47 protein-coding genes and 1 tRNA gene (2 of these 48 only partly in view) are annotated in these 57,671 nt (G+C 61.3%); 41 read left to right on the forward strand and 7 right to left on the reverse strand.

What is annotated here, in order from left to right; translation table 11 throughout:
* Positions 1-1,647: the 3' portion of an FtsX-like permease family protein gene (locus tag ACX9NZ_RS00760; RefSeq protein ID WP_407496112.1), read on the forward strand. 540 nt of this gene lie to the left of the window's left edge; 1,647 of the gene's 2,187 nt are visible here — the last part of the coding sequence; its start codon lies beyond the left edge, outside the window; its stop codon occupies positions 1,645-1,647.
* A gap of 294 nt (positions 1,648-1,941) precedes the next feature.
* Here the strand turns inward: ACX9NZ_RS00760 and ACX9NZ_RS00765 are convergent, their stop codons facing one another.
* Complete coding sequence (locus ACX9NZ_RS00765) at positions 1,942-2,718, reverse strand: 5-formyltetrahydrofolate cyclo-ligase (protein WP_407496114.1); 777 nt, start codon at positions 2,716-2,718, stop codon at positions 1,942-1,944.
* A 73-nt stretch (positions 2,719-2,791) separates the two neighbouring features.
* Positions 2,792-5,947, reverse strand: coding sequence for an insulinase family protein (locus ACX9NZ_RS00770; protein ID WP_407496116.1), 3,156 nt, complete (start codon positions 5,945-5,947; stop codon positions 2,792-2,794).
* A 379-nt stretch (positions 5,948-6,326) separates the two neighbouring features.
* Here ACX9NZ_RS00770 and ACX9NZ_RS00775 point away from each other — a divergent pair, with 379 nt between their 5' ends.
* A complete protein-coding gene (locus ACX9NZ_RS00775; RefSeq protein ID WP_233546056.1) occupies positions 6,327-7,394 on the forward strand; it encodes a DMT family transporter in 1,068 nt (355 codons plus the stop codon).
* 391 nt (positions 7,395-7,785) lie between these two features.
* Here ACX9NZ_RS00775 and ACX9NZ_RS00780 read toward each other — a convergent pair whose 3' ends face one another.
* A complete protein-coding gene (locus ACX9NZ_RS00780; protein ID WP_407496918.1) occupies positions 7,786-9,303 on the reverse strand; it encodes a carboxypeptidase M32 in 1,518 nt (505 codons plus the stop codon).
* A gap of 343 nt (positions 9,304-9,646) precedes the next feature.
* On the opposite strand from ACX9NZ_RS00780, the gene ACX9NZ_RS00785 reads away from it, so the two are divergent.
* From ACX9NZ_RS00785 to ACX9NZ_RS00805, 5 genes are all read left to right on the forward strand, one after another.
* Positions 9,647-10,744, forward strand: a complete 1,098-nt coding sequence (locus ACX9NZ_RS00785; RefSeq protein ID WP_407496916.1) for an amidase domain-containing protein — start codon at positions 9,647-9,649, stop codon at positions 10,742-10,744.
* Positions 10,707-11,216 (forward strand): hypothetical protein, encoded by a 510-nt coding sequence (locus ACX9NZ_RS00790; RefSeq protein WP_304291215.1) that lies wholly within the window; start codon positions 10,707-10,709, stop codon positions 11,214-11,216. The genes ACX9NZ_RS00785 and ACX9NZ_RS00790 overlap by 38 nt, the downstream gene beginning before the upstream one ends.
* Positions 11,217-11,682: 466 nt before the next feature.
* Positions 11,683-12,759 carry a phenylalanine--tRNA ligase subunit alpha gene (gene pheS / locus ACX9NZ_RS00795; RefSeq protein ID WP_294123018.1) on the forward strand — a complete coding sequence of 359 codons (1,077 nt, stop codon included), beginning with the start codon at positions 11,683-11,685 and terminating at the stop codon, positions 12,757-12,759.
* A gap of 173 nt (positions 12,760-12,932) precedes the next feature.
* Positions 12,933-15,407 carry a phenylalanine--tRNA ligase subunit beta gene (gene pheT / locus ACX9NZ_RS00800; RefSeq protein WP_407496913.1) on the forward strand — a complete coding sequence of 825 codons (2,475 nt, stop codon included), beginning with the start codon at positions 12,933-12,935 and terminating at the stop codon, positions 15,405-15,407.
* A gap of 146 nt (positions 15,408-15,553) precedes the next feature.
* Positions 15,554-16,519: a hypothetical protein gene (locus ACX9NZ_RS00805; RefSeq protein WP_302742462.1), complete on the forward strand. Its 966-nt coding sequence runs from the start codon at positions 15,554-15,556 to the stop codon at positions 16,517-16,519.
* A 172-nt stretch (positions 16,520-16,691) separates the two neighbouring features.
* Here ACX9NZ_RS00805 and pyk read toward each other — a convergent pair whose 3' ends face one another.
* The gene (gene pyk, locus ACX9NZ_RS00810) at positions 16,692-18,161 is read right to left on the reverse strand and encodes a pyruvate kinase (RefSeq protein ID WP_118652962.1); all 1,470 of its coding nucleotides are present in this window, start codon (positions 18,159-18,161) and stop codon (positions 16,692-16,694) included.
* 330 nt (positions 18,162-18,491) lie between these two features.
* Between pyk and ACX9NZ_RS00815 the strand changes: the two genes are divergently transcribed.
* The 20 genes from ACX9NZ_RS00815 to ACX9NZ_RS00910 all read left to right on the forward strand — a co-directional run bounded on the left by ACX9NZ_RS00815 (position 18,492) and on the right by ACX9NZ_RS00910 (position 38,327).
* On the forward strand, positions 18,492-21,176 hold the full coding sequence (locus ACX9NZ_RS00815; RefSeq protein WP_302742460.1) for a cation-translocating P-type ATPase: 2,685 nt from the start codon (positions 18,492-18,494) through the stop codon (positions 21,174-21,176).
* A gap of 22 nt (positions 21,177-21,198) precedes the next feature.
* Positions 21,199-22,344, forward strand: coding sequence for a ribosome small subunit-dependent GTPase A (gene rsgA / locus ACX9NZ_RS00820; protein ID WP_407496910.1), 1,146 nt, complete (start codon positions 21,199-21,201; stop codon positions 22,342-22,344).
* 278 nt (positions 22,345-22,622) lie between these two features.
* Entirely contained in the window at positions 22,623-23,342 is a 720-nt protein-coding gene (cpaB, locus tag ACX9NZ_RS00825) for a Flp pilus assembly protein CpaB (RefSeq protein WP_118652968.1), read from the forward strand.
* A gap of 3 nt (positions 23,343-23,345) precedes the next feature.
* On the forward strand, positions 23,346-24,824 hold the full coding sequence (locus ACX9NZ_RS00830) for an AAA family ATPase (RefSeq protein ID WP_304291207.1): 1,479 nt from the start codon (positions 23,346-23,348) through the stop codon (positions 24,822-24,824).
* Between the two features lie 131 nt (positions 24,825-24,955).
* The gene (locus ACX9NZ_RS00835) at positions 24,956-26,215 is read left to right on the forward strand and encodes a CpaF family protein (RefSeq protein WP_442876936.1); all 1,260 of its coding nucleotides are present in this window, start codon (positions 24,956-24,958) and stop codon (positions 26,213-26,215) included.
* Positions 26,164-26,913 (forward strand): type II secretion system F family protein, encoded by a 750-nt coding sequence (locus ACX9NZ_RS00840; protein WP_302742451.1) that lies wholly within the window; start codon positions 26,164-26,166, stop codon positions 26,911-26,913. The genes ACX9NZ_RS00835 and ACX9NZ_RS00840 overlap by 52 nt, the downstream gene beginning before the upstream one ends.
* A gap of 236 nt (positions 26,914-27,149) precedes the next feature.
* On the forward strand, positions 27,150-27,566 hold the full coding sequence (locus ACX9NZ_RS00845) for a type II secretion system F family protein (RefSeq protein WP_294158277.1): 417 nt from the start codon (positions 27,150-27,152) through the stop codon (positions 27,564-27,566).
* 10 nt (positions 27,567-27,576) lie between these two features.
* Complete coding sequence (locus tag ACX9NZ_RS00850) at positions 27,577-27,822, forward strand: hypothetical protein (protein ID WP_294158275.1); 246 nt, start codon at positions 27,577-27,579, stop codon at positions 27,820-27,822.
* A 573-nt stretch (positions 27,823-28,395) separates the two neighbouring features.
* A complete protein-coding gene (locus tag ACX9NZ_RS00855; RefSeq protein ID WP_407496907.1) occupies positions 28,396-28,623 on the forward strand; it encodes a hypothetical protein in 228 nt (75 codons plus the stop codon).
* A 1-nt stretch (position 28,624) separates the two neighbouring features.
* Positions 28,625-29,104: a TadE/TadG family type IV pilus assembly protein gene (locus ACX9NZ_RS00860; RefSeq protein WP_118652983.1), complete on the forward strand. Its 480-nt coding sequence runs from the start codon at positions 28,625-28,627 to the stop codon at positions 29,102-29,104.
* Positions 29,105-29,180: 76 nt separating this feature from the next.
* Entirely contained in the window at positions 29,181-31,196 is a 2,016-nt protein-coding gene (locus ACX9NZ_RS00865) for a hypothetical protein (RefSeq protein WP_302742443.1), read from the forward strand.
* Entirely contained in the window at positions 31,196-31,684 is a 489-nt protein-coding gene (locus ACX9NZ_RS00870) for a hypothetical protein (RefSeq protein WP_294123050.1), read from the forward strand. Before ACX9NZ_RS00865 ends, ACX9NZ_RS00870 begins: the two co-directional genes overlap by 1 nt.
* On the forward strand, positions 31,681-32,073 hold the full coding sequence (locus tag ACX9NZ_RS00875; protein ID WP_294123052.1) for a DUF192 domain-containing protein: 393 nt from the start codon (positions 31,681-31,683) through the stop codon (positions 32,071-32,073). The genes ACX9NZ_RS00870 and ACX9NZ_RS00875 overlap by 4 nt, the downstream gene beginning before the upstream one ends.
* Positions 32,074-32,129: 56 nt before the next feature.
* Positions 32,130-32,202: transfer RNA gene (locus ACX9NZ_RS00880), tRNA-Phe, on the forward strand.
* A 125-nt stretch (positions 32,203-32,327) separates the two neighbouring features.
* Positions 32,328-33,392, forward strand: coding sequence for a glycoside hydrolase family 5 protein (locus ACX9NZ_RS00885; protein WP_294123054.1), 1,065 nt, complete (start codon positions 32,328-32,330; stop codon positions 33,390-33,392).
* Between the two features lie 3 nt (positions 33,393-33,395).
* Positions 33,396-34,325, forward strand: coding sequence for a 16S rRNA (cytidine(1402)-2'-O)-methyltransferase (gene rsmI / locus ACX9NZ_RS00890; RefSeq protein ID WP_407496903.1), 930 nt, complete (start codon positions 33,396-33,398; stop codon positions 34,323-34,325).
* Between the two features lie 139 nt (positions 34,326-34,464).
* Positions 34,465-36,066, forward strand: coding sequence for a methionine--tRNA ligase (metG, locus tag ACX9NZ_RS00895; RefSeq protein WP_407496901.1), 1,602 nt, complete (start codon positions 34,465-34,467; stop codon positions 36,064-36,066).
* 2 nt (positions 36,067-36,068) lie between these two features.
* The gene (rsmA, locus tag ACX9NZ_RS00900) at positions 36,069-36,962 is read left to right on the forward strand and encodes a 16S rRNA (adenine(1518)-N(6)/adenine(1519)-N(6))-dimethyltransferase RsmA (RefSeq protein WP_407496899.1); all 894 of its coding nucleotides are present in this window, start codon (positions 36,069-36,071) and stop codon (positions 36,960-36,962) included.
* Positions 36,963-36,974: 12 nt separating this feature from the next.
* Entirely contained in the window at positions 36,975-37,901 is a 927-nt protein-coding gene (locus tag ACX9NZ_RS00905; RefSeq protein WP_407496897.1) for a TatD family hydrolase, read from the forward strand.
* Positions 37,902-37,961: 60 nt separating this feature from the next.
* Complete coding sequence (locus ACX9NZ_RS00910) at positions 37,962-38,327, forward strand: hypothetical protein (protein WP_407496895.1); 366 nt, start codon at positions 37,962-37,964, stop codon at positions 38,325-38,327.
* 56 nt (positions 38,328-38,383) lie between these two features.
* Here the strand turns inward: ACX9NZ_RS00910 and ACX9NZ_RS00915 are convergent, their stop codons facing one another.
* Positions 38,384-39,736, reverse strand: coding sequence for a D-alanyl-D-alanine carboxypeptidase family protein (locus ACX9NZ_RS00915; RefSeq protein ID WP_407496893.1), 1,353 nt, complete (start codon positions 39,734-39,736; stop codon positions 38,384-38,386).
* A gap of 189 nt (positions 39,737-39,925) precedes the next feature.
* Between ACX9NZ_RS00915 and ACX9NZ_RS00920 the strand changes: the two genes are divergently transcribed.
* Entirely contained in the window at positions 39,926-40,639 is a 714-nt protein-coding gene (locus tag ACX9NZ_RS00920) for a response regulator transcription factor (RefSeq protein ID WP_407496891.1), read from the forward strand.
* Positions 40,640-40,719: 80 nt separating this feature from the next.
* Complete coding sequence (locus ACX9NZ_RS00925) at positions 40,720-41,481, forward strand: DUF4143 domain-containing protein (protein ID WP_407496889.1); 762 nt, start codon at positions 40,720-40,722, stop codon at positions 41,479-41,481.
* A 171-nt stretch (positions 41,482-41,652) separates the two neighbouring features.
* On the opposite strand, the gene ACX9NZ_RS00930 is transcribed toward ACX9NZ_RS00925, so the two are convergent.
* Positions 41,653-42,021 (reverse strand): helix-turn-helix domain-containing protein, encoded by a 369-nt coding sequence (locus ACX9NZ_RS00930; RefSeq protein WP_118653007.1) that lies wholly within the window; start codon positions 42,019-42,021, stop codon positions 41,653-41,655.
* 366 nt (positions 42,022-42,387) lie between these two features.
* On the opposite strand from ACX9NZ_RS00930, the gene ACX9NZ_RS00935 reads away from it, so the two are divergent.
* The 12 genes from ACX9NZ_RS00935 (at position 42,388) to ACX9NZ_RS00990 (ending at position 55,944) form a co-directional block, all read left to right on the forward strand.
* The gene (locus ACX9NZ_RS00935; RefSeq protein WP_407496920.1) at positions 42,388-42,966 is read left to right on the forward strand and encodes a transcription termination/antitermination NusG family protein; all 579 of its coding nucleotides are present in this window, start codon (positions 42,388-42,390) and stop codon (positions 42,964-42,966) included.
* An 84-nt stretch (positions 42,967-43,050) separates the two neighbouring features.
* Entirely contained in the window at positions 43,051-43,884 is an 834-nt protein-coding gene (locus tag ACX9NZ_RS00940; protein WP_459389418.1) for a sugar transferase, read from the forward strand.
* The gene (locus tag ACX9NZ_RS00945) at positions 43,885-45,105 is read left to right on the forward strand and encodes a glycosyltransferase family 4 protein (RefSeq protein ID WP_459389419.1); all 1,221 of its coding nucleotides are present in this window, start codon (positions 43,885-43,887) and stop codon (positions 45,103-45,105) included.
* Between the two features lie 3 nt (positions 45,106-45,108).
* A complete protein-coding gene (locus tag ACX9NZ_RS00950) occupies positions 45,109-46,158 on the forward strand; it encodes a polysaccharide biosynthesis protein (protein ID WP_459389420.1) in 1,050 nt (349 codons plus the stop codon).
* Position 46,159: 1 nt separating this feature from the next.
* Positions 46,160-47,017 carry an SDR family oxidoreductase gene (locus tag ACX9NZ_RS00955; RefSeq protein ID WP_407496640.1) on the forward strand — a complete coding sequence of 286 codons (858 nt, stop codon included), beginning with the start codon at positions 46,160-46,162 and terminating at the stop codon, positions 47,015-47,017.
* Positions 47,018-48,145 (forward strand): UDP-N-acetyl glucosamine 2-epimerase, encoded by a 1,128-nt coding sequence (locus ACX9NZ_RS00960; protein WP_407496638.1) that lies wholly within the window; start codon positions 47,018-47,020, stop codon positions 48,143-48,145.
* A gap of 10 nt (positions 48,146-48,155) precedes the next feature.
* Entirely contained in the window at positions 48,156-49,283 is a 1,128-nt protein-coding gene (locus ACX9NZ_RS00965; RefSeq protein WP_407496646.1) for a glycosyltransferase, read from the forward strand.
* 15 nt (positions 49,284-49,298) lie between these two features.
* Positions 49,299-50,834 (forward strand): O-antigen polymerase, encoded by a 1,536-nt coding sequence (locus tag ACX9NZ_RS00970; RefSeq protein ID WP_407496636.1) that lies wholly within the window; start codon positions 49,299-49,301, stop codon positions 50,832-50,834.
* 32 nt (positions 50,835-50,866) lie between these two features.
* Positions 50,867-52,318: a lipopolysaccharide biosynthesis protein gene (locus ACX9NZ_RS00975; protein ID WP_407496634.1), complete on the forward strand. Its 1,452-nt coding sequence runs from the start codon at positions 50,867-50,869 to the stop codon at positions 52,316-52,318.
* A 10-nt stretch (positions 52,319-52,328) separates the two neighbouring features.
* The gene (locus ACX9NZ_RS00980; protein ID WP_407496632.1) at positions 52,329-53,591 is read left to right on the forward strand and encodes a glycosyltransferase family 4 protein; all 1,263 of its coding nucleotides are present in this window, start codon (positions 52,329-52,331) and stop codon (positions 53,589-53,591) included.
* A complete protein-coding gene (locus ACX9NZ_RS00985; protein WP_407496630.1) occupies positions 53,584-54,345 on the forward strand; it encodes an SGNH/GDSL hydrolase family protein in 762 nt (253 codons plus the stop codon). Before ACX9NZ_RS00980 ends, ACX9NZ_RS00985 begins: the two co-directional genes overlap by 8 nt.
* Before the next feature lie 348 nt (positions 54,346-54,693).
* Complete coding sequence (locus ACX9NZ_RS00990; RefSeq protein WP_407496628.1) at positions 54,694-55,944, forward strand: IS256 family transposase; 1,251 nt, start codon at positions 54,694-54,696, stop codon at positions 55,942-55,944.
* A 1,203-nt stretch (positions 55,945-57,147) separates the two neighbouring features.
* Here the strand turns inward: ACX9NZ_RS00990 and ACX9NZ_RS00995 are convergent.
* Positions 57,148-57,671, reverse strand: partial view of a hypothetical protein gene (locus ACX9NZ_RS00995; protein WP_118653383.1) — the 3' portion only. 16 nt of this gene lie beyond the right edge of the window; 524 of the gene's 540 nt are visible here — the last part of the coding sequence; its start codon lies beyond the right edge, outside the window; its stop codon occupies positions 57,148-57,150.

Consider the following 57,671-nt stretch of genomic DNA (forward strand, 5'->3'; position numbering starts at 1 on the left):
AAGGTGATCGACCTCATGAGCGCCGGTCGCAAGAATGAGGCCATCAAGACGCGCAACCCGATCGTGTCCGCGGCGATATTCATCCTGGGCGCCGCGCTCATCGGCATTGCGTACTTCCGGCTGCTGCGTGACGGCCTGCCCATTGATTGCGCGCCAAGCGAGGTCGAAGCCGCCATGAATCAGTTCATGCTCACCACGGGCATTGTGGTTGTGGGCACGATTCTGTTCTTCTTTGGTCTGTCCGGGTTCTTGCTCAAGGTGCTCCAGGCCGCGCGCGGTCTGTATTGGAGGGGCCTTAACATGTTCACCGTGCGCCAGCTGTCCGCAAAGGTGAACACGGTGAGATTTTCCATGGCCATCATCTCGATGATTTTGTTCCTAGCCATCACGAGCGTGACGGGCGGCATGTCCATTGCCAGCGTGATGAACACGAGCGTGGAGCGCAGCACGATCGCCGATTATTCGCGCGTGGTTATGTACCTTGGCGAGAACGTGGTGAACGACCCGACATATACGGGCGACATACCCATGAAGCTTGCGACCGAGCCCGTGGACATCCTGGAGCTGAGCCGGAGCAACGTCATCGATAAGGGCACATCCGAGGAGCGCCCCTTCGACCTTGCGGGCATCTTGGGTAGCCACGTCCAGGTGGAAATCTACGACTCGCGACCGATAGGCACCAAGTTACCGTTGGTGAGCCTGAATGATCTTGCCGCTGCGGTGGACATGCCCATGCCCAAGGGCACGAACTCGAGTAACGCGAGCATGATGGGCCTGACGGTCATGAAGGAGAGCGACTACAATCGCTATCTCGACTTCCGTGGTAAGGAGCACGTCGACCTGGGTGATGATGGCTACCTCATCACGAGCGACATGGGCGAGTCGGTGAACAAGATCTACAACGCCGACATGCGCGAGGGCGTGGAGATCGAGCTTGGCGGACGCGTGCTTCGTCCCGTCGCCGCGAGTGTGGACGAGGCCGCGAGCTCCTTCTTCAACTCCTCGATGGGCAGCAATTCGGGCACAATCGTCGTGCCGGACGAGCTGGTGGATGCAAGTGGCCTGACGCTGTACGCGAGCTACTTCTTGGGCGACTACCGCGAGGGCCTCACGTACGACGAGACGGAGGGCTACGTACGTCAGGACCGCTCGTGGGATCAGATCCTGAACGCAGACGGGTCCGAAAGCGCGATTTGGGGCATGGAGGCCACGCGTGCCCAGAGCTACGAGTCCACGAACTCCATGAACGGTCTCATCAGCTACCTGGCCATCTATATCGGCTTCGTGCTTGTGGTGGCATGCGCGGCGATTCTCACGATCCAGCAGCTCTCGGGCGTGGCAGACTCCGGCAAGAACTGCCGCATCCTATCCGAGCTGGGCACGTCCAACCGCGAGATCATGCGCTCCGTTTTGGTGCAGCAGGCGATCTTCTTTGTGTTCCCGCTGCTGATGGGTGTTGCGCACTCCTTCGTGGCGCTGCAGGTGGTCATCGAGATCGTGGCGCTGTTCGGCGGCATGTCGATTGGCGGGACCGTGGGTGTGACGTGCGGCATCTTCCTGCTGTGCTACGGCGGCTACTTTGTGGTCACGTATTTCATGAGCAAGGGCATTGTCCAAGATTCGATTCGCCTACGCCATGCGCAATAGGCACTCGGGCGGCGCCTGCGAGGGGTTCCCGTGCGCAGGCGCAACGTCCTGTTCGCTCTGGAGGCGTTAACGCTTCACGGAGAGGTTGTATTTGTACCGATGTGGGAGGTGCTTGCAGGTGTTCGAGGCGATTGCCGTTTTGGTAGACACAGCTATGTTGGTCGTAGGCGTGGCGGCAGTTATCAGCTCGCGCACGTCGGAACCTTCGGCGTGTGAGCGGCGGCAGGGCGGCATTGGTGCCAGCGGCATGAAATAGAAAAGTGGGTCTGGCGCAATAGGATGCCGGACCCATTTTTATGCCGTAATGAACTGCGGGACCTTGCGGTCGTGTTCATCACAGGGAACCCGATCGACCTCCTGCTCGACGAACGCGACGCCCAAAAGCTGACAATCCTCGCGCAGTTGCGGCAGGTAGCGGTCGTAGGTGCCCCGTCCGTAGCCCAAGCGGTTGCCTTGAGCGTCAAATGCGACGGCGGGCACAATGACCAAATCGATTTCCGATGGGGGTACAACCGGGAAGCGCGTGTCGTCCTTGGGGGGAACGCTGCCCTTGATGCGCGAGGGGATGAAGCGGCGCGTCGCGCCCGCACGCGTGCTGGTGTACGTCTGGTGCTCTTCGGTCACAGCGGGTCCCCAGGGCTTGCGCGGGTCAACGATGAACGGCACGTTTCCGCCCAAGTAGTTGTTGCACGAGACGGAGCGCATGCACATGGCTCCCTGTGCGGCGTTGGGGATCATGCACGGGAACACAATGCGGTACCCGTATGCGTATGCCCCGCGAATGAAGCGATCGAGATCGACTTCATAGCGCAGTGCCGCGTACACTGCGAGCGTTGGGGGCTGTCCGTTTTTGCCCTTAATACCGCTGGCGCGTAACTGGTCGAGCAGCTTGTTGCATATCTCGCGTGATTTCGTCGAGCGGGCGCTCGGGCGCAGCTCCTGGCGGCACTCGATGATTGTGCGGCGCACGTCGCTCTTTTGTTCGAGAATCTCCTGTTCAGCAGCACTGGGCTTTTCGCGGGGAGCGCTTTCCGTTGTGGCCGGCGTCTTCGTATGTTTTGCAGTTGCCATTGCACGGTCCTCTCGTCTTCGTCTGTCCATTCTACCGCTTGCCACGTGCGGCCGCGCGGGAGAGGGGGCTGCTTTACGCCTCCTCCCCGCATGTGTCGCTCAGCAGATCAACGACGTTCCAGTTCGCATTGCTCGCCTCGATCACGTCGCGCCCGGCAAATACGCAGGCGGGGGCATCGTTCGCGATGCGCTTGACGTCGTCGCTCAACGCCCGAAGCGCCTCGGGGGTCGCCTCGAGCATCTGGCGCCGACGCTCGCCGCGCTGCTCGGGCGGCGTCTTGCAGAAGTGCTCGGCGTTGCGACGCTTGGTAAGTGCGTAGGGCTTGAGCGGCGCGTCCACGCCCGAGACACAGCTCACGATGAAGCCCTCGAAGGTCTGAGTGTCGGGCGTAAACGACGCGAGCCAGTCGCCGGAGGCCGCGATGCGCGCGAGCGACGGGTCGATGGCGGGGTCGCGGTACGTGTAGAAACTCGCGTGGCGCGGGCTCGGCGAGCGGAAACCGCAGCCGTAGGCACCGCCCTTCACGCGGATCTCGTTCCATAGGTAATCGTAGGATAGGGCGTTGGAGACGACGCTCCATACGCCGTCGGTCTCGATGTCCAGCGCGCGTGGGTCGCAGGCGCGCGCGAGGTAGCTCACATCGCTGGGGATGACGAAGGCCTCATGCTTGTCCTCAGGCCATGGCACGTAGAGTTCCTTGGTGGGCGCGGTGCGGGGAGCGAGGCCCAGGTCTCCCGCGGCCGCCCAGTAGCGCTGGAAGTCCTCGTTGGAACCGGTGAAGCTCGCGATGGCGCCGGTCGACGTGAAGATGCGCTCGCGCAGGTCGCGTAGGGTGTCGCACAGCTCCCCCTTGCGCTCGTCGAAATGTTCGAGCAGGTCGCGTAGGAAGCGGTAGAAGTCGATGCCGGAAAGCTGCTGCGTGAGCACGGCCGCCGGCGAGACGTAGGACATGGCGCGCGCGAGCGCGGCGCTGTGCCCGTTCATGAGGAAGCCCTGCTCCATGCCGATGCGCATCTGCGTGAGCACGTCGCGCATGCGGTCGGTGTCCTCGAAGATCGTGGTCGCCCAGACTTCGCGCGGTATGCTCGCGAGGGCGTCCATCTTCTCGGACAGGGCTCCCGCGGAGACCAGCAGGCGCGGGCGTGCGAGCTTCCAGTTGGGCTGCGTGGCGACCTCGGTGGTGAAGGAGAGGAAGCCGAGGTTCGCGCCGATGTAACTGTCAAGCTCGCCTGCGCTCATGCGCTCGGTCGCGAGCTGCTGCATGAGACGGGCGAGGACCGTGACGTAGGGGAGTTCGGAGAATGCGAGGTGCGACAGGTCGAAGTAGGTGAGGGCGTACGCGAGCTGATGCGTGGGCAGGTCGTGGCGCAGGCAGGGGATGGGGGTCTGCTTGTTCAGGACGAGCTGGGGCTCGGGGCGCGCGGGCCCGATGTCGCTCACGCGCAGGCGCGGCAGCGTCGCCTTGGCCTCGGGCGCGTCCTCGGCCTCCTGGCGCTCGCGCAGCTCGGCAACGTCCTCCACGATGCGCTGGAGCCCCGCCTCGTCGAGGGCTGCCTTTGCCGCGGCGAGTTCGTCTGCCTCCTCGCGCGCGGCGCGCGCGTCATCGGCGACGGGGACGAGCTCCACCAGCGCATGGTGGCCGCTTTCGAGCACGATCTCGCGCAGCAGGTCCTCGAAGTACGTGGTGCTCAGTGCCTGCTTGAGCTCGGCGTAGACCTTGCCGTACTCGAGCGCCCGTGTGGCTGCGGCGTCGGTGTCTTCATAGAGCCACGTGCCGAGCGCGTCGCACGCGATGGCGACGCCGTCAGCGATGCCAAAGTCGCGCTGGCGCAGGTCGAATTCCTCACTGGCGAGGACGGCGGCGAGGCGATCGCGCGGGATGCCGTTTTCCACCAGGTCGCGGCAGGCGTCCTCGATCACGCGGCGGAACTCGCGCGCGACACCCGGCTTGGCGTTCTGCAGGATGATGAGTGTGTGGGGCTGCAGCTGGTCGCCCGAGGTGTAGCTCACCACGTTGCCGCCCAAGCCCGCAGCGAGGATCGCCTTCTTGACGGGGGCTTCGTTGGTTCCGAGCAGGGCGTCGAACATGATGTCCGCGGCTATGAGGCGCTTGCGGTCGGCGACGTCGCCGAGCACGTACGCCATACCCACCAGTGCGTTCTCGGGAGTGGTGGGCATGTCGACGCGCTCGTAATCGCAGGTGACGGGCTCTTGCCGCGTGAGGGGGTTGGGCTCCCCGATGGTGACGGGTGCGCACGCGGCGGTTGCGGTCCCGTCGGCCCCAACGACCCCGGTGGGCTCAGCTGCGTCAGACGCCTTGCGCGCTTCTGCCAGCGCCCGGGCGCGGGCGCGCTCATCGCGGATGCGCGGCTCGTCGCCCAGGTAGCGCTCGTCCAAAAACGCGAGCTCGCGTTCGACCGCCATGTCGCCGTACAGCACGATGTAGCTGTTCGCCAGGTTGTAATGGCGCGCATGCGTGTCGAGGAAGTGCTCGTAGGTGAGCTGCGGGATGGCGCGCGGGTCGCCGCCCGACTCGCAGGCATACGCCGTGGTGGGGAACAGCGCCCGGTTGACGGCGTCGTCGAGGACGCTCATCGGGTCGGACAGTGCGCCTTTCATCTCGTTGAACACCACGCCGTTGTAGCGCAGGGTGCCTTGCTCGAGCGGAGCGCCTTCGGGGACGTCGAGCTCGTAGTGCCAACCCTCCTGCTCGAAGATGGCGCGTTTAGTGTAGATCGCGGGGTTGAGCACGGCGTCCATGTAGACGTCCATGAGGTTCAGCAGATCCTGCTCATTGGTCGTTGCCACGGGGTAGACCGTCTTGTCCGGGTACGTCATGGCGTTGAGGAACGTCTGCATGGAGCTCTTGATGAGGTCCACGAAGGGCTCCTTGACGGGGAATTTGGCCGACCCGCACAGGACCGAGTGCTCGAGAATGTGGAACACGCCGGTGTCGTCGGTGGGCGGGGTCTTGAAGCCGATGGCGAACGCCTTGTTCTCGTCTTCGCAGGCGAGGTAGAGCAGACGGGCGCCGGATGCCTCGTGGTGCAGCACGTAGGCGTCGGCGTCGAATTCGGCGAGGGGTTTGGCCGTGGTGACGGTGAAGCCGGACACGGTTACGCCGGGTGTGAGCAGCTGGGAGGCGCGGTCGCGGACAGAGGCATGCGGGCGCGTGGGGGCTTCATCGCAGGGGGAGGTTTGTTTGCAGGTGGAGACCGGCTGGTTCATGCGAAGCTCCTTTATGGAGAGTGTTTGCTACGTTGGTCGCTTCGCCCAGTATACCCGCTCGGCGGTCTGGCACTCCGCGCTTGCGATCCGTCCCTGCCGCGGAACATGCTCACCTCGCGCCCACACCGACTCTTTCAAATGCTGCTAGACATACAGAACACGCCTCCGATACAGCACACGCCTCCGCTGCGGCACGCGTCTCCTGTGCAGCATGCGCTTCCGGCGGGCGTTGCCCCCTAGAAATGGGCGTCTCCGAGCAATTCGGCTCTCGTTATCTCAGGCAAAGGGTCCATATCTTTCGCTAGAGGCGATGGTTTGCTCAATGGGCGCGCTTGGCTTGAGGTATCGTTGTCCCGCAAGACGACGAGATGGGGGATGCATGACGAACGGAAAGATGGAATCGCGCGGCTGCGGCGACGACATCGAAGACGCAGGCAAGGCTGCTGAGGTTGCTGCTTTCGAGAAGCGTGAGCGCATGGGTCTGGCATCGTCCATCAAGCCGGGGGCCGATGCGGATGCTGCCTCACGCGCGGCACGGCGCTCGATGCGCGAGCGTCTGAACGACCGGGATTCACGCCGTCTGCTCGTTGGGGTGCTCGCCACGCTGTTCGGCGGTATCTTTTGGGGCTTTTCCGGCACGTCTGCAAGCTACCTGTTCGCGCACTACCAGATCGACACCATTTGGCTGCTCAGCATACGCCAGCTTCTCGCTGGTGCTATGTTCATGGTCGTCATTCTGCTGTTCGACCGCGTTCGCTTTGTGCAGCTGCTCAAGAACCCGCGCCACCTGGCGGTCATGGCAGTGTTCACCCTGTTCGGTGTGTTTGGCAACTCGTTTTCCTATCTGCTTGCGGTTCGCTTGACCAACGCCGGCACTGCGACCGTCATGCAGTGCCTTCAGCTCGTGCTCATCATGGTATATACCTGCATTGTCACGCGCCGGCTCCCACGCCGCCGCGAGCTCGCGGGCGTGGTCTTGGCATTTGCGGGCGCGTTCCTCATCGCCACGGGTGGCGACCCCAGCACGCTCGTGATTCCGCCCGAGGGGCTGGCCGTGGGCTTGATCTCGGCGGTGGGCGCCGCCTGCATGTCGATTGTGCCTGCGAAGATTCTGCCGGTCTATGGCTCATCCATTGTCACAGGCACCGCGATGTTCGCATCGGGGATTGTGCTCTCGGCGTTTGTGCAGCCGTGGCAGAGTATTCCGGCGTTCGATCCGGAGGGCTGGCTCGCGCTTGCCGTGCTTATCGTGGTTGGATCTTTCCTGGCGTACAACCTGTATATGCAGGGCGTTAAGGATATTGGAAGCGTGCGGGCGAGCCTCATCGGTACGATTGAGCCGGTGTCCGCCACGGTCACGAGCGCGCTTGTTTTGGGCACCGTGTTCGCGCCCACGGATCTGGTTGGTTTTGCCCTCATCATCGTGATGGTGTTCTTAACGGTGTAGCTTTTGCATGGTTTCCTGCGCGCCAGGGCCTGTTTCGTTGTGCAAAAACGCAAATGTTGGCCTCAAACGCGATAGGCGAAGTAGATCCCGTTTTTTGCACGGCATAACCGCAGGTAGATTGACCGATGGATTTGCCTCTACTCGCGACATTCCCGTTTAGGCCAACATTTGTGTATTTGCATGTGGCGGGCATCTTTCGTAAGTGCGGCTGCGGGAGAAAAGGGGCGGCTGTCGCGGCTGGGAAAAAGGAGGGCGTCTGGCGCGGCTGTGAACTGGGTGAAAAGGGGCCAAGTGCGGCTAAGAAAAGAGGCGGCACCCGTCTTGCAGGACGTGTGCCGCCTTGGCTAATGGTCGTTTGCCCTACGCTGGACGCACGTACCCTTGCTGCAGTTTACAGGCTATAGAGCTCGCCGAACTTCTTTGCCAGGTAGTCGCAGTAGAAGGCGGCGTTGAACGGCGCGCCGCACGCATCCTCGACCAGCTCGCCCGCGTCCTTGCCGCGGCCCCACTGCCAGATGTTTTCGCGCAGCCACGCGCGCACGGGGGCGAGGTCCCCGGCCGTGCAGGCGCCTTCCAGGTCAACGCCCGCGCGCTCCATGGCGGGCACGTACTGGGCGTCGTATGCCGAGCCCAGGGCATAGGTTGGGAAGTAGCCAAAGCTGCCGCCGCTCCAATGAGTGTCCTGCAGCGCGCCAAGGGTGTCATTCGGGACATCGAGGCCCAGGTACTGCTTGGTGAGCTTGGCCCACAGCGCCGGCACGTCCTTGGCGGTCGCCTCGCCCGCGAACAGCATACGCTCGATGTCGTAGCGGATCATGATGTGGAGCGGGTACGTGAGCTCGTCGGCTTCGGTGCGGATGAGCGACGGTGTGGCGATGTTGACCGCACGGTACAGCTCATCCTCGCTCACGCTGCCATAGACCTCGGGTACATGCTTGCGCAACAGGGCGAGCAGCGGCGTCATAAACGCACGGCTGCGGCCCGCAGTGTTCTCGAAGAAGCGGCTCTGGCTCTCGTGAATGCCAAGCGAGGTGCCGCCCTCCAGGCACGTGCGCGCGTACGCGGGGTTGACGCCCAGCTCATAGGACGCGTGCCCCGCTTCGTGGATGACGGAGTACACGTTGGAGAGCAGGTTGTCCTCGTAGATGTGGGTGGCAACGCGCGCGTCGCCCACGGCGAAGCCCTCAGAGAAGGGGTGTTCGGTGAAGGCGAGGCAGGTGTCCGCGAGATCGAGGCCCACGAGCTTCATGAGGTCGAAGGACATCGCGCGCTGGACGGCGTCGGGGACGTGTGCGGTGAGGAACGGCGCGTTGGGCTGCTCGCCGCGTTCACCGATGGCATGTACGAGCGGTACGACGGTTTGGCGCACGGCCTCGAAGAATCGGTCGTAGGCGGCAGCGTCCATGCCGCGTTCGTACTGGTCGAGCCACACGTCGTAGGGGTCGCGCGTGGGGTCCATGTAGCCGGCGTGGCGCTTGAGGGTCTCGACGATGCGGTCCACGTAGGGCTCAAAGCTCGCCCAGTCGTTGGCACCCTTCGCCTTGTGCCAGACGGCGTCGGCCTCGCAGGTGAGGCGGCTCCAGGCTTCGACCTCCTCGGTGGGCAGGGCGACGGCCTCGCGCTGGTCGCGGGCGAGTGCGCGCACCTCGGCGACGACCTGCGGATCGGTGAGCTCGCCGGCGGCCACGGCGGTCTCGAGCTCGGCGATGAGCGCGCGGGCGTCCTCACTGGTAAGGAGCTCGTGATGCTCGCCGGCGAGCGCGCCCATCGCGTCGCCGCGTGCGGCCGCTCCGTTCTCGGGCGCGATGGTTGCGCCGTCGAACTCGGCGATCTTCATGAGGTACTCGCGGGTCCAGAGCTTGGACTCGAGCGCGCGAAGGCGGCCGGTCAGTTCTTCTGCAGTTGCCATGGGGCCTCCTTGAGATAGGTTAAGTACGGTTGCTTCCTTTGAGTGTACCCGTTTGTCTTCCGAACGTAGTGACGGGCGGCACTGACCCTCCCCATTTCATCTCGCCTGTCTTTCAATTTAGTAGGGCTGGTGCAATATATTCAGTTGTGAAGTGTTATCATAATATATAAATATTAATGTCTAATGTAATTGTCCCAGATAGGGGACAACGAGAGGATATTAGGCTGTCGGGAAAAGTAGAGCATTGAATCAGATGAGATAGAGATAGGGATGGGGTGAGCAAGCTTCTGGGCCTTTGTGAAGCATAAGCAATTGGTCGCACACCAATGCTAAGGAGTTCATTATGAAAATGATTGTGTCAGCGTTCGTTCTGTTCGTTTTATTTCTATCGTCTTCTGTCTTTAATCCGTGTCCTATTGGTGCGCAAGAAACAGTTGAAGTTCAAGCAATTGAGAAGCCGGTCGCGAATGCGCAGATCGATTTACCGCGGGAATTCGGAACCGTTTCTTCGAAAATTGAAGCTGGGATAGATGGGGCATTCGTTCCTTTGTATCCTACCTTTGACTTCCCATCAGAGGCTTTGTCTTCGATAAGGAGGAACGAAGCTCTCCAGGCGGTGATGAAAGCGTATGCGTTGGACCCAATCGATGGCAATAATTGGGCACGCTATGCGGAGCTCTCTATGGCGCTCCTCGATTCTCCTGACAGGCCGGCTTGGTATTGCGAATCTGATGAGCGCGTTTCTGAGCTGCGATTGTTTTTTGATATTTTTGAAAATGATGAGAGAAATATCGAAGCAATCACTAGGCTTGAGTCTGCCGATCCAGGCGAAGAAGCACGTGAGTTGATGCTAACGTTGCCTAGCGCATCATTTGAAGAGCTTTCCGGGTGGACTGAAATTGCATCTGCCAGACACTCGACTGCGGTTCGGAGTTTCGATTCTAATGCAGCTTTCGAGTACGCGCTCACCTACTCGACGAAGCGCAATCCGAAGTATCCAAGTTTTGACTCGGATTGCACCAACTTTGCATCTCAGATTCTTGAAAGCGGGGGAGAACCTCAGGTTTCCGGCGGCGATTACAACAGCGTCCATGTCGGTTGGTGGCATAGAAATGATTGGGGTCAGCATCTACAATCAAGGACCTGGACGCTTGCTGATGAATTCATGAAGTATTTTGGGGTCAAAAATTGCGGCTCAGACCACCTCGACTTTTCTTTCACGATTCAAGAAGGGGACTTCATCGCATTGGATTTCGGAAAAGATGGGGACTGGGATCATGTTGGCTATGTAATGGTTCCGGGGAACGGTACAGGTCCAGGTGGCTATAGGGACTATCATGTCGCTCAGCACACTCAAGATTATCATGCTGATGTGAGCGATAAGATCAATGGCTGGGAGACCCATGATGGAAAGTCGAACTACGGCTATGTTCGGAGGTAGGCGAAAAGTATTAGCGGGATTGCTGGCGGTTGCCGCCACGGTACTTTTGGCTTCTAGCTACTACCTTCGAGTTACTGAGCAGTTTTACGGATTGCCTGGCTTTTCATACAAAGGATTGGAGTATCCAACAAAAGTAGACTGGCTGTTAATAGCCACGTCCCTTGCGCTCTTTTTTGCGGGGCTATGGGGGGGCAAGTATGTACGATACCCTTGTACCACATTGGTGATGAGCTTTGCCCTTCTAACGTTTTACGACTTGCAGACGATGTGGGGATGGGGCTCTCATGATGCGAATTCTTTCCTGTCAGATTTTATCTGGTACCTTGAAAATGTGACCTTTCCAGCATTCTGGACTGCAAAAACGCTCGATATTGCTGGATTGTTGGCTGGACTTGTCGCCACGCTGCTGGCTGGGAATGGCAGAATGTTTAGCGATAGAGCGCAAGGCATCGACCGGGTTGAACGGCTGTGATAAATAGCCCGGGAGCGCATCACATCTATAGTGCGGCTGCATTTGCCGTTGTGCTATTATCTTGGCCACTGCGTTGACGGAGAGGTCGGGCCTCACCGCCTCGCCGCACAGAGAGGGAGGGTCACCGGCTGCAAGCCCACCCGCGGCGACGAGACCTGAGTTCACTCCCGAGCTGCGACCTGAACGGCCGCCTTCCGGCGAGGGGCTTCCCGCGCCGCGATGGCACCGGGGCGACGTGCGATCTGCACCCGACCCCAATTGCGCGCTGAGTAGGGAAGCCGCGCGCCCGTGCGACATCGGGCAAAAGAGGGTTCGCCGGGTGGACAGCCGGCGGCCAATCAAGGTGGTACCGCGGAAATCAGATCCGTCCTTGGGAGTGCGAGCGGTCGCACGATCCCGAGGGCGGATTTTTCTATGGAACACATCGGCGCCGCGCTGCGGCGACGATCGGAAGGAGAGGGGACAGATGAGTCTGATCGACGAACTTGAGGAGCTCGAGCAGCGGGCCCGCGAGATGATCGAGAGCGCCGAGACGGCGGAGAAACTCGAGGCCGCGCGCGTGGCGCTCATGGGCCGCAAAGGCGAGATCACGGGCCTCATGCGCATGATGGGCAAGATCGAGCCCGAGGAGCGCCCGGTGCTCGGCAAGCGCGCCAACGAGATGCGCCGCATGGCCGAGACGCTGCTTGAGGGCCGCATGAAGCAGCTCAAGCGCGCCGCCATCACCGAGCTCATGGCGACCGAGGCCGTGGACATCACGTTGCCCGGCGCCCGTCCGCAGATCGGTCACGCGCACCTCATCAACCAGATCATCGAGGAAGTTGAGGACGTGTTCTGTGGCATCGGCTACACCGTCGAGACCGGCCCGCAGGTCGAGTCCAGCTGGTACAACTTCACCGCCCTCAACGCGCCGCTCGATCACCCGAGCCGCTCTGCGCGCGACACCTTCTACGTGAAGGACAACGCCCCCGGCACCGCGGCGCACCCCGAGGAGCACGCTCACGGCGAGTCCGACGTGCTGCTGCGCACCCAGACTTCCGGCGTGCAGATCCACACCATGGAGACGCAGGAGCCTCCCATCTACATGATCGCCCCGGGCCGCGTGTACCGTCCGGATACGGCCGACGCCTGCCACCTGCCCCAGTTCCATCAGATCGAGGGCCTCGTGGTCGATCGCGGCATTACCTTCGGCGACCTTAAGGGCACGCTCGACTACTTCGTCAAGTGCATGTTCGGTGAGGACCGCGCCACGCGCTACCGCCCGCACTTCTTCCCGTTCACCGAGCCCTCCTGCGAGGTCGACGTGAGCTGCGGCGTGTGCGGTGGCGAGGGCTGCCCCTTCTGCAAGCACTCTGGGTGGATCGAGATCCTCGGTTGCGGCATGGTCGACCCCAATGTCCTGCGCAACTGCGGCATCGACCCGGACGTCTACTCCGGCTTCGCGTTCGGCGCCGGCGTCGAGCGCATCGCGGCGCTCCGCTACGACCTGCCCGACCTGCGCACGCTCGTGACCGGTGACATGCGCTTCCTTAATCAGTTCTAATCCCGGCGGGTTTTCCAGGTGCCCGACCTTGGCCTTCAATCGTCGGTCGCGTACCTAAGTACGCTTCCCTCCTCTTTCAGGCCAATCTCGGGCACCTGGAAAACCCGTCTCCGCTTCAGGGTTTTGTTGCTGATTTTTCGTTGTTGATTTCACTTCTTTAGAAGAGGTTTGAGATGAAGGTTTCTTACGAATGGTTGAAATCGATGGTCGAGCTGCCGGAGGATCCCTCGGAGCTCGCCTGCGAGTTCATCCGCACCGGCACCGAGGTCGAGTCCATCGACACGGTGGGCGAGGCATATCACAAGATCGTCACGGCGAAGGTGGTCTCCAAGGAGGCGCACCCCGATTCCGACCACCTGTGGGTCACCCTGGTCGACGTGGGCGCCAACAACGTCGACGCCGACGGCAACCCCGAGCCCCTGCAGATTGTGTGCGGCGCGCAGAACTTCAATGAGGGCGACCACATCGTGACCGCCATGATCGGCGCGGAACTGCCGGGCGACGTGCACATCAAGAAGGGCAAGCTGCGCGGCGTCGTATCCTGCGGCATGAACTGCTCCCAGCGCGAGCTTGGCCTGTCCGGCGACCACGAGGGCATCTGGATTCTGCCCGCGGACGCGCCCGTGGGCATGCCGCTTGCCCAGTACCTCGGTAGCTCCGATACGGTCCTCGATTGCGAGATCACGCCCAACCGCCCCGACTGCCTGTCCATGATCGGCATCGCCCGAGAGGTCGGCGCCATCTACGACCGCGATTTCCACGTGGAGCTGCCCCAGGTCAAGGCCGAGGCCGGCGCGCCCGCGGCTGAGACCGTCTCCGTCGAGCTCATCGACGAGGGCCTGTGCGACCGCTACGTCGCCCGCGTGGTGCGCGGCGTCAAGGTGGGCCCCTCGCCCGAATGGCTCGTCCAGCGCCTGAACGCCTGCGGCGTGCGTACCCACAACAACGTGGTCGACGTCACCAACTACGTCATGATGCTCACCGGCCAGCCCCTGCACGCGTTCGACCTCTCCGCCTTCGAGGAGCGCGACGGCAAGCGCGCCGTGGCCGTGCGCGCCGCGCGCGAGGGCGAGCGGTTCCGCACCCTCGACGACGCGGAGCGCACGCTTTCGGCGGGCATGGGCCTTATCGCCACGGGCGAGCGCGGCGCCACGCCGGTGGCGCTCGCCGGCGTCATGGGCGGCATGGACTCCGAGGTCACCGACGCCACCGTCGACGTCCTGGTGGAGAGCGCTTGCTTCAACGCGGGCCGCACCTCCCACACGAGTCGCGACCTGTCGCTCATTTCGGACGCCTCCATCCGCTTCGAGCGTCAGGTCGATGAGACCGGATGCGTCGACGTGGCGAATCTGGCATGCGCCCTAATCGAGGAGCTCGCCGGCGGCGAGGTCGCGCCCGGATGCGTCGATGTCTATCCGGCTCCGCGCGAGGTCGCCCCTGTCGAGCTCAGGCTCGCGCGCGTGCACGCCATCTGCGGCGCCGATATCGCCCCCGACTTCATCGAGCGCTCCCTCACCCGCCTGGGCTGCAAGGTGTCCGCCTCCGGTGAGGGCGACGGCCTCGTCTACAGCATCGTGCCCCCCACCTTCCGCCCCGACCTCCCGCGCGAGATCGACCTGATCGAGGAGGTCTTGCGCCTGTGGGGCATGGGGCGCGTCGAGGCAACCATCCCCGCCGCCAAGAACCACATCGGTGGCCTCACCCGCGAGCAGCGCCTCACCCGTAAGGTCGGCCGGATCCTGCGCTCCTGCGGCCTCAACGAGACCATGAACTTCTCCTTCGCCGCGCCGGGCGACCTCGAGCGCATCGGCATGACGGAGGAGGGCCGCGGCTGCGCCGTCGAGCTCATGAACCCGCTCGTCGCTGAGCAGACCGAGATGCGTCGCTCGCTCATCCCCGGCCTGCTGCAGGCCGTCGAGTTCAACATCAAACACAGCACGGCGAACGTGCAGCTCTATGAGATCGGCACCCTCTTCTTCGGCCGCGAGAACGCAAGCGCCCCTAAGGAGCGCGAGGCCGTCGCGGGTGTCATGTCCGGCTCTATGGGCGACGTGACGTGGAACTACAAGCCCATGCCGCTGCGCTTCTTCGACGGCAAGGGCGTCGTCGAGGAACTGCTGGAGCAGATGCGCATCCCAAAGGTCCGCTTCCGCGCCGCCGAGGGCGAGGGTTACGCCTTCCTGCAGCCTGGGCGCTGTGCCGAGGTTCTCTCCGGCGGTACCGTGCTCGGCTGGGTCGGCGAGATCCACCCCGACGCGCGCGACGTCTATGGCATCGATATCCCCGTGGTCGCGTTCGAGCTCAACCTCGAGGCGCTGCTCAAGCTCTCCGGGGCCCAGGAGGCCTATCGCGAGTTCTCGCAGTTCCCGAGCGTCGAGCATGACCTCGCCATCGTGGTCGACGACTCCGTCACCTGCGAGGACCTGGAGCGCCGTCTGCGCTCCGCCGGCGGTAAACTCCTGGTGGGCGTGCGCCTGTTCGACGTGTACCGCGATGCCGAGCGCGTGGGCGAGGGCAAGAAGTCTATGGCGTTCGCGCTCACCTATCGCGCCGACGACCACACGCTCACGAGTGAGGAAGTGGAGAAGGCTCACTCCAAGCTCGTGACCAAGGTGTGTAAGGCCACTGGCGGCGAGGTCCGTAGTTAAAGCTTTCCCAGGCACCCCACCTCCGGGCGAACCTAAAGGCTTATGTACCTCAGTACACCGCGCCTTTACGTTCGCCCGGATCTGGGGCACCTGGGAACGTTTTCGCTGCGGTTGGGGCGCACGACGACGCGAGAGAAGATTGAGGTATGCCATCCTGGAACATACATATCGCGCATGCGGAGGGGCTGCTTGAGGATGGCGGCCCCTTCGCGGGCGTCGTGCGGGATCGCAACGCGTTCCTGTTTGGCAACTTCGTGCCCGACATTTACGTGGGCTACATGGTGCCGAGTGTGGCCGAGCCCATCCCGTATCGCGTGACGCATTTCGCCGCTCCCGAGCATATCCCTAAGCCCCGCGAGGCGGAGTTTTGGCATACCTATGTGGCGCCCATGGCTCATGAGTTGGGCATTACCGACGCGCTTGCCGATGGTGCCAATGCCGCACCCGGTGCTTCTGCTGGCCGCACGATCGTCCTTACGCCCGACGATGACGTGGCAAGGGGGTGCACGAGCGACGCGGCGGGAAGGCCCACCGACTCCGCGGCAAGGAAGGCCCTCATCATCGAGGCGGGTTCGCTTGCGCGCGAGGTGGCACATGTGTCACCCGCGCACACCCCGAACTATGAGCTGAAGGTCGACCCCGCCCTCACCGCCTCGCTTCAGGTGCAGGCCTTCGAGGCCGTCCGCGAGACGGACAAGGCTGTGGATGCGCGCCGCTCTCAGTTCGACATGGTGCTGGGCACCTGGACGCATCTGCTTGCCGACACCATCTGGAACCAACGCGTCAGCGATTTCCTTGACGAGCTGGGGCAAAAACCCAGCCGCGACTTCCGTATTAAGAAGCAGGGGGACTTCGATCAGTTTGGCAAGTCGTTGCGCATCGACGCCTTCCCCGTTGCAACTCCGCGCCTGCTCGATGCGGCCGCGGCATTCCCGCAGTATGCGATTGATGAGTGCTCGGTGCTGTACACAGTGGCGATCGCTCATGAGATCCTGCGGACCAACAGCTTGGTTGGTGAACCGGAATACCGCTTGCTCACCAGCGAGTTTTTCGCTCAGACCTTCAACGAGGTTCAACGCACCGCCGCGAGCCTCATTCGCGAGCGGCTTTAGGGGTATCGCTCGATGTGCGGCTTCTCTGGGCTTGATGGGATAGTCGTGAGGCGCGGCGTGGCCGGGGGCGGAGATGCGGCGAGGCCGGTGACAAAGAAGGGGCTCGCTGGACAAACCAGCGAGCCCCTCTGCAGCGATGATATCGCTTGAAAGGATGCGTGTAGCGCGAGCCTTAGCGAACCTGAGCCACGTAGGCGAGGTTGGTCGAGGAGACCTTGCCCTCGAGCTCGACGGAGAGACGGGCATCGCCGGCGGTCGCGACGGTGAGATCGCCCTTCTCGACGAAGCCGAGCTCCTTGGCCGTCTCGACAGCCTTCACGATGGTGCCGTTGACGGTGCCCTGGGTGATTTCGGCCTGGCGCGGGATGACGCCCCAGTACATGATCATCTGCTGAACGGCCCACTCGTGGCGGGAGAACGCGCAGATGGGCATGTTCGGACGGAAGTGGGAGATCAGGCGAGCGGTGCGGCCGGTGGTGGTGGGCACGGTGATGCACTTGGCACCCACGGCAGTCGCCATCTGGACGGCGGACATGCCCACGACGTTGTTGACGACACGGGTGCCGGACGCGTTCTCGGGCATGGCGAGCTCGGCGTGAGCAGGCATGTACTTCTCGGTCTCGATGGCGATGCGTGCCTGCATGGCAACGGCCTCGACCGGGTACTGGCCGGCTGCGGTCTCGCCGGAGAGCATCACGGCGTCGGTACCATCGAGGATGGCGTTGGCGACGTCGGTAACCTCGGCGCGCGTCGGGCGCGGGTTGTGCTGCATGGAGTCGAGCATCTGCGTGGCGGTGATAACGGGCTTGTAAGCCGCGTTGCACTTGGCGATGATCTCCTTCTGGATGTGGGGAACGAGCTCGGGCGCGATCTCGATACCCAGGTCGCCACGAGCGACCATGATGCCGTCGGAAGCCTCGAGGATTTCGTCGAACTTCTCGACGCCCAGGGCGCACTCGATCTTGGGGAAGATCGTAACGTGCTCGCCGCCGTTGGCAAGGCAGAGCTCGCGGATCTCCTCGACGGCCTTGCCGTTACGGATGAACGACGCGGCGATGTAGTCGATGTTCTGGGTGAGGCCGAACAGGATGTCCTGGCGATCGCGCTCGGTGACGGCGGGCAGGGAGATGTCGACGTTGGGGATGTTGACGCCCTTGCGCTCGCCGATCAGGCCGTTGTTCATGACGATGCAGTGCATGTCCTGGCCGTCGATGCGCTCGACCTCAAGGCCGACCAGACCGTCGTCGATCAGGATGATGGAGCCCTTCTCAGCCTCGGAAGGAAGCTTGAGGTAGTCGAGGGAAATGTGGGAGGCGTTGCCAAGCCAATCCTCGGTCGTGGGCTGCGCGGTGACGATGATCTTGTCGCCGGCGTGGACCTCGACCTTGGCGTGATCCTCGAGCAGGCCGGTGCGGACCTCGGGGCCCTTGGTGTCGAGCAGGATGCCGACGGGCTTGCCAACCTCGGCGGCGCAACGGCGGACGCGCTCGATGCGGCCCTGGTGCTCCTCGTAGGAGCCGTGGGAGAAGTTGAAGCGGGCGACGTTCATGCCCGCCTTGATCATCTCGCGAATGGTCTCGTCGTTGTCACAGGCAGGGCCCATGGTGCAAACGATCTTGGTGCGTTTAAGTTTCTGCTGCATTCAGACCTCCATCTGATGTCATTAACAGGCGTCGTTGGTAAGCAGATACATGGGCACATTATAGGAAAATTCAAGCCGTCCATCGTTGCAAAACGACCGCATGCCGATTCAATCTACACAGCTCTTGATTTATAAACGCCCCGTAGTAAGAGGATATGGACATTGCCCCCTATCGCGGGGCTCTCCGGTATATCAGGGACCGGCTTGGGTACCATATTGCCCTATGACAAGCCCTTGCCCAGGTTCCGGGAATTATAATCGGGTGTCAGACTGTTGGATTGGGGCGCAGCGCGCCTGTGTCCCGCTTGGCATACTCCGGGAGGGGTCAGATTGAAAGAGTACTTGGCTTCGGCTGAGGAGGTTCTCGAGGAGCAGTCCACGAGTGCCGCTCAGGGCCTGACTGCCGCCGAGGCGCAGACGCGCCTGGCGAACGTTGGTCCGAACAAACTGGACGAGGAAGAGAAGACGCCGCTGTGGAAGCGCTTCTTTGAGCAGATGGCTGACCCCATGGTCATCATGCTTATCGTCGCCGCCGTTATTTCCGCCGTCACCGGCATGATCCAGGGCGAGGCCGAATGGGCCGACGTCATCATCATCATGACGGTCGTCATCATCAACTCTGCCCTCGGCGTGATCCAGGAGGCGAAGTCCGAGGAGGCCCTCGAGGCCCTGCAGGAGATGAGCGCCGCGCAGTCGAAGGTCATGCGTGATGGTAAGCTCGTGTCGCTGCACTCCTCCGAGCTCGTTCCCGGTGACGTGGTGCTGCTCGAGGCGGGCGACTCCGTCCCGGCCGACTGCCGCGTGCTCGAGAGCGCATCCATGAAGATCGAGGAGGCCGCCCTCACCGGCGAGTCCGTCCCCGTGGAGAAGCACGCGAACGTGATCGAGCTCGCCGAGGGCACCGAGGACGTGCCGCTGGGCGACCGCAAGAACATGTGCTACATGGGCTCCACCGTCGTGTACGGCCGCGGCCGCGCCGTCGTGGTGGGTACCGGCATGAACACCGAGATGGGCAAGATCGCCGGCGCCCTGAACGACGCCAAGGAAGAGCTCACCCCGCTCCAGATGAAGCTCGCCGAGCTGTCGAAGATCCTGACCGTCATGGTCATCGTCATCTGCCTGGTCATCTTTGGCGTTGACATCCTACGCGCCGGTCTGGGCAACGTCATGGCCGAGCCGCACATGCTGCTCGACACCTTCATGGTCGCCGTGTCGCTCGCCGTCGCCGCCATCCCCGAGGGCCTGGTGGCCGTCGTCACCATCGTTTTGTCCATTGGCGTGACCAAGATGGCCAAGCGCCAGGCGATCATCCGCAACCTCTCTGCCGTCGAGACCCTCGGCTGCACCCAGGTGATTTGTTCTGACAAGACGGGCACCCTCACCCAAAACAAGATGACCGTCGTCAAGCACGAGCTCGCTTCCACCGAGGAGAAGCTTCTCGCCGGCATGGCGCTGTGTTGCGACGCCAAGTGGGACGAGGAGGCCGGCGAGGCCGTCGGCGAGCCCACCGAGTGCGCTCTCGTGAACGATGCCGCTAAGGCGGGCATGCAGGGCCTCGACGCCGAGCATCCGCGCGTGGGTGAGGCTCCGTTCGACTCCGGTCGTAAGATGATGTCCGTTGTGGTGAAGACCCTCGACGGCGAGTTCGAGCAGTTCACCAAGGGCGCTCCCGACGTCGTCCTCGGCCTGTGCACCCATATCTTCGACAATGGCGAGGTCGTCGAGCTCACCGAGGATCGCCGTGCTGAGCTCATCGCCGCCAACAAGGCCATGGCCGACCAGGCCCTGCGCGTGCTGGCGCTCGCCTGCCGCCGCTACACCGCCATGCCGGCCGACTGCTCGGCCGAGGCCCTCGAGCACGACCTTGTGTTCTGCGGCCTCTCCGGCATGATCGACCCCGAGCGCCCCGAGGTTGCCCCGGCAATCGTCGAGGCTCACGGCGCCGGCATCCGCACCGTCATGATCACCGGTGACCACATCGACACCGCTGTGGCCATCGCCAAGAACCTCGGCATCGTTGAGAACCGCGACCAGGCCATCACCGGCGCCGAGCTCGACAAGATGTCCGACGAGGAACTCGATGCCAAGATCGAGAACTACAGCGTGTACGCTCGCGTCCAGCCCGAGCACAAGACGCGCATCGTCGAGGCGTGGAAGTCCAAGGACAAGATCGTCGCCATGACCGGCGACGGCGTTAACGACGCTCCGTCCATCAAGCACGCCAACATCGGCATCGGCATGGGCATCACCGGCACCGACGTCACCAAGAACGTCGCCGACATGGTGCTGGCCGACGACAACTTCGCCACGATCATCAACGCGTGCGAAGAGGGTCGTCGCATCTACGACAACATCCGCAAGGTCATCCAGTTCCTGCTTTCGGCCAACCTGGCCGAGGTGTTCTCGGTGTTCGCCGCCACGCTCATGGGCTTCACGCTGTTCCAGCCCATCCAGCTGCTGTGGGTCAACCTCGTGACCGACTGCTTCCCCGCGCTCGCGCTGGGCATGGAGGAGGCCGAGGGCGACATCATGAAGCGCAAGCCCCGCAATGCCTCCGACGGCGTGTTCGCCAACAACATGGGCCTCGACACCGTGGTTCAGGGCCTCATCATCACCGCGCTCGTGCTCACCAGCTTCTTCTGCGGCGTGTACTATGACCTCGGCGTGATCGACCTCGGCGCGCTCGCGACCTCCATGGCCGACGAGGAAGGCGTCATGATGGCGTTCATCACCCTCAACATGGTCGAGATCTTCCACTGCTTCAACATGCGCAGCCGCCGCACCTCCATCTTCAAGATGAAGACGCAGAACAAGTGGCTGTGGGGCGCCGCCGCGCTCGCGCTCGTGCTGACGCTCGTCGTGGTCGAGTTCGACCCGCTGGCCCAGATCTTCTTCGGCGTTGAGCATCTCGAGCTCAAGGGCATGTTCACCGCCCTTGGCCTTGGCTTCCTGATCATCCCGCTGGTGGAGATCTACAAGGCCATCATGCGTGCCATCGAGAAGGATCAGGCGTAAGGGAAAGGACCGAGGCGTAAGCGTGGCTGACGTTTTGGAACATATTCCGAGCTTTGGGGACCTGCGTGCATCTAGCGCGCAGGTCTCTGCGTTTGAGCAGACGCGCTCGGAGCTCGATGCGGCGGGGGACGTGCCCGTCGCGGAGATCGAGCTGGGTGCCGTGGTACGCTTGGATCGTGGCTTTCCCATGATTGCGACGGCCGCAGGCGAGTTACTGCGCGCCGAACACGCTGTTGATTTTGCCAAAGGCAAGCGCGGCAAGCGTGGTAAGCACGGCAGGGGTGCGGGTAGGACCGCGGGGGCGGATGAGACCGCCGAGCGCGTGCTGCCCAGCGTGGGCGATTTCGTGGCGGTCCGTGTTTCGCCAAATCACGACATGGGCGTGATCTTGCGCGTCCTGCCCCGACGCACGGCGTTTGAGCGCTGGCGTGGCAAGAACCGTGGCGAACGCCAGGTGCTGGCGGCGAACGTCGACGTGATCTTTATCGTGCAGCCCCTGGGAGCTGAGCGCGACACCTTGTCGCTCATGCGCGACCGCATCGCCCGCTCCCTCGTGCTCGCGCGCGATTGCGGTGCCGAGCCGGTGGTAGTCCTCACAAAAATCGACCGCTGTGAGGCGGGCGAGGTGCAAGCGGTTGTTGAGGATATCAAGCGGCTGGTTGGCGAGGGCGTGCCCGTGATCGCGACCTCCTCGCGTACGGGGGAGGGGCTCGATGAGGTCCGATCTTGCATTCCCCGCGGCTCGGTCGGCATGATTTTGGGCGAGTCCGGTGCGGGCAAGTCGACGCTGCTCAACACGTTGCTCGGCACCGAGGCGCTCGAGACGAGCGAGGTGCGTGAACGTGATGATGCTGGGCGGCATACCACCGTCGCGCGCATCATGGTCACGTTGCCTGAGCCCTGCGGTGTCATAGCCGATTGCCCGGGATTGCGCTCACTGCCGCTCGTGGGACATGAACGAGGGCTCGCACGAGCATTTCCCGAGGTCATCGATGCTGCACATACCTGTCGATTCAATGACTGCTCCCATGTGCACGAGCCGGGATGCGGTGTGCTGCAGGGCGTGGAAGATGGGGAGATCGAGCGCGTGCGCGTGGACGCGTTTTTGGCGCTCGCTTCCGAGATGCGCGTGAGTGCGCAGAGCTTGGACCCCGATATCCACCTCTAACCAGGGATTTCCTCACGCGTGAGCGAAAGACAACGACATAGCTCGATCGCAGGGTCGCTCGGTATGGGCGGCCCTGTTCTCTATGCGCGTCGACCGTGGGCCTTCGTGCGCTCGGACACAGGTTTGGCCTGGGTCTGGCACAGGCCTGTCATCGGGTGTCAGCTGGTGGTATGAGCCCTCAACAGGTCGCTGCGGAGTTTCTCAATTAGTCGCCTTCGCGAGTTCCGCGGGGTTCGAGAATCGAGTCACGGGACGCATGCGACTGGGGGGATCGGTACATGAATCGAAGCAGAAGGCTCGCAATCAGCGTTTTTGCCGGATTGGCGGCCGCGCTCGTGTGCTTTATGGCGGTAACCGGCGCGCACCGCGATGCGGAGCGTGTGGAGCAGGAGATGCTGGCGCAATACGGTGGCGAGTTGACGAGCGTTTGCGTGGCCAGCCGGGAGATCGAGCCTGGTGAGAAGATCGACGAGGGCAACGTCGTGGTGACGGAATGGGTTTCCACCTTACTGCCCCAAGGCGCGATAACCGGTCTTTCAAGTGTGCTGGGTCGAACGGCGACGGCGCAGATCCCCGCGCATGCGCCCCTCGCGGAGGCGTATTTCGAGCAACGTGAGGGCGCGGTGGACATCCCGCGCGGGATGGTCGCGGTCTCGGTTGCGAGCGATCCGGAGCACGCGGTTGGAGGCATGCTCACGCGGGGTGAGACGGTTGACGTCTATGCCTTAGGCGACGCGCTCGCAGACAAGTTGACGAGCGCGCAGGTAATCGACTCAAGTGCCCTGGCTTCCGGCGGCGGGGATGTTCAATGGGTGACGCTCGCGGTACGTCCCTCGGCTGTGCGCGAATTGCTGGCGGCGACGTCGAGCGGCATGGTCACCTTGGTCGTTCCAGGTACGCAGGCGGAGCAGTCAGACGAAGGGGAATCCGCTGGCGAGGATGAGCCGGAGGCGGATGCGTCTGCGGATGATTCGCCATCAGGGAAAGAAGGCGAGTGACGGATGGAATCGATTTGGCTGGTGTACTGCGCGGAGAGCGCATACGGACGTGTTCGCGCGGAAGTGCGCAAGCGTGATGTACGTGCGCGGATCGCCCGCGTGAATTCGGTGGAGGGCGCCGTGCAACTGGGGAGGGCGTGTGCCGCGGCAGATGTCCATGTGGTGTTTGGCTGCGATTCCCAGGCGGTCGCGACGACGGTGGCGGGGATGGCGTTCGTACGGCAATCGCTTGATGGGGTCGAGGTACTCGTGATCGCCGACGGCTGCGATGCGCCGTCCATCGCGCATTTGCTGCGTACCGGTGCAACTGAGGTCATCGCGACGGGGGCGAGTGAGGACGCGCAGGTGCGCTCCGAAGACTCAACCACGTTAGAAGCATGCATGGAACCCGACGAATTCCCGCAGCGGACGGGCGAGATAGCCCTCGTTCGCGATGACATGGTTCCTCTTGAGGAGCTGTGGCCGCCGCTTGATGAGCCGGATGACGCGGAATGGCCTGAGGACGTGTCGATCATGTCGCCGCCCGTGGCCGAGCTGCGTGACGGTGCGCCGGCAGGCGGAGAGGAGGCGGCGAGCGATTTGCGCGAGGTTGCGGCACGTGCGGGCACGCGTTCGGTTGCGCACGCGGCGACGGGGACGCACCGTGCGCCGCTCGTCACGGTTGTTTCTGGCAGGGGAGGCGTTGGAAAGACGACCCTTGTGGCAGCTCTGGCCGCTTCTTCCGCTCGCGCCGGGTTGCGTGCCGCGGTTCTTGATCTCGACTTGATGTTCGGCGACCTGCCCGCCGTGTTGGGGGCGGAAACTCGCAAGGGACTCGAGGGCCTTGTTGCCCATGAGCGCGATGATTTCATCGCGGAGTGCGACGTCGAGGCGACGGCGATGCGCGTGGGTCCCGGTTTGACGCTGTGGGGCCCACTGACAGAAGGCGAGAAGGCAGAGTTGTTTGGCACCCCAATCGAGCAGCTTATCGAGGTGCTTCGGGGCGCGGCGGATGTGATTTACGCCGACACCTCGAACAACTGGGGAGATGCGGCGGCAGTTGCAATTGGCGCATGCGACCGTTGTTTGATTGTGGGCGGCAGCGGAGAGACCTCGGGGTCATCGGCGGCGGCAGTCGTCTCGCTCGCGGCGCGGTTGGGCGTCCCAGCGACACGGATGACCAGCGTGTTCAATCGGCTAGGTGGTCGTGGGTGCGGAGAGGAGGAGGCGCTGCGATTCGAGATGGGCACCTCGCTACGTTCGCGCGTTCGGATAGCGGATGGCGGCGAAGACGTGAGAGGCATGCTCTCATTCGGCAAGCTCGACGCCTTGGTTGCGGGAAACAGCGCGTTTGCCGAGAGCGTGCGGACCTTTGCGGCGCAGCTACTTGGGGAGCTGGGCTGTTCGGTCGATAAGCGCCTCATGGCCGCGTCGCCACAGGGAGAGACGCGCGGGACGAAGTTCCGGTTGCCGTGGCGCAAAAGGAGCGGTGGTGCACGATGAGCTTGATGCATCGGATAGCCCGTGTCCAAGCCGGCGGTGGGAGCGCCCGCGCGGAGGGGCCGCAACGCGGACGCGCATCGTGTGTGACGGATTCGCCAGACTCCGTCCCGCGGGCCATGAGGGTGCATATCATGCGCCTGATGATGGATCGCGTTGGGTTTGCCGAGGTTGCCCGTATCGTCAAGGTGCCCGACGTCGAACAGGCGCGCGTCGAGTTGCGGCCGGCCCTCGAGGCGGTCATCAATGCGGATACGACAATCGACCTGGGCGTGCGAGAGCGTGAGCGCGTTATCTCCGATGTGCTTGATGACGTGGTGGGGCTCGGCCCCTTGCAGTCGTTGCTGGAAGACGATGAGGTGACCGAGATCATGGTCAACGGCTGCACGTCGACCTTCATCGAGCGCGGCGGCGTGCTGAGTCCAATAGGCAGACCATTTGAATCGGACGAGCAGATACGCATCCTCATCGACCGGATCATATCGCCGCTGGGCCGTCGCGTCGATGAGCGGAGCCCCATGGTGAACGCGCGCTTGCCGAACGGCTATCGCGTGAACGCGGTGATCCCGCCGGTCGCCATCGACGGTCCCACGCTCACCATTCGCAAGTTCTCGGATCGGATTAGCTCATTGGAGCACCTGGTGCGCCTGGGGTCTCTTCCCGCATGGTACGCACAGATGCTCTCGTTCGCCGTGCGCCTTCGCGAGGACCTTGCGGTGGTGGGCGGCACGGGATCGGGAAAGACAACCCTGCTCAACGCCCTGTCGTGCGAGATTCCGCATGGCGAGCGGATTGTGACCATAGAAGACTCGGCCGAGCTCAAGTTCACGCACCATCCGCATGTCGTCCGACTCGAGGCACGCGAGGCGTCGATTGAGGGGGAGGGCGCTGTCACGATCCACGATCTGCTGGTGAACGCGTTGCGCATGCGTCCCGACCGCATCGTGGTGGGCGAGGTGCGCAACTGTGAGGCCATCGACATGCTCGAGGCCATGAGTACCGGTCACGATGGCTCGCTCACGACGCTGCATGCGGGCAGCGCCGAGGAGGCGGTGGTCCGCCTGACCCTGCTCGCCCGCTACGGCGTCGATCTCGCGAGTTCCCTCATCGAGGAGCAAATCGCGATGGCGCTCGACGGGATCGTAATGTCGGTGCGCACCCCGTCGGGTAAGCGATACGTCTCGTCGTACACGGGCGTGTCGCGTGCACCGGGAGGCGGGGTCGAACTGACTGAGTACGTGCGAGGGGACGCCGTTGCCCACACGTGGGAACTGATTCGGGAGCCACCGTTCATTGGCGAGGCGCTGCGAACGGGCGCGCTTGAGCAAGAGGAGGTCGATAGATGGAGGTCATCGTGTCAGCGTGCGTCGGAGCGCTCACGGCTATCAGCCTAGCGGCCCTGTCGACACCCGGCTTATCTGGCGAGTTGACGATTGCACGCAGGCGGCTCGCGCTCATTTTGAAGGGCGTGGAACGTGCGCTGCTCCATGCGCGCGAAGAGATTGAGGGGAAGTTTGCCGCGTACGGCGTCCTCACCCCACGCAAGCGGGTGGAGCGTAACCGGGTTGAGCGTGCGATGCCCGAGGCGTTCGGCTCGTTGGCGGTTTCTCTTGGTTCGGGTTTGTCTCTTTCCCAAGCGATGCAGTATGTGGGCAGCCGTGCGGAGGAACCGGTGCGCACCGAGTTCCTACACGCCTCTGCGCTCATGACCTGCGGTGTCTCGTCGGTTGATGCACTTGATGAGTTGGTGGAGCGCCTCGATGCGCCCGCTTTGGATTTGGTGGTGCTCGCCCTCAAGGTTTCCCGCAGGACAGGAGCGGCATTGGGCGGGTTACTCTCAGAAGCCGCCGGGTTGGTTGGGGAGCGCATAGCCCTGATGCGCCAGCTCGAGGTGAAGACGGCGCAAGTGCGCATGTCGGCTCGATTGGTAGCCGGAATGCCCGTCTTTATGGTGGGGTTCCTCTCGTTGGCGTCGAGTGATTTCCGGGCGGGAGTGTTCACACCTTCCGGCCTTGGGTCTCTGGCCGTCGCGTTGTTCCTGAACATGTTCGCTTGGTCGATCATCCGCAAGATCATGCGAGTTGATGTGTGATGGGAGGGGTGTATATCGCCATACCGGTCGTGGCATCTGGTTCGTTGGCGACGATATCTGTCTTTCTCTTTTTGGGATGGGAACGTTACGACCGTCGGCGTACCTGCGCCCGTTGGGCGCAGACGTTGCGCAGGGAGGGCATGCGGCTCGTCGCATCACTTGAAGCGGGGGTGCGCAGGGTTCTGAGGGTGGAAGCCCCCTCGAAGACTTCTGTGACGTTGAGCGAGGTTTCCGAGATGATCGATATCGTTCGGCTGGGTCTGTCCGCGGGTTTGTCGTTCGATGCCGCCTTGGGCATGTACTGCGATGGCAGATCTGGTGGGCTTTCCGCGCGTCTGGCGCAGGCGCGCGTGTCGTGGCAATCGGGTCTGACGACGCGGGAAGAGGAGCTTCAGGCTGTCGCGCATGAGACGGGACTAAGGGCGCTCGAAGTATTCGCAGTCGCCGTTTCGCAGGCACTCGAGCTCGGTGCGCCGCTGTCCGAGACGCTTGAGGGGCAAAGCCGGGAGATCCGCGCCGCCCATCGCGCCGAGGTTGAGCGCCAAATCGAGCGGGCTCCGGTCAAGCTCCTCATACCTACGGGGACGCTCATCTTGCCCGCCTTGTTGTTATCCATTTTGGGCCCGCTGCTTGCTGCCGGCGGGATGATGTAGGGAGGTACCCATGATCGCATTAGTTGAGTATCTGGCCGAGGTCTGTGAAGAAGCGCGCGCTCGCGTTGCGGTTGCCTGTCAACGAGCGGGCAATGCATGCATCGAGGCCGCCCATGAGGAGGATGCGCAGGGGACGACTGAGTACGCGATTTTGGTTGGTGTGCTGGTGGTGATAGCGATCATCGCGATCATCGCGTTTCGAGACAAGGTGAGCGAGCTGTGGAACGCCATCTCGAACGGAATCAACGGCCTGTGAGCGGGCGTGCGCCGCGTGCGCTGGTGTACGGCCTTCCCCTTGTCTGCATCGGCGTCGCGATTGTTGCGGCGCTTATGGGACAGGCGGCGACGCAAGTTGATGGCGATGCCTCCACTCAGGATGAGGCTGAGGCGGGAGGGCAGGCTGGCGTATTGGAGCGTGCGCGAGCGTTATTGGGCGCGAAGACGCGCGAGAGCTCGACCGAGACGTTTTTACGCGATTTGGCTCTCAACTCGCGTGCTCTCAAGACGCTGGTGCGGCGGCTTCGGATGGCGAGGGGGCAACCGATGCCCTGTGTTGGGTCGAGGAGGGTGATCTTCCCGTTGTTGCCGAGAACGTGCTGCGTGCCTATGCGGATACCGGAGAGGCAAGGCTTGCCGCCAGCGGCTACCTCGATATGCAGGGAAATGTTTGGGGCGCCATCGTGCAGGGAGGGGATGCTTGGTGCGACGTGGTCCTGGTGAATACGGAAGGCGGGCGGGAGAGCACGGTCAGGGTGACTCGACTGCTTCCAGGCGAGGTCTAGCGCGCTCCCGCCGTGCAGGGAGGTGCCATGGAAGGCTGGATAAGGCGATGGTTGGGGCATGGCACCAGCATGGACGGCTGGTGCACGTGCTTGGTGAGCGGGCGGCGCAGGGGACGGTCGAATACGCCCTCACCGTCGTTGCGCTTCTGGCGATGGTGGCGGGAATGGCGGCGTTGTGGCGTGCTGCCGTTGACGGGACGCTTGCGGAGCTCGTGCGCGCCGCGGCATCGCATGCGTTCAGCGCGGGAGGAGCCATCGACATATCCCTGTATTGAGATGTTGGCAGAGGACCGCGCCCAGGCGACCGTCGAGGCGGCCTTGCTGATTCCATCGTTTCTGCTGCTGTTGCTGCTCATGCTCCAGCCCGTCTGCCTGCTCTACACGCGCGCGATCATGGAATCCGCGGCTGCCGAGACGGCTAGGTTGATGACGACGGCCACGCTGGAGGACGACGAGGCATATCGGGCGTTCGCGCTTCGCAGGCTCTCCGCCATACCTGATCTGGCGATCTTTCATGCGGGAGGTTCCCAATCATGGGAGATCGAGTGTGGGCGCGCGGCAGATACGGGTGGAACCGTCCGCGTATCCATCGAGGGGCATGTTCGGCCGCTTCCCATCTTGGGGGCGTTTGCGGGCGCGATGGGCGAGGTGAACGGATACGGCGATGTGCGGATGCGGGTCGATGTCTCGTATGAGGGCAGGCCAGAGTGGCTGGAGGGTGAGTATGCGGAATGGGTTGAGATGTGGGATACATGAGTTGAGGGCTGACCTTCTTGGAAGCCGGTGGCCCCGCACGCGCAACGCGCGACACAGAGTGCGATGGGGCATCGATATGTTTCTCGAGGACGGTGCCTATACGACGGTGGCATCAGCCGTTGCGATGTTGATGGTGCTGGCGCTGCTGTTCTCGGCATCGTTGGCGGTATGGTCGGCGGGCAGGTCGGGCGATGTGCAGGCCCGTGCGGATGCCACCGCGCTTGCGGGGGCGAATGTGGTCTCTTCGTACCATACAGTGGCGACGGTACTCGACGCCTGCTCGCTGAGCTTGGGGCTTGCCGGTTTTGCCATGACGGGCGTGGGGTTGATTGGGGCGTTCGTGCCGGGCGCACAGGGTGCTGCGGCAAAGACGCTGGACGCCGGCCTCGATATGCTCGAGACCAGGAACACCTTCGTGACATCGGCTTCGCGGGGCCTTAAGACCCTCGAGGACTCGTTGCCGTATCTGGTTGCCGCCAACGCCACCCGCGCCTGCACGGCGCAGAATGGCGAATCGACCACGTATGCCGGCAGCGCATTGGCGGCTCCCTCAACATCTGCATCGGAGTTCCCGGCGCTCGAGGGCGACCAGATATCACTCGGGGAACTTGAGCGAGAATCCGGTGAATTGGAGCAGACAGCGGCAGATCTGGCACGCGCGGCGGAGCATACGGCGGCAAAGAAGGAGGCGGCGTGGCTAGCGGATTGTGGGCGCGATGGCATGAACATGCAGGAGCGGGCGGGGCGGCTCTCGGGCATTGCGGATCATGACAACCCCGATTTCGCATCGAGCATGGTGTGGGAGCCGAATGTCGCTCTCGATCGCGCACGGGCGTATTATCGCTGGCGCTATGACCACGATGCTCCCGAAGGGCAAGGGGCCGAAGCCCGTGCCGACGCCGCTGCACGCCATGCATTTTACGGCTTTGCGATTAAGACGCTCGCGGGCGCTGAAGTCGTTGAACGGGACGGCACGATCACCTCGACGGTCAAGTTGCTGCCCAGAAATACCGAGGAAGTGCGGAAGACAAGTCTGTATACCGATGCCGCGTGGCCCTCGAGCAACGAGGACGATGGTCTCACTCTGCATTTCTCTTCTTCGTGCCCCGGTGCTCAGGGGGCGGCGGGCCCCTCGCTTTCGCTTGAGTCGCTTGATCAAGGTGCCGCGCGGGAGTGCGAGGTGTGCCGGTTCAGTATTGGCGACGTGGGAAAGGCCCCCGCCGCATCGACGAGCATAGACAACGGCTTTGAGTACCATCTGCGAGCCTTCACGTTGGCGCTTGACGACTACGTGGCCGCGCGTCAACAGGAGCTCGACGAGCAGGCACGTTCACGTGGAGAGGCGGAACAGGTGAGTAGTGCATTTGAGGAGGCGATATTGGGCCTTTCGGGCAAACGGCCGCGTATCGCCCCTCCCGGTAGGGACGGGTGCATCGCGCTCGTCGTCGCATCCGCCACGCAAACGCCCGAAGACCTGCAATCGCCGTTTGCCACGACGGAGCACGTGGCAGAGCGCGGTGCCGTTTCGGCTTCGGTCCTCGCGCCCGACGAGGCGACGCGTCAAAACAACGTCCTCTCAGGGTTTTTCAGCTCCCTGGAAGGGCGCGTTGGGTCGGGAGGAGCGGTCGGTCTCGTTGATTCGGTGATGGATTTGTGGGGTGATCTACTCACTTCCTACGGTGAGTCGAGCGCCGGGATAGACCGCGCCTTTTCCGACCTTGCAGAGGGCCTGGGAAGGATCGGCATCGGCTCGGTGGGCACTTGGCTCAAGGATCGATTGCAGGGAATCGTGCGAACCCTTGGCATAGAGCCGGTCGACTTGAGACAGCGAAAGCCTGTGCTCACCGATAGCTCGCTCGTGGCATCGCGCGCGGGTATGCAGGATTATGCCCATATCCAAGGTGCATTGCGGAGCATTCCCGCCGGCGCAACGGATCCAGAGGCGATTTTGCAGGCCGTCGGCTATGCAGTGGGGGAACGCATCATGTCCATGGAATTCACCATTGCCGAAATCCCGCTGCCCGGCGGCGGCTCCCTGCCACTTACGGTGCGCGTGAGCGACATCGCGTCAATTGGGGGAGGCGGTTCGTGATGGGTGAGACATGCCGTGCGGAGGATCGCGCTCAGGCGACGGTCGAAATGGCCGTCGTCGCTCCCGTCATGCTGGTGCTTGCTCTGATTGTCTACAACGTGATGATGTTCGTGTCAGCTACAGCGCGGTTTGACCGGGTGGCGCCCGATGTCGTGCTCGCGCACGGTTTGGCGCCAGCGGGAGATGCGACGGGGGTGCTCTCGGGGGCATCTGCCGCGGCGCAGGTTGAGAAGCAGCTCGCACAAGCCATGGATGGTCATGAGGTACGCGTCGAAGTAGTGGTTGAGGGTGGTGAAGGGAGCGACGGCTCGGATCGTGGATCCCTGCTCAGCCTTGTGGGGAGTTTGCGGACCTATCGGTGCACCTTGCGATATCGTCCGTGGCCCCAGGGTCTTTCCATTGCAGGAGTGGACCTGGGGGCGCCGCTCGAGCTTGTCCACACCAAGGCCGTGACGGTCGATCCGTGGAAGTCGGGGGTGATTGTGTGACTTCCTGTCATGGGGCAGCTGCTAGTGTTGCAGTCTTCCGCGCGCTGCACGACCTTGGCTGGGAGGGGCAGGTCGAAGAGGCGAAGACGTTCGCGCGCCGTCTTGCGGGCTTCGTGGCTCTTCCCGCGACGGTCGGCGCAGGGCGTGTTCGCATCCTCGTGTTTCCCCGCTGCCGGTCGGTTCACACCTGGTTCATGCGGATTCCGCTGGATATCGCCTTCGTCGACGCATCCGGTCGTGTACTCGCACGCCACGATGGCGTTATGCCCTGGCGCATGCTTTCGTGCTCGGGGGCGGCGTTCGTTATCGAGCGCCCCTCGGCGCTATTGGCACTATCGGCGCGTGGCGGTGCGGGGACTATTTTTGGCAAAAACAAAAAACTTGCTTGACCGCTTGGAAAACTATGGGTATATTAATCACTGCTGTCAACGACAGCGCATATAGTGGCTGGGTAGCTCAGTTGGTAGAGCAGAGGACTGAAAATCCTCGTGTCAGGGGTTCGATTCCCTTCCCCGCCACCCTTTGAATTTGAAAGACCTCCCAAAAATGGGAGGTCTTTTGGTTTAGGTCTTCGATGTCTCATCGCGCTCGATGGGGGTATCCTAAGAACTTAGATAGGAATTGTGCACAGGGAGAGGTGTCCATGTTCGACAGGGTTCGCGGTGTCAATCTGTCTGGTTGGTTCATCTTGGAACCATGGGTCACGCCCTCATTGTTCGCCGCTACTGGTGCTTCCAACGACGGCGAGCTTCAGCAGGTGCTAGGACCCGCCGCCTATAACGAGCGCGTTCGCGAGCACTACGAGACGTTCGTCACCGAGCTCGACTTTAAGAGAATGTCGGCGATGGGGCTCAACGCCGTGCGCATTCCGCTTCCCTGGTATGCGTTTGGCGCGCAAAACGAGCATGAATCCTATATTTCCTGCATCGACTATATCGATCGCGCCATGGAATGGGCCAATAAATACGAGATGAAAGTTTTGCTTGATCTCGCGACGGTTCCTGGTGGCCAGGGGGATTCCAACAGCTCTCCCACCATACCCGATATCGTGGCCGACTGGCACTCTTCTGCAAATGGCCGTGCTACCGCGCTCGAAACCCTCGAGCGCCTTGCCGAGCGGTACGGCGAGCAAGAGCCCCTGCTTGGCATCGAGTTGCTCGATTCTCCCGTTATGAGCGTGCGCACGGGGCTTTTTTCCACCAGCGTGGGAATTCCCAGGCACTATCTGCGCAATTTCTATCGCGATGCGTATGAGGTCGTGCGCCGTCATATGCCAACGCGCAAGATGGTCGTCTTCTCCGATTCGGGCCATCCGGACGCCTGGAAGCGCTTCATGGCAGGTGAGCAGTACCAGAATGTGGTCATGGACCTGCACCTCTATCATTTCAGGGACGAGACCGCCCAGGACATCACGTCCCCCAAAGGACTCACTGCCGCGCTCAATCGCAACAAGACGTTGATCCGCGAGGCAAAGAGCCTCAAATTCCCCGTCATCGTTGGTGAGTGGTCGGGTGCCGCCGTGCTCTCGGGGTCTTCGGTCACGCCGGAGGGCCGTCGTGCCTACGAGCGCGTATTCGTTTCGAACCAGCTCGCGACGTTCGATGCGGCGGACGGTTGGTTCTTCCAAACCTGGAAGACCGAACGCCGTCTTCCCGCATGGGATGCGCGCGTGGCGCTTGCCCCGCTCGAGCGCGCCATGATGGAGTAGCACATGCCGAACACCCTCTGCCTTGGCGATCGTGCGAAACGTCCGGATAGCTCAGGGCTTCTTTCCCTGGTGGGCACGCCCATCGGCAATCTGGGAGACCTGTCCCCGCGTGCCGCCGAGACCTTTCGCACTGCGGACCTCATCTGCTGCGAGGACACGCGCGTCACCTCCAAGCTCCTGGCCCACCTCGGCATTTCAAAATCCCTTATGCGCTGCGATGACAACGTGATCGCCCAACGTGCCCCCGAGCTCGTGGAGCGTGTGCTCGCCGGTGAGCGCATCGCGTTCGCCTCGGACGCGGGCATGCCGAGCGTGTCCGATCCCGGTCAGGTGCTTGTTGAGCTCGCGCGCCGCGAAGGAGCCCCCGTGGAGGTCATTCCCGGCCCCTCGGCGTGTGTGACCGCCCTGGTCCTGTCGGGCATCCCGAGCGACCAGTTCTTCTTTGAGGGGTTTCTCCCGCGCAAGCACGGCGAGCGCGTGCGCAGGCTTCAGCGCCTCGCGTCCATTCCGGGCGCGCTCATCTTCTACGAGTCCCCGTATCGTGCGGAGGCATCGCTCAAGGCGATCGCCGAGGTGTTTCCGCAGCGTATGCTCGCGCTCTGCCGCGAGCTCACCAAGCTGCACGAGGAGGTCTTGCGCGCACCTGCCCCAGAGCTGCATGAGCAGGTTGTGGCGCGTGGCGAGCTCAAGGGCGAGATGGTGATCGTGGTGGCGCCTCCCACCCAAGAGGAGCTTGAGCGCCATGAGGCCGCACTCGCCGCGGGATCTCAGGTGGACGCGGCTGCCGACCCCGACGAGCTGCTGCGTTCCGACATCGCCGAGGCCCTGGCCGCCGGGGAGCCCGCCAACGCCCTAGCCAAGCGCCTGGCCCAAAAGTATTCGCGCAAGAAGCGTGACGTCTACGCCAAGGTGCTCGAGCTGCAGCAGCAGTGACGTGCGTCCGGTGTGCCGATGGCACATCCAGCCCCAGCGCCCCCTTGTGCCAAAGGGGCCCGTCCCCCAATGGCACACCGGGCATTCCTGCTAGAATGAAGAATTGCATGAACAACCAGCGAGAAGGAAGCCGCGCATCATGAGCACGAAGCCGTCCTACTACATCACCACGCCCATCTATTACGTGAACGCCGACCCGCATCTGGGAACCGCGTACTCGACCATCATCGCCGACGTCCAGGCGCGCTATCGCCGTGCCGCTGGCTACAGCGTCAAGTTCCTCACCGGCATGGACGAGCACGGCCAGAAGGTGGCCGAGGCCGCCGAGAAGCACGGCATGACCCCGCAGGAGTGGTGCGACTCCCAGGCACCGCATTTCCACGATCTGTGGCGTGAGCTGGAGATCTCCAACGACGACTTCATCCGCACCACCGAGCTGCGCCAGAAGCGCGCCGTCCAGTACCTGTGGGAGCGCATGCAGGAGTCCGGCTACATCTACAAGGGCAGCTACGATGGCTGGTATTGCGTGCCGGACGAGACCTTCTTCACCGAGACCCAGGTCGAGAAGGCCGACGAGGCCCGCGGCACGGAAGGCCGGCACCTCTGCCCCGACTGCGACCGCCCGCTCGAGCGCGTTAAGGAGGAGAGCTGGTTCTTCAAGCTCTCCGCGTTCCAGGACAAGCTGCTCGCCCTGTATGACGAGCACCCGGATTTTGTCCAGCCCGACTTCCGCATGAACGAAGTCCGTTCCTTCGTGGAGGGCGGCCTGAATGATCTTTCCGTCTCCCGCACCTCCTTCGACTGGGGCATCGAGGTGCCCTTCGACGCCGACCACGTCACCTATGTGTGGTTCGACGCCCTGACCAACTACATGACCGCCGTGGGCTACGGCGCCGCGGGCGACGAGGCCGCTGCGGACTTCGCCTACCGCTGGCCTGCGCAGACCCATATCGTCGGCAAGGACATCATCCGCTTCCATTGCGTGATTTGGCCCGCGATGCTCATGGCGCTGGGTGAAGCCCTGCCCGAGCACGTTTTTGCGCACGGCTTCCTTACCGTCAAGAACGAGGAGACCGGCAAGGCCGAGAAAATGTCCAAGTCCCGCGGCAACGCCATCGCCCCGCGCGAGGTCATCGAGAAGCTCGGCGTGGAGGGCTACCGCTACTACTTCATGACCGACGTCACCCCGGGCACCGACGGCGCCATCAGCTTTGGCCGCATGGAGCAGGTCTACAACGCCGATCTCGCCAACAGCTGGGGCAACCTGATCTCGCGCTCCACCAACATGTGCATCAAGTACTTCGACGGCGCAACGCCCGAGCGCGACGCCACGGCCGCCGGTTGCGTCGAGAATCCGCTGGCCGCAACCGCCGAGGGCATCTTCGAGCGCTATGCCGCCAAGATGGAGGCCTTCGCCTATGGTGACGCCGCCAAGGAGGTCATGGACCTCATCCACGCCGCCAACCACTACATCGAGGACTCCGAGCCCTGGACGCTCGCCAAGGATTCCGCGAAGGCGGGCGAGCTCGCCAACGTGATCTGGAACCTCCTCGAGGCGATCCGCATCTCCGCGCACCTGCTCATGCCGCTCATGCCGAGCACGAGCGCCGAGGCCCTGCGCCGCATCGGCTGCGAGGGCGAGGCCGCGACCGATGACATGGCCGCCGCCTGCGCGTGGGGCCAGCTCGCTGCGGGGCTGCCGGTCGAGAAGGGCGACGCCCTGTTCCCGCGTCTGGGCTAACGATGACGACTTCCCCGCTGGCAAATCCCACCGCGACACGCGAGATGCTCGAGGCCTTTGGATTGGCGACCAAGCATCGCCTGGGCCAGAACTTCCTCATCGACAACCATGTGATCGAGCGCATCATGGCGCTCGCCGACCTCTCCGGCTCCGAGCGCGTGCTCGAGGTGGGTCCCGGCATCGGCACGCTCACACTTGCGCTCCTTCAGGAAGCCGCGCACGTGACGTCCATCGAGATGGATTCCGAGCTTGAGCAGGTGTTGGCCGCGCATGCCATGGACCATGACAACTTCAGCTTCATCATGGGCGACGCACTCGCTGTTCCGCCGACGGCCATCGCCGAGGCGAGCGGCGGCGAGCCCACCATGCTCGTGGCGAACCTGCCCTATAACGTTGCCGCCACCATCATCTTGCAGTTCTTCCAGACCATGCCGAGCCTCGAGCGTGCGGTCGTCATGGTGCAAAAAGAGGTGGCTGATCGCATCGCCGCCGTGGCGGGCACCAAAGCGTATGGCGCCTACACGGTAAAGCTTTCCCTGCATGGCGAGGTGACGGGGCGTTTCGAGGTGCCGCCACGCTGCTTCATGCCCGCCCCGCACGTGGACTCCGCCGTCGTGCGCATCGACCGCGTCGACGCCCTCGCGTGCGCCGGGCTGGCGTGCCTCGAATCGGATTATGCCCCGATCGATGCTGCGTGCGTGTCGCGCGTGGTCGACGCCGCATTCGCCCAGCGTCGGAAGACCATCCGCAACTCCATGAGCTCAAACGGTTTTGACAAGGCGGCACTCGACGTGGCGTTCGAGGCATGTGGCGTTGCGCCCACCGCGCGCGCCGAGGCGCTCACCACGGATGAGTTCATCAAGATCGCAGCCGTTCTTTCGGAATCGTTTGACTAGGACCTTTCGCACATGCCGATTGTCTACACCAAAAAGAACAAGACGTTCACGCTTCCCGCGCCTCAGGCACCGCTTTACGACACGCATGCCCATCTGCGGTCGTTTTGGGGGAAGGACAAAGGCATGGCGGACGTTTTCGCCCGCGCATACGAGGCTGGCGTTCGCTCGCTGGTTACCCTGTACGATCCCGTAGCCGATCGCAGTGAAGAGACTCCGGACGCACGCGCGTTTTCCGCGTGGCTTAAGGCGGCGGTCAATTGCGCGGCGGAGAACGGTTTGCCGCTTGCCGTGAGGTACCTCGTGGGCGTGCATCCATATGGTGCCCCCGAGTACACTGATGCGCTGCATGCGCAGGTTGAGTCCGCGTTGGAAGATCCGCTCTGCGTGGGCGTGGGCGAGGTTGGCTTGGATTACCATTTCGATGCGGACGACGACATCGAGGCGGCTCCGCACGATCTGCAGATGGACGTCATGGCGCGGCAGGTCGAGCTTGCCGTTGCTCGCAATGTTCCGGTTGAGCTGCATCTTCGCAATGACTACGGGGATGAATCCCGCGAGGCCCATGCCGATGCAGCGCGCGTGCTCGAACAGGTGGGTGTGCCCGCTGCGGGTTGCGTGCTCCACTGCTTTGGTGAGGATCGCACCACCATGGAGCGCTTCCTTGCCCTTGGGTGCCACATTGCATTTGGCGGTGCTGCGACCTTCAAGCGCAACGATGCTGTCCGCGAGGCATTTGCCGCTTGTCCGCTCGACCGCTTGCTGCTCGAGACTGACTGCCCGTACATGGCGCCCGAGCCCATCCGCGGACTGGAGTGCGAGCCGGCCATGATCGCCCAGACCGCCGATGTGCTGGTATTTGACCGTGTTGATCGCACTGGCGAGCTACCGAAGACGGTCGCTCAGGCGGCGTGGGATAACGCGGTCGGCTTGTTTGGGTAGAAGGTCATACGGGGCGCAACATGAACCCGCGCGTTGCGTGAGCCAAGGAGATCGATACTATTGAGCAGCAAGAAGAAGACTCACGGCACTCGTGCGTCGCAGGATGACGGACGCCGCAAGGCGGAGGATGCCCGCGCCATGGAGACCGCGCGTGAGCTCCACGCCCGTCGTGAAGCGGCGCAGGGCCCCGCACCCATCGACAACGAACTGCACCGCGAACTGCCCCTCACGCGCGTGGCGTACGGATTGCTCGCTGCCACCGTGTTCGCATTCATGGTGTCGCGTCTTGGTGTTTACCTAGGCAACCACGATCTGGAATCGGTTGCCAGTATAGCCACGACCCTGCTGTTCATCACCACGTTCGTGACATGGTTCATCTCACGCCATCAGGCGAAAAAGCTCACACAGGAGCGCGACGGGCGCTAAGCTTCCGCTTGTGGCCAGCGGGCACAAGCTCAACGCAGCAGGCTCAAAGCAGCTACTTATGCCGCGTTCCAGTTGTCATAGCCCAGTGGATCGGCGGCCTCGTTTACCACAACCGACTCGGCCGTACTCGGCCTGCCTTCGAACAAGCGGATCAGCCGGTCGAATTTAATCATGAGCCACTCGATCGGGTTGGGCTCCGGCACGGATTCCGCGGAGACGAGGTTGGCGCTTCCCACGGTTACATCCCCTTGCCGCAGGGAAATGGTGCCCACGGTTGCGCCCTGCTCGACGGCTCCGTCCAGTTTGTCATACTTCACGTCCTGCACGAGCTCATCGCCTAGACTAAATACGCTGAACGTCGCGTTGGGGTCTTCGAGGGTGACCGCGGCAGTTCGGTCGCACCATGCGCTACACGTCGCCTCGCCCACCAGCGGAACACCGTTGCGTGTGACGGGGGTGTTGATGTAGGGCACCGTAGCGATGTGGTCGTAGTACCAGTTCGCCAAAGCGAGCGTGTCGACAAAGCGCGTGTCGTTGTCTGCGGCTCCGAAGATGGCCACGTAGACCTCGCCGCCGTTCTCGCGCGAGAACGCGCCAACAAAGCAGTTGCCCGCCTCCATCGTGGTGCCGGTCTTGCCGCCGATATTCCCCTCCTGTCCATGAATCTGGTTGCGAACGGTCAGCGTGAGCGTGCGTTGGGTGCCGTCTGCGGAGGTCACGGAAATCGATGTGCGGTCGCTGTTGTCAATAGCGCGGAAGTTTTCGTTTTTCATGGCGGCTGCGAACACCGCGGTTATGTCGCGCGTGGTCGAGTGCAGATTGCCCGCCCAACTGTCGAAATCGAGGCCATGGGGGTTCTCAAAAACCGTATCCGTGCAGCCCAGCTCCTTCGCCTTTTGGTTCATGGCCTCAATGAACGTGGAATAGGGGTCGGTGGTCGCAGGGTCGATCTTGGCTCCGGCGGCGATGGCGATTGCCGTTGCCGCATCGTTGCCGCTCATGACCATGAGGCCCGTAAGTGCGTCCTCCATGGTGAGGACGTCTCCCTCCAAAAGGCCCAGGCTCGATCCGCCCACCGTTGCCGCGGCGTGGTCGACCGTGACGATATCGGTAAGCTCGCAGTGCTCAAGCGCCACGAGGGCGGTCATGACCTTGGTGACCGAGGCGATCTTGATGGGCTCGTCCGCATTGCGCTCATAGTAGGCCAGACCGTCTTGGCCCAGCACCATGGCATGTGGCGCGGTGATGTCGGGCAATTCGCCCTGCACGATGCCGCGGTCCGCCGCCGTGGTCCCCAGGATGACGTCACTTGTGCGAATTTCAGCATGGGCTGGTGTGGGGAAGCCGGCGAAAAGGGCGAGGGCTGTGGTGAGGGCTGCGGCGATTGTGGCTGTGCGGGGTTTTCTCATAAGAACCTCTTTGGGGATTCGGAAGCCAGGGGAGTGCGCTCAGCGCGATGCCTCAAGATTACCGCAAATGATGTCCCACGTATAAAACGGCTACTTGGCATTTCGCTTAGCATTTGCTTAATGCATCTGTAAAGGGGTGCGCGGAAATGGAGTCTTCGCCATAATGGGCGTGGGCGAAAGGAGCATGCTATGGAGACGCCGCGCATTCTGGTCGTGGATGACGAGAAGACCATCACGGATTTGGTGGGTATCTATCTGCGTAACGAGGGCTATGACGTCACGCTGGCGTATACGGGCGCCGATGCGGCGCGGCTGATCTTGGAGCAAAAGTTCGACCTTGCTGTGCTGGACATCATGCTTCCCGACGTCGACGGTTTTGAGCTACTGCGCACCATTCGCTCTGAGCGCACCTACCCCGTGATCATGCTCACCGCGCGCGATAGCCAGTCCGACAAGATAGAGGGTCTGACACTCGGCGCGGACGATTACATGGTCAAGCCGTTTCGCCCTCTTGAGTTGGTGGCGCGTTGCAAGGCGCAACTTCGCAGGTACACGAGTTACGGCAGTCGCGAGCAGGCTGTTGCTGCCGAGGAGGCGGGGCCCATCATCTCGTTCAACGGGCTCTCCATCAACAAGGATGCTCGCACGGTGACGGTGGACGAAAAGCCCGTGCGTTGCACGCCCCTCGAGTACTCGATTTTGCTGTATCTCGCCGAGCATCGCGGGAGCGTGGTGCCGGTTGAGGAGCTCTTCCGTGCCGTGTGGGACGAGGAATTCATGGCGGGGTCCAACAACACCGTCATGGTGCACATCCGGCACCTGCGCGAGAAGTTGGGGGACGACGCCCAGAACCCGCGCTTCATCAAGAACATCTGGGGCGTCGGGTACACCATAGAAAAGTAGCAGGTTGCGTCTAGGTACACGAGCACAAATTTAACGATCGCCTGAATGAGCAGATCCAGAGGTACTTTGTAACGGGCGGCATGCCGGAAGTTGTGCATCGCTGGGTGGCAACGCGCGATGTGGCACAGGTGGATGGCGTCCTCTCGGACCTGCTCGTTTCGTATACCAATGATTTTGCCAAGCATGGTGGGGCAGCCCAGTTTGCCAAAATCTCCCTTGCTTGGAACTCCCTACCATCGCAGCTTGCGCGCGAGAACAAGAAGTTTATGTGGGGGTTGGTGCGTGAAGGAGCCCGCGCACGCGAATATGAAGACGCGGTCTCTTGGCTGGTAGAGGCCGGTCTCATACGAAAGATTCCGCTTAATGACGCGAAGGGTGTGCCAGTTTCGGCCTATGACAGCCCCTCTGCGTTCAAGGTGTATTGTCTGGACGTTGGGCTCTTGCGGCGCCTGTCTCGCTTGGATGCCACGGCATTTTCGGAAAAGACGGCGCTGTTCGCGGAGTTTAAAGGAGCATTTGCCGAGAACTACGTGCTCCAGGCGCTGGTTCCGCAGCTCGATGCGAGCCCTCGTTACTGGACGAACGAGAAACCCAGGCATGAGGTCGACTTTCTGATTCAGGTGGGTAACGACCTCGTGCCTGTCGAGGTCAAGTCGGGCGAGGTCGTGCATTCTGCCAGCCTTAAGTACTATGCAAAAAAGCATGCAGACTCAACGCCGCTCAGGGTGAGATTTTCGCAGCGCAATCTCACGCTGAACAACGGAGTGCTCAACTTGCCGCTCTATATGGTGGACAGGGGGGTCGAGTTCATGTCGAAGGCCATGCAGGAGACCGAGCGGTAACGTTGGGTTCCAAAATCTTGCAACGCAGCGTGTCAAGATTCGTATCAATCTTGCCATGTAGGATTGCAAGATTTGGTTCTGCGAGTAATGGTTTCTCGCTTGAGGTCAACCCATTGTTGTGGAGGGTACGTGAGGGAATAAATAAACGATGACGGAGTGAGTGGGGGCGCGCTATCCAATCCGCCAGCCTTTCACGGTGGTTTGCATGATGTCGAGGATGCTGTGGCGGATATTGGGTGGGCAGGAACGGAACAGTTTGATGGCGTGAAGCTCCTCCTCGGTGAGTGGTTCGTAGCGGGCGGGCTCGTCATGCTCGGGGGTGGAGGCAAACCCGAGGATGTCGTTGGGCGTGCAGCAAAGGCGTTCGGCCAGGGCGGTGATACGCCCTGCCCCCAATTCAATGCGCCCGCTTTCCCAAGAGCTGTACGTCGCTTTGCTTACACCAAGGTCGTAGGCGATTTCCGTCTGCGTAAGGCCACGCGCTTTGCGCAGTCGGGCAAGTTGCGTCTTGCCCCGCTCAGTTTTGTCTTGCTTACCCATTTGGTGCCTCCAGTTTTAGCGATAGGAAACACACTGCTGGGTTTTCTGTAATTAGTTCGTTAATAATAAATATTATGGAGAGAATCGCCTAAAGGGTTTATTAATAGTAAACTTGACCAAGCGATAAGCTGATATCCACCGCCCGCATATTTTAGGGGGAGGGGTATCGGTAATTGCCGTTGCCAATAGGCGGCGTGTCCATACCCTCTTGTCGACGTGGTGCCAAGAGCAGACCTCGGTGGGTTGGGGAATGTATAGCGGACGTTTTGCCGGTCATGCACCGGGTGGGCGTAGCCATAGGGCTCGCCTTAGCCTGCGTCCGCTTTTGCGTTTCCCGCCCTCGATAGGAATGTTCTTAAGGCGGTGATGTACGTGCAGTGGTATGTGATTCAGGTGATGAAAGGGCGCGAAGACGCCATGGCCGCGCTCATTGGCCGCGTGGTGCCCAAGTGCCTGTTGCAAGAAGTGTTTTCACCTAAATACGAGACTGAGATCAAGGTCCGTGGTCGGTGGGTCTCTGTGCAAAAGCCCTTGCTGCCGGGGTACCTCATTGCGGTTTGCGATGACCCCAAAGCCGTTGAGGCCATGCTGCTCGACATGGACGAATTCGCGAGGCTGCTGGCCCAAGGCAATGAGTTTGTGCCGCTGGCGCCCGACGAGGTCGAGATTATTGGTGGCTTCACCAAGCCCGGGAATCGCGTGGTGCCCATGAGCATTGGCGTGAAAGACGGCGACCGCGTGGTGATAACGGGTGGTCCGTTGGTAGGGCACGAGGCGATGGTCAAGGAGATCTGGCGCCGCAAGAGCACTGCGGTGCTGGAGATCGACGTATGCGGCCGCAAGGTGTCCACGCGCGTGGGCCTAGGCGTGCTTTCCAAGGAGAAATGGCTGATGAGGGACTTGCAAGGAGCCCGCAATGTCGCGTCGGAACGAGGCGTGGCATGAGCGGGGGGGGGGCAGCCTTCTATGTCGGTTTCAGGCTGTTCTGATTTGAGCGAAGTGAATACGAAGGGCGAGGGGGTTGGCGAGATGCCGACTGCCGAGGTCATTGCTGCCGGGATTGGTTGCACGCCTGATATCGAAGTGTCGAGCGATGCGACTACCCCCGGGACAGCGGAGCCTGATGTTGTTCCCGCTTGTGTACGCACACCAGTTGCCGGGACGCGCTCCAAAGCGCGACAGGAGGAGCGCTCGGTGCGCCGCCTCACGCTCATGCGCAACGCCGAGGCCTTCGACCGCGAGCGCCTGGGCTACCGCCTCGTGAAGCGCGCGTTCGACATCGTGTTCTCCGCGTGCGTGATCGCCGCGGCGATCGTGCCCTCCGCGATGTTGTGCGCCGCGATCGCCATCGAGAGCCCGGGATGCCCGCTGTACCGCCAAAAGCGCGTGGGGCGCATCGGTGCGGACGGCAGGCCCCGCGAGTTCACCATGTGGAAGTTCCGCTCCATGGTGAAGGACGCCGACAAGATGAAGGACGCCCTGCTGGCCGAGAACGAGGTCGAGGGGCCCATGTTCAAGATGAGGGACGACCCGCGCGTCACGAGGATCGGCCGCTTCATCCGCAGGCACTCCATCGACGAGTTCCCGCAGTTCCTCAACGTCCTTCTGGGCGACATGTCCGTGGTGGGCCCGCGCCCGCCGCTGCCGCGCGAGGTCGCGCAGTACGACGATTGGGCCATGCAGCGCCTGGCCGTGAAGCCGGGCCTCACCGGCCCCTGGCAGGTGGGCGGACGCTCGGACGTGGACTTCGACGACATGGTGCGGCTGGACCTGGGCTACATCGCGCGCCGCGGCGTGATGACGGATCTGAAGCTCATCCTGCAGACCGTCGCCGTGGTCTTCACCGGGAAGGGGGCGGCGTAGATGGGCCGCCCGCTCAACATCCTCATGGTCTGCCAGCACTACTGGCCGGAGCACTTCCAGGTGACGGAGGTGTGCGAGGAGCTCGTCCGGAGGGGGCACGAGGTCACCGCGCTCGTGGGAATCCCCAACTACCCGACGGGGACGGTTCCCGAGGAGTACCTCGACGGTAAGAACAGGGAGCAGGTGCACAACGGCGTGCGCATCATCCGGGTCGAGGAGGTCCCCAGGACACCGGGGGTCGCGGGCCTCGCCAGGAACTACCTGAGCTACATGTCCCGCGCGGACGCGAGGCTCGAGTCCCTGCCCGGGGGCTACGACGTCATCTTCGCCTACCAGCTCACCCCCGTCCTCATGGCGGAGCCAGCGATGCGGGCAAAAAGGCTCTTCGGGGCGCCCGTCCTGCTCTACTGCGCGGACATCTGGCCCGACGCCGTCATGGCCATGCTGCCGAAGAGGCTGGGCTTCGTGCTGCCCGCCGTCCGCCGGGTGAGCACCGGTATTTACGGGCGCGCCGATATCGTCGCCACGAACTCCAGGGCCTACATCGACTGCTTCGAGTCCGTCCACCGCTTGAGGCGCGAGGACTGCCGCTACGTCCCCCAGTACGCCGAGGACTCCTACCTGGAGATGGACCTCGACGCCCAGCCCTCGGACAAGACGCGCTTCATGGTGATGGGCAACATCGGCAAGCTGCAGCACCTCGAGGTGCTCATGGAGGCCGTCGACCGCCTTAAGGGCCGTGGTGACTTCGAGCTCCATGTGGTCGGCACCGGCTCGGTGATGCCCTGGATGCAGGGTTACGTCGAGGAGCATGGCCTGAAGCGCCACGTGGTGTTCCACGGCAGGAGGCCGTTCGGCGAGATGCCGTCGTTCTATCGGATGGCGGACGCCTGCGTGCTGACGCTCCACGTCCCCGGCGCGCCGTGGATCAGCTCGACGCTCCCGAGCCGGCTCCAGGGCTACATGGCGGCGGGCAAGCCGGTCATAGCGGCGATAGACGGCTCCGCCGCCGAGGTGATAGCCGAGTCCGGCTGCGGCGCGTCGGTGTCCGGGACCGACGGCGAGGGCCTCGCGCGGCTCATGGAGGACTTCATCGACAACAGGGCCAAGTACGCCGAATGCGGCGAGAGGGGCAGGCGGTACTTCAGGGCCCATTTCATGAAGGGCCGCTACATGGACGAGATCGAATCGCTTCTTCGGGAAGCATCGGAAAGGAAGTAGAACATGTCACCATTCGCGGGCAAGACCCTCATGATCACGGGCGGCACGGGCAGCTTCGGCAACACCGTGCTCAAGCACTTCGTGGACACGGACTTCGAGGAGGTCCGCATCTTCTCCCGAGACGAGAAGAAGCAGGACGACATGCGCCACCGCCTGCAGGAGCGCAGCCCCGAGCTCGCCTCCAAGGTGCGCTTCTTCATCGGCGACGTGCGCGACGCCCAGTCCGTGCGCGACGCGATGCGCGGCGTGGACCACGTCTTCCACGCGGCGGCGCTCAAGCAGGTGCCCTCATGCGAGTTCTTCCCCATGGAGGCCGTGCGCACCAACGTCATCGGCACCGACAACGTGCTGCACGCCGCCATCGCCGAGGGAGTGGAGAAGGTCGTGTGCCTGTCCACCGACAAGGCCGCCTACCCCATCAACGCCATGGGCAAGTCGAAGGCCATGATGGAGTCGATCATCTACGCCAACGCCCGCAACGGCGCGGGCCGCACCACCATCTGCTGCACGCGCTACGGCAACGTGATGTGCTCGCGCGGCAGCGTCATCCCGCTGTTCATCGACCGCATCCGCCGCGGCGAGCCGCTCACGGTGACCGACCCCAGCATGACCCGCTTCCTCATGAACCTCGACGAGGCGGTCGACCTCGTGCAGTTCGCCTTCGAGCACGCCGACCCCGGCGACCTGTTCGTCCAGAAGGCGCCGGCCTCCACGATCGGAGACCTGGCCGAGGCGGTCCAGGAGGTGTTCGGGCATGTGGGCACCAAGGTGATCGGCACCCGCCACGGCGAGAAGCTCTACGAGACCCTCATGACCTGCGAGGAGCGCCTGCGCGCCGAGGACATGGGGGACTACTACCGCGTCGCCTGCGACTCCCGCGACCTCAACTACGACAAGTTCTTCGTCGAGGGGGAGGTCAAGACGCAGGCCGACGAGGCCTACACCTCCCACAACACCGAGCGCCTGGACGTCGCCGGCACGGTCGGGAAGATCAAGACCGCCGAGTACGTCCAGCTGGCCCTCGAGGGCCGCGAGCACGAGGCGGTGCAGTAGGTTGAGGTTCCTGGTACTCGGCGCCTCCGGCATGGCGGGGCACCTCATCTCCCTCCACCTCGAGGAGCGGGGGCACGACGTGACCGGCTTCTCCCGGCGCGGCGTGCCGTTCCTGGACAGCCAGGTCCTCGGCGATGCGCGGGACGAGGCGCTCCTGTCCGAGACGGTCGCCTCGGGGGGCTACGACGTCGTCATCAACTGCGTGGGGGTCCTGAACAGGGCCGCCGAGACCAACCCCGACGCCGCGTGGCTCAACGGCGAGCTGCCGCACGCGCTCGCGCGCATGACCGAGGACGTCCCGACCCGCGTGTTCCACATGAGCACCGACTGCGTATTCGCCGGGAACGCCGGCCCCTACACCGAGGTCAGCGTCCCCGACGGGACGAGCGCCTACGACCGCACCAAGGCCGCGGGCGAGCTGAACGACGGCAAGAACCTCACCTTCCGCAACTCCATCGTGGGCCCGGACATGAGCCCGAGGGGCATCGGCCTTCTGAACTGGTTCATGCAGCAGCCCGGCCCCGTCAAGGGCTACACCGGGGCGATCTGGACGGGCCTCACGACGCTGGAGCTCGCCAAGGCCATGGAGCGCGAGGCGGGCGAGGACGCGACGGGCCTCGTGAACATGGTCCCCGAGGGTTCCATCAGCAAATACGACCTGCTAGGGCTGTTCAACCGCGAGCTGCGCGGCGGCTCCGTGGAGATAGTGCCCGACGCGGGCCTCCAGTTGGACAAGACGCTCGTGCGCACCAACTTCGAGCCGACCTATCGTCCCAAGCCCTATCCGGAGCAGGTCCGTGAGATGGCCGAGTGGGTCCGCTCCCACCGGGACCTGTACCCCCACTACGAGGTGATGTAGATGAGCAAGCTCAAACTCATGGTCGTCATGGGCACGCGCCCGGAGATCATCAAGCTCTCGGAGGTGGTCCGCAAGGCCGACGAGTACTTCGACCTCTCCATCGTCCACACCGGCCAGAACTACGACTACGAGCTCAACAGGGTCTTCTTCGACGACCTGGGCATCCGCGAGCCGGACCGCTACCTGGGCGTGGTGGGGGACGACCTGGGGCAGACGATGGGGAACGTGGTCTCCAAGTCCTACGCGCTCTTCGCCGCCGAGCGGCCCGACGCGGTGCTCGTGCTGGGTGACACGAACTCGTGCCTGTGCGTCATCTCCGCGAAGCGCCTCAAGATTCCCGTCTTCCATATGGAGGCGGGCAACCGCTGCAAGGACGAGAACCTGCCCGAGGAGGTCATCCGCCGCATCGTCGACGTGACGAGCGACGTGAACCTGTGCTACTCGGAGCACGCGCGCCGCTACATCCTGGACAGCGGCGTGAGGCCCGAGAACACCTACGTGGTGGGCAGCCCCATGGCCGAGGTGCTCGACCGCGCCATGCCGAGCATCGAGGATTCGACCGTCCTGTCCGACCTCGGCCTGGAGGCCGGCCGCTACATCCTGCTCTCCGCGCACCGCGAGGAGAACATCGACATCGAGGCGAACTTCATGAGCCTCATGAACGCCGTGAACGCGATGGCGGAGGCCTACGACGTTCCGGTGCTCTACAGCTGCCATCCGCGCAGCGCGAAGATGATCGAGCGGAGGGGCTTCGAGTTCGACCCGCGCGTGATCCGGCACAAGCCCCTGGGCTTCTTCGACTACAACCAGCTGCAGCGCAACGCCCTGTGCGTCGTCTCGGATTCGGGGACCCTCCCCGAGGAGGCCTCGTACCTCAAGTTCCCCGCCGTCTCGGTGCGCACCTCGACCGAGCGCCCCGAGGCCATGGACGCCGGCGTGTTCTGCGTGGGCTCCATCACGACCGAGCAGGTGCTCCAGGCTGTGGACTTGGCCGTCGCCATGCACGCCAACGGCGACGACGGGATCGAGGTGCCCGCCTACGCGGACCGCAACGTGTCCACGAAGGTCATTAAGCTCATCCAGAGCTATACCGGCATCGTGAACAAGATGGTGTGGAGGAAGAATTAGCTTGAAGTACGTGCAGATCAACGCATACTCAGGCGGCTGGGCCGATTCGATCATTTTCAAGAAGCATCGCGAACTTGTTGAAAACGGAGATGAATCGTGGGTCTTCTGGGCACGTGGAAAGCATGAACAGGACGAGCATTTGCAGTGCATCGCCAGCTATCCAGAGGTGTGCTTGGACGCCCTGCAGACCAGGTTGGATGGAAAGCCGGGTTTTCATTCCAAGGGGATAACGCGTCGGCTGTTGAAAAAGCTCGACGAGATCGACCCCGACGTGGTACACCTGCATCTACTTCTGGGTTACTACATAAACGTCGAGATTCTGTTCGAATGGCTTGCGGCGCATTGCTGCAAGGTTGTATGGACGTTGCATGATTGCTGGGCGTTTACGGGACACTGCATCTACTTCACATACGCGAAGTGCGCGCAGTGGCGTTCCGGGTGCGCTGCATCTACTTCATGTCCGCAGAAGCGGACCTACCCTGAGACCTTCGCGGGTGATAAAGCGGTGTGCTGGTCGTTTGAGCGGAAGAAGAGGCTGTTCACCATGCTGCCGCCGGAGCGCGTTCAGCTAATCACCCCCTCGCAGTGGCTTGCTGACCTGGTAAAGCAGAGCTTCCTTTCCAAGTACGACGTCAAGGTCGTGCACAACACCATCAACACCGATGTATTCAAGCCCACGCCGAGCGACTTCCGTGAGCGCTATGGTCTCGGGAGCCGTTTCGTTGTGTTGGGCGTGGCCTCCAAGTGGAGCGAGCGCAAGGGGTTAGGTGACTTCATTCGGCTGGCGAAGGAACTTGATTCTGAGCAGTTCGCTGTCGTGGTCGTAGGATTGGACGCCAAGCAAATCACGCAGGTACAGTACGAGCTTCCAAGTGCTGTAGCCTTGCCAAAGACTAGTTCCGTCCAAGAACTCGCTGAGGTCTACACTGCAGTCGACGTATTTTTCAACCCAACCACCGAGGACAACTATCCCACGGTCAACTTGGAAGCCGAGGCATGCGGCACCCGTGTTGTGACCTACGACACCGGAGGCTGCCGGGAAACGCTGCATCGTGTCGATTCTCATGTTGTCGGCAGCGTATGCGAGGCTCTAGAGATCCTGCTTACCCTGCAAGAAGGAACCGACACGGCAAGCTGAAATTCACTATTGTGTATGGATGTATCAAATAAGATTGAAATGATAGATACGAAAACACCGAATGCTATAATGGCGTCTAAGAGAACCGAAATTGTTAACGCTGACACTTTTGCAAGGAATGCTAAATCGTTACTTACGGTTTTGCTGCTGTCGTTATTATTGATCAGCGGTGCAATTTGGACGCTCTTCGAAGCAATTGACGCGACTGTTCCTACTGAGTCGGAGTATTTCACTGCGCTCACGTTCGAAGGCTTCTATTTTGCTGCTGCTATTTTGGTGAGGTATTTCAGGCACCCCATTTATATGTTCGAGCCTTACGTAATGATCACCGTAGTTTATATCCTCGTATATCACGTTGCTGCAGTGTTTCAACTTACGGCGGGTGAAACTGCTCGTTACGGAGTAGACTCTACTAAATATGCGTTAATCGGCTGTACATTTGTAGTGCTTGGTCATATCGCCTTTTCCGTCGCGTATGGGCTTGAGTCAAATAGCGGCTCGAAAAAGAGGAATAAAGCTTTCTATAAGGATGTGAAAAAAGAGCACACGATAATAAAAGCAGCGTACATTATTTACTTTATCTCACTCGCATTGTATCTAGCGTATCAGTTGAGTAGGGGATTCAGCCTGTCATATGTCTTATCGGGAGGCCTTGCCTCGCAGGGTCAACTTGCGGTTAACGACAGCCCGCTAAGTTTCCTCTCATATTGCAGCTACTCGCTTATTAGCGCCTGGTTTCTCATTTATATGTTTGGTCGAAACCGAACAATCAAACTTGCTACTGGCTTCATGATGCTCGGTATAGTTTTCTTCGGAGGTAGTCGTGCTCCTCTGCTCATTCCTTTACTTGCGTGTGCTGCGCTGCACTATATTCGTAAGAATTCGTCTCCCGCACTTACAAACGTACTTGCCCTTATTAGCGCACTTGTACTGATATTCGCAGTTATGCAGGTTGCGCGCGTCGGCATTCGAACAGGCGCCGGTCTTGATATGCAGGGTGTCGATATGGCCGGCTTGTTTGAGCCTTTCTATGCGGAAATCGACGACTTTAAGGTCTATTACGGAGTATTTGCCATTGTCCCCAATCTCCATCCGCTTCTCTTTGGAAGGCAGATGATTCTTGGATCGCTAACGCTGTTCATTCCTCGCGCCATTTGGCCTGGGAAGCCCCAGCCAATGATTTATGAAATCATCAATCTTCTTTATGGACAAAAAGCTGTTCTCGACGGTGTTGCATACCCGAATTTAAGCGAGTATTACGTTGAATTTGGCTTTGCTGGCATCATCGTCTGCATGTTCATTCTTGGGTTGCTGTGTCGCTATTGCCGAGGTCTATTTACAGAAGGAGGCAAAAGTTCGCTTGCACTTGCGCTGTACTGCGTCATTTTTCCTGCGCTATTTCAGGTAATTATCCGTGGCTATATGCCGCAAAACTTCTCGATGCTCGTTTTTCTCCTCGCTCCAATCATCATTGTTGAGCTTCTAAACAAAGGCAATTGCGAAAAGCCGAACGAGCTTTTGAGAAACAATCGGAGATACCGTACCAGATAGATGCTAATGCCGGCTTTTATGATTGGAGCGTTGTGCCAGATAAGATAGTTTCGAAATACCGTGCAATGTCTTTGCCCGTGAAAGCGGGTTTGTGGTTTACGCTAAGCGCGATAATTCAGCGAGGGCTATCTGTCATATCGATGCCCATTTTTACACGACTGTTCTCGATCGATGAGTATGGGTCTTACAGTCTTTATGTAACTTGGGTTATGCTGTTTAGCCTTGTAATCACCCTTAATATACAGCAAGAAGTATTTAACAAGGGTCTGTCTGATCACGAAAACGAGCGTTCTGAATACTCAACGTCCCAGGCAGTTCTCATTACGGCTTTGATCGTATTGTTTTACATCTTGTACCTTTTGCTTCGGTTTCCCATTAACGCATTTACGGGTATGGGGACTCTTTTGACATCCCTAATGTTTGTTGATATTTGGGCTTCTGCAATTGTCACGCTTTGGCTTACCCGTCGTCGGTTTGACTATGCGTACAAACCTCTCTTAGCCGTAACGCTTGGTATTTCCATCGTTAGTATTGCTATCGGCATAGTTGCCGTGACATTGGCCCCCAGCGGTTATAAGGTTATTGCACGAGTAGTGAGTAATCTCGTTCCCTATTTAGCAGTCGCGATGTTTGTGATAATTGATTTCCTGAAGCACTCTAAGCATTGCTTTGACCATGACTGGTGGAGTGCTTCAGTCAAGATGGGCGTGCCCCTCACGCCGCATTACGCATCGCAGGTCTTACTCAATCAAGCCGACAAAGTCCTGATTAGTTGGTTTCTCGACAACGCCAAAGTGGCAATCTACGGAGTGGCACACTCCGCCGGCTTATTGCTTGTCATGGTAAGCAATGGCATCAACTCCTCACTTGTACCTTGGCTCTACAGCAAACTGAAATCAGGCGATTGTCGATCTGTTGCGGGCGTGTCTAACGCTGCGGCTCTACTTGTAGCTGTACTGGTGTTTATCCTTATGCTTCTTGCACCGGAGTGCGTTGCCTTGCTTGCAACGGGAGATTACGCGGAAGCATTATGGTGTATTCCGCCCATAGCTACTGGTGTCGTGTTTACTTTTCTCTATTCCTTGTTTGTGAACGTCGAAATCTATTACGGTAAGGCTGGCTATGTGGCGACCGCATCGGTACTGTCAGCTGTTTCGAATATCGTTCTTAACGTTGTCGCTATCCCCGTGTTCGGATACATCGCCTCCGCATACGTTACAGCCGTCTGCTATATAGGTACCGCCGCGCTCCATTACTTATTTATGAAGAAGACTCTCAAGAGCAAGGGAGTGAGCGTTCGCATTTATGACGTCAGGTTCATGTGCTTCATTGGCGTTTTAACGTGCCTTTTTGCGGCGATTTCCCTCGTCCTTTACACGCTCGGGCCTGTACGTTACGCGTTCGTTGTGGCGCTTTTAGTTTGTATTTATGCACGTCGCAATCGTTTGCGCTCTGTATTTAATACAGTCCGCAGCAAAGGATAGGATTCAGTTCATGAAAATTATTGTAGCGCATCCACAACGTCAACATTCATATCGACTGGCAGAAGCGCTCAATAGTGCTCACATGCTTGGGGCATATTGCACAACGGTGTATTATCGTCCCCATACTTTAACGGCAATCGTGGCAAGGTTATTGCCGCCCTTTTGGCGAAAGAAGGCAACTTCCAGGCATAGCGATTGCTTATCGAACGAGTTGGTGATTCAATACTCGGAGTTTGGTGGACTTGCATTTTTGTTTACGCATAACCTATCTTTTGCAAAGCGCTGGTGTTCTCAAGTTGAGCGCATTGTCGACGACCGGTTCGCTCGAAAAGTCGCCAAGCTTGTTGCAAAGACTGGAGCAGATGCCGTTGTTGGATACGATGGCCATTCTGCCGTTCTTTTCGAAGAGGTGAGGCGCCTATCGCCCTCTACGGTCTGTATAGCTGATATGTCGGCTGGCAATGCCCTCTATTTGCGCTCTGTGTACGAAAAGGACATTCAGCTCAAGCCAGACTTCTCGGATAGTCTTCACGGCTGGAGGAGGGTCTGGGATCCGATTGACGTTGATAGGACAAAGCGCGAACTTGAGGCTACCGATGCATTTTTATGCGGTTCAACATTTGTTGAGCGCAGCCTTGGCTATTCGGGAATCCCTCAGGACAAATGCAGGGTTTGCCACTATGGCGTTGATGTCTCCGCTTTTTCGTACGCGCCACGCCAAGCGAGGTCAGAAAATGAGCCGCTGACCTTTATATATCTTGGACAAGTCGCAGAACACAAGGGAATTTCCTACCTTCTGGAAGCTTTCAGGGATATTGAAGCATCGCGTGCGAGACTTATATGCGTGGGCGCTATCTACATTCCGGATTCGATCGTTGCCTCTCTTTCCTCAAACATTGAGCTTAAGGGGATGGTTCAGCACGATGAAGTGTCTGATCTGCTGATTTCTGCTGATGTGATGATCTTCCCGTCGCTTGGAGATGGATTTGCCCTTTCCATCATGGAGGGTTTTGCCTCGGGGCTGCCTGTGGTTTGCACGGACAACACGGGCGCAGCGGACTGTGTGGTAGAAGGCGAAAATGGGTTTATAGTGCCCACTCAGGATGCGGCTGCACTTCGCAGCAAAATCGATTGGTTCCTAAATAATCGTAACAAAATTCCAGGCATGGCGGAGGCCGCACGAAAGTGTGCTCTTGATTTGACCTGGGACGACTACTACGCAAATGCAGTTATAGCAATTACGGAATTAGTAGAGGAGGTGCGCTGTGAGTGACAGTAAGAATATGGTATACCTGCTGGGCGATAGCATCACGCAAGGGCTCGGCAGCAAGAAAGTGAATTTTACTGGTGAGCTTTCTCGACTGCTTGGAGAATCCTACGAGGTGGTGAACCTTGCCCATACGGGCACAATGGTCGATTTTGCCTTACAGCTGTTAGAGGACGATAAAGTGCGCTTTGCAGGGGAAGGCGATGTATGCGTTGTGCTGTACGGCAATGTTGATGCTCAGATTCGCCCCAGTCGTACGGGGCGCGTATTCCCACGCATTCCCAAAAGATTCCAGGGTGGAGGCATGCTCATGCCACGCCCTTTCTATTCCCATACGCTCGTAAAGCGCATGGGACAGCATGCTGACAACCTGTGCAGGAAAGCGCTGTCAGGCGTGATCAAGATTGTTGACGGCACGGAGCAATGGATGCCCCTGGAGTCGTTTTCGCCACAGTATGAAGAGCTACTTGACGGGTTGTTGGGACTTGGTTTCAAAGTCGTTCCGTGCTCATGCGTGTACATCGATGAGGAGCTGTTCTCGGGGACACCAGAGCAGTACGAACTGTACAACCAAAGGATATACTCCCTGGCTTCGGAACGCTCCCTAGATTTTATCGATTTCTATGGTCTGTTCAGATCGCAGGTTGAGGCTTCTGGCTGGGATTCCTGTTACAACAAAGACCATTTTCATCCCAATGGTGAAGGCTATCGTCTTATGGCAGAGCGAATAGCAGCTCAAATCAAAAGAACAGACCACTGACGTAATGCGCGGCCGAAAGCTCGCGCATCGAACCTGCCGCAAGGTGACCGTTGCCGAGTGGCGCGGCGGCATCTTGCAGATTTCGATCGCGAACAGTATGTGAACCGCTGTTAATCCCCCCAAATGCTGCGGGAGAGGCCTATGGTTTTCTGAAAAATGGGCCTCTTCTTTTCGGTGCAGCCCGTCAGAGACGACCACGTCGAAAATGTTGATGTAAGCAAGGTCGATGAAGGGACGGCCGCGATCACGTCGGAAATGTTGGTGTAAGTGGAGGTCGCTAAAGGGACGGCCGCTGCCTAGAATTCAAATCAGCTACGAGATGGATTCGTTCGAAAGGCAACGGCCGCAATGGACACTTTACAGCAACTCCCAACCCACGGCGACGGGCTCCTCGACATGAGGGAGCTCGCCCGGACCCTGCTCGAGTCGATGGTGAACGAGGTGATGGACGCGCAGGCGGACATGCCGTGCGAGGACGGGGCGAACTCGCGCAACGGCTACCGCGGGCGCGGCCTTGCCACCCCCGTCGGCGACATCACCCTGCGCATACCCAAGCTGAGGGCCGGGACCTACTTCCCCGAGGGAATAATCGAGCGCCACTCGCGCGCCGACAGGGCCGTCGCGGCGGCCGTCGCGGAGTCGTGGGCGAACGGCGTCTCGACGAGGAAGATGGAGCGGATCGCCCGCAAGGTGGGAATAGAGAGGCTCTCGAAGGACCAGGTCAGCGCCATGTGCAGGTCGCTCGACGCCGAGGTCGGCGAGCTCGCGACGCGCGGCCCGGCCGAAGTCGAGGTGCCCTACCTGTTCCTCGACGCCACGTACGTCGAGTGCAGGAGGGACGGCCGCGTGCAGTCAACGGCCGTCGTCACCGCGATCGGCGTCGGCTCCGACGGCGCGCGCCGCATGCTCGGCATCGCGGCGATCGACACCGAGACCCACGCCGGCTGGCTCGGCTTCCCGCGCGGCCTGCGCGAGCGCGGGCTCTCGGGCGTCCGCCTCGTCGTCAGCGACGCCCACGCGGGCCTCGTGCGCGCGGTCTCCGAGTGCCTGCCGGGCGCCGGCTGGCAGCGCTGCGCCGTCCACCTCGAGCGCGACGTCTGCTCCCTGCTGCCCTCCAAGCGCCATAGGGCGATGGCGGCCAAGGCGATGCAGGCGGTCTTCCGCGAGTCGGACCCCGCCACCGTGAGGTTGGCGTACCGCGCGGCGATCGACGCGGTCGGCGCCCTGTCCGCCGCCGCGGGGGCGCTGCTCGAGGACGCGGAGGCCGACGCGCTCGCGTACCTGGACTTCCCCGCCGAGCACAGGCGCCGCATCCGCACCAACAACGTGCAGAAGCGCATGAACAGGGAGATAGAGCGCAGGTCGAGGGTCGTGCAGGTGTTCCCGAGCCCGGAGTCGATGCTGCGCCTGGTGGGCGCCGTGTGCGCCGAGCAGGACGAGGACTGGTCGAGCAGGCGCTACATCTCGCCCGAGTCCATGCTCAAGCTGGCCGAGCCCGCGGGGCCCGAGCCCGTCGAGAGCGAGGCGTCGCGCAGGAGGGGCCTCATGATCGTCGAGACGGCGATGGAGCTCGCCGGCGCGGGGAGGAGGGCGGCGTGATGCTATGATGCAGAGGGATTCAGGCTGCGGCCCGTCCCAGAAAGACCGGCTACACCAACTTTTCCGACACTACCGACCGGTGGTGCCATCGCGGCTGACAGCCGTTACCAATTCGGGTTACTGCGCAGCCACTTGGTGGGGTTGCCCGCAAGCGGTCCATACGAAAACTCGATTGTGCCGATGGCAAGATGGAGGCGGGTGAACTCGTTGAGGCAGTCCGAAGTGGCGGAGGACTGAATATCGCTATTCGAGTTTCAACTCCTGCGTTCCACCCGAATCCTGTCTATGGTTCAGCTATCTTTCGCTGATGTCGCTGCTTCACTACTCAAGAATTCTGGACGCCTCGACAAGCAGTCCGCGATTTCTGCATCACATATTTCTCGTGCCCATTCGTATGCGGGCAGGCTGACAGAACGAATGAGCTCAAGAGCATCTTGATAACGACCCTTGACGTTAACAAGTCTCAAATTATCCCAGTGGCACACCCTGTTTCGCAAAGACCCCATTCTCGAGAGTCTCAAGCCGATGTATGCGCGTGGGGATAGTTTTCCGCGTTCCTCTTTGTTCTTCGGTATATTGGGAAACGCTTGGTACAAGACATCCTTCCAGAGTCTTGCGCATTGGGTATCGCGTTTCCGAGCGGCTTCCCATGATTCCCGCCGTTCTGATTCTATGGGAGCGCGGGGACTGAGCCCCGCAGGATTGCCAACCATATTTTTCCATGTTCCCAAGGTTGCATGGGAAATCATGTCATCGTGAGAAGCGACCTCCTATCCTTCGTGGAGATACTGCTTGGCTCTCTTCTCCCATTCGGCGCGATGGACAAACGGAGCGAGCACGGGGCGCTTGAATATATATCGGAGCACGTGGTCCATGTATTCTCAGGGTCCTGGGCCATTCACCACTGGTTAATTGCGTTGTCTATGGAGTTGCGAACGATGACTTCCGCCAAACCGATCGGCTTTAATAATGCCTGCCCTAAATCGAGCTCCCATGCGCAAGCTTCCAGAGCCTCTTCAGCGTTGTCGGCGGCATTGAGGACGATGGCGACACGAGGGCCCCGAGCAGGGGCAACACATCTTTTGGCGAATGGGTGTCCATGCGTTTGCCTTTCCGATGGCGTAAAGTTACAATACAAGCAAGACGGTCTTTAGACCGCGTTTCTTATACTGCGCCCGGTGTTTCTCACTGGGCGCAGTTGGTTTATTCGGAAAGTGATTCTAGAATTGCCTGAATAAGGCTTTCTGCTGTCTTGATTCCCGGTATCGTGAGTTCGAGCGTCCAGTCCCGCGATCCAGTCTTGCCCTTTTTGATGAAATTCCGTTTATCCATCTCATACGCTTTCGAGAAATTCCCGGTATCAAGGCACGATTGTCTGCGACATTGTTCCTTAATGTAGGCGGCTTCAATGGGCTTTTCGGCTCCGTAAAGAAGCAGCAGGGCAACGTTGCGCATTTTTTCTCGTTTGTTTTCTCCCGGAACACGTTCTTGAAGTACCGGGAGCCCTGTCTCTTGGTCCAGGTAGAATATACCTGCAGTCTCGCACTGATCCTTGAGGCTCGCATCATCTCGGTCGAAAGAATCTGGCATGATTGTCTTAGGCTCTGAAGATGGGATTGAGGGGCTTGTGGCTGTGGAGACCAGCTCAAGCATTTGCGCCAGACGCGCAGAAACAAACTCCTCGCTTCCGGAAATGGTGAATGACCTCTTCGTTAAATCTAGGCTGA

It is taken from the genome of Collinsella sp. BM28 (genome assembly GCF_054551995.1).

What these genes read in the sequence shown, in the direction of transcription:
- ACX9NZ_RS00765 (WP_407496114.1), bottom strand. Translation starts at nt 2,718, where the DNA reads ATGGCAACTGCAAAACATACGAAGACGCCGGCCACAACGGAAAGCGCT.
- ACX9NZ_RS00770 (WP_407496116.1), bottom strand. Translation starts at nt 5,947, where the DNA reads ATGAACCAGCCGGTCTCCACCTGCAAACAAACCTCCCCCTGCGATGAA.
- ACX9NZ_RS00775 (WP_233546056.1), top strand. Translation starts at nt 6,327, where the DNA reads ATGACGAACGGAAAGATGGAATCGCGCGGCTGCGGCGACGACATCGAA.
- ACX9NZ_RS00780 (WP_407496918.1), bottom strand. Translation starts at nt 9,303, where the DNA reads ATGGCAACTGCAGAAGAACTGACCGGCCGCCTTCGCGCGCTCGAGTCC.
- ACX9NZ_RS00785 (WP_407496916.1), top strand. Translation starts at nt 9,647, where the DNA reads ATGAAAATGATTGTGTCAGCGTTCGTTCTGTTCGTTTTATTTCTATCG.
- ACX9NZ_RS00790 (WP_304291215.1), top strand. Translation starts at nt 10,707, where the DNA reads ATGATGGAAAGTCGAACTACGGCTATGTTCGGAGGTAGGCGAAAAGTA.
- pheS (WP_294123018.1), top strand. Translation starts at nt 11,683, where the DNA reads ATGAGTCTGATCGACGAACTTGAGGAGCTCGAGCAGCGGGCCCGCGAG.
- pheT (WP_407496913.1), top strand. Translation starts at nt 12,933, where the DNA reads ATGAAGGTTTCTTACGAATGGTTGAAATCGATGGTCGAGCTGCCGGAG.
- ACX9NZ_RS00805 (WP_302742462.1), top strand. Translation starts at nt 15,554, where the DNA reads ATGCCATCCTGGAACATACATATCGCGCATGCGGAGGGGCTGCTTGAG.
- pyk (WP_118652962.1), bottom strand. Translation starts at nt 18,161, where the DNA reads ATGCAGCAGAAACTTAAACGCACCAAGATCGTTTGCACCATGGGCCCT.
- cpaB (WP_118652968.1), top strand. Translation starts at nt 22,623, where the DNA reads ATGAATCGAAGCAGAAGGCTCGCAATCAGCGTTTTTGCCGGATTGGCG.
- ACX9NZ_RS00830 (WP_304291207.1), top strand. Translation starts at nt 23,346, where the DNA reads ATGGAATCGATTTGGCTGGTGTACTGCGCGGAGAGCGCATACGGACGT.
- ACX9NZ_RS00835 (WP_442876936.1), top strand. Translation starts at nt 24,956, where the DNA reads ATGCGCCTGATGATGGATCGCGTTGGGTTTGCCGAGGTTGCCCGTATC.
- ACX9NZ_RS00840 (WP_302742451.1), top strand. Translation starts at nt 26,164, where the DNA reads ATGGAGGTCATCGTGTCAGCGTGCGTCGGAGCGCTCACGGCTATCAGC.
- ACX9NZ_RS00845 (WP_294158277.1), top strand. Translation starts at nt 27,150, where the DNA reads ATGATCGATATCGTTCGGCTGGGTCTGTCCGCGGGTTTGTCGTTCGAT.
- ACX9NZ_RS00850 (WP_294158275.1), top strand. Translation starts at nt 27,577, where the DNA reads ATGATCGCATTAGTTGAGTATCTGGCCGAGGTCTGTGAAGAAGCGCGC.
- ACX9NZ_RS00855 (WP_407496907.1), top strand. Translation starts at nt 28,396, where the DNA reads ATGGTTGGGGCATGGCACCAGCATGGACGGCTGGTGCACGTGCTTGGT.
- ACX9NZ_RS00860 (WP_118652983.1), top strand. Translation starts at nt 28,625, where the DNA reads ATGTTGGCAGAGGACCGCGCCCAGGCGACCGTCGAGGCGGCCTTGCTG.
- ACX9NZ_RS00865 (WP_302742443.1), top strand. Translation starts at nt 29,181, where the DNA reads ATGTTTCTCGAGGACGGTGCCTATACGACGGTGGCATCAGCCGTTGCG.
- ACX9NZ_RS00870 (WP_294123050.1), top strand. Translation starts at nt 31,196, where the DNA reads ATGGGTGAGACATGCCGTGCGGAGGATCGCGCTCAGGCGACGGTCGAA.
- ACX9NZ_RS00885 (WP_294123054.1), top strand. Translation starts at nt 32,328, where the DNA reads ATGTTCGACAGGGTTCGCGGTGTCAATCTGTCTGGTTGGTTCATCTTG.
- rsmI (WP_407496903.1), top strand. Translation starts at nt 33,396, where the DNA reads ATGCCGAACACCCTCTGCCTTGGCGATCGTGCGAAACGTCCGGATAGC.
- metG (WP_407496901.1), top strand. Translation starts at nt 34,465, where the DNA reads ATGAGCACGAAGCCGTCCTACTACATCACCACGCCCATCTATTACGTG.
- rsmA (WP_407496899.1), top strand. Translation starts at nt 36,069, where the DNA reads ATGACGACTTCCCCGCTGGCAAATCCCACCGCGACACGCGAGATGCTC.
- ACX9NZ_RS00905 (WP_407496897.1), top strand. Translation starts at nt 36,975, where the DNA reads ATGCCGATTGTCTACACCAAAAAGAACAAGACGTTCACGCTTCCCGCG.
- ACX9NZ_RS00915 (WP_407496893.1), bottom strand. Translation starts at nt 39,736, where the DNA reads ATGAGAAAACCCCGCACAGCCACAATCGCCGCAGCCCTCACCACAGCC.
- ACX9NZ_RS00920 (WP_407496891.1), top strand. Translation starts at nt 39,926, where the DNA reads ATGGAGACGCCGCGCATTCTGGTCGTGGATGACGAGAAGACCATCACG.
- ACX9NZ_RS00925 (WP_407496889.1), top strand. Translation starts at nt 40,720, where the DNA reads ATGCCGGAAGTTGTGCATCGCTGGGTGGCAACGCGCGATGTGGCACAG.
- ACX9NZ_RS00930 (WP_118653007.1), bottom strand. Translation starts at nt 42,021, where the DNA reads ATGGGTAAGCAAGACAAAACTGAGCGGGGCAAGACGCAACTTGCCCGA.
- ACX9NZ_RS00935 (WP_407496920.1), top strand. Translation starts at nt 42,388, where the DNA reads ATGTACGTGCAGTGGTATGTGATTCAGGTGATGAAAGGGCGCGAAGAC.
- ACX9NZ_RS00940 (WP_459389418.1), top strand. Translation starts at nt 43,051, where the DNA reads ATGCCGACTGCCGAGGTCATTGCTGCCGGGATTGGTTGCACGCCTGAT.
- ACX9NZ_RS00945 (WP_459389419.1), top strand. Translation starts at nt 43,885, where the DNA reads ATGGGCCGCCCGCTCAACATCCTCATGGTCTGCCAGCACTACTGGCCG.
- ACX9NZ_RS00950 (WP_459389420.1), top strand. Translation starts at nt 45,109, where the DNA reads ATGTCACCATTCGCGGGCAAGACCCTCATGATCACGGGCGGCACGGGC.
- ACX9NZ_RS00960 (WP_407496638.1), top strand. Translation starts at nt 47,018, where the DNA reads ATGAGCAAGCTCAAACTCATGGTCGTCATGGGCACGCGCCCGGAGATC.
- ACX9NZ_RS00970 (WP_407496636.1), top strand. Translation starts at nt 49,299, where the DNA reads ATGGATGTATCAAATAAGATTGAAATGATAGATACGAAAACACCGAAT.
- ACX9NZ_RS00980 (WP_407496632.1), top strand. Translation starts at nt 52,329, where the DNA reads ATGAAAATTATTGTAGCGCATCCACAACGTCAACATTCATATCGACTG.
- ACX9NZ_RS00990 (WP_407496628.1), top strand. Translation starts at nt 54,694, where the DNA reads ATGGACACTTTACAGCAACTCCCAACCCACGGCGACGGGCTCCTCGAC.